The organism is Pseudoxanthomonas yeongjuensis (assembly GCF_010093345.1).
Taxonomy (GTDB): Bacteria; Pseudomonadota; Gammaproteobacteria; order Xanthomonadales; family Xanthomonadaceae; genus Pseudoxanthomonas_A; species Pseudoxanthomonas_A yeongjuensis.
On sequence record NZ_PDWT01000007.1, the window covers coordinates 55,618 to 112,173 of the forward strand.

General features: G+C 65.0%; 51 protein-coding genes (2 of these 51 cut by a window edge). 31 read left to right on the forward strand and 20 right to left on the reverse strand.

What is annotated here, in order from left to right; genetic code table 11:
- From CSC74_RS14930 to CSC74_RS14955, 6 genes are all read right to left on the reverse strand, one after another.
- A protein-coding gene (locus CSC74_RS14930) for an NADPH-dependent 2,4-dienoyl-CoA reductase (RefSeq protein ID WP_162315290.1) crosses the window boundary here: on the reverse strand, positions 1-1,178 show its 5' portion. 865 nt of this gene lie to the left of the window's left edge; 1,178 of the gene's 2,043 nt are visible here — the first part of the coding sequence; it begins with the start codon at positions 1,176-1,178; the stop codon falls past the left edge of the window.
- Between the two features lie 74 nt (positions 1,179-1,252).
- Positions 1,253-1,891, reverse strand: a complete 639-nt coding sequence (gene yczE, locus CSC74_RS14935; protein ID WP_162315291.1) for a membrane protein YczE — start codon at positions 1,889-1,891, stop codon at positions 1,253-1,255.
- 60 nt (positions 1,892-1,951) lie between these two features.
- Positions 1,952-2,971: a zinc-binding alcohol dehydrogenase family protein gene (locus CSC74_RS14940; RefSeq protein WP_162315292.1), complete on the reverse strand. Its 1,020-nt coding sequence runs from the start codon at positions 2,969-2,971 to the stop codon at positions 1,952-1,954.
- A gap of 14 nt (positions 2,972-2,985) precedes the next feature.
- Positions 2,986-4,008, reverse strand: coding sequence for an aldo/keto reductase (locus tag CSC74_RS14945; protein ID WP_162315293.1), 1,023 nt, complete (start codon positions 4,006-4,008; stop codon positions 2,986-2,988).
- A 78-nt stretch (positions 4,009-4,086) separates the two neighbouring features.
- Positions 4,087-5,325 carry an SGNH/GDSL hydrolase family protein gene (locus CSC74_RS14950; RefSeq protein ID WP_162315294.1) on the reverse strand — a complete coding sequence of 413 codons (1,239 nt, stop codon included), beginning with the start codon at positions 5,323-5,325 and terminating at the stop codon, positions 4,087-4,089.
- Positions 5,322-6,557: an MFS transporter gene (locus tag CSC74_RS14955; RefSeq protein ID WP_211369659.1), complete on the reverse strand. Its 1,236-nt coding sequence runs from the start codon at positions 6,555-6,557 to the stop codon at positions 5,322-5,324. Before CSC74_RS14955 ends, CSC74_RS14950 begins: the two co-directional genes overlap by 4 nt.
- Positions 6,558-6,652: 95 nt before the next feature.
- Here CSC74_RS14955 and CSC74_RS14960 point away from each other — a divergent pair, with 95 nt between their 5' ends.
- Complete coding sequence (locus CSC74_RS14960) at positions 6,653-7,570, forward strand: LysR family transcriptional regulator (protein WP_162315295.1); 918 nt, start codon at positions 6,653-6,655, stop codon at positions 7,568-7,570.
- 4 nt (positions 7,571-7,574) lie between these two features.
- Here the strand turns inward: CSC74_RS14960 and CSC74_RS14965 are convergent, their stop codons facing one another.
- Entirely contained in the window at positions 7,575-8,369 is a 795-nt protein-coding gene (locus CSC74_RS14965) for a dioxygenase family protein (RefSeq protein WP_211369660.1), read from the reverse strand.
- 158 nt (positions 8,370-8,527) lie between these two features.
- Between CSC74_RS14965 and CSC74_RS14970 the strand changes: the two genes are divergently transcribed.
- The 4 genes from CSC74_RS14970 to CSC74_RS14985 all read left to right on the forward strand — a co-directional run bounded on the left by CSC74_RS14970 (position 8,528) and on the right by CSC74_RS14985 (position 12,933).
- Positions 8,528-9,985, forward strand: coding sequence for a bifunctional 2-methylcitrate dehydratase/aconitate hydratase (locus CSC74_RS14970; RefSeq protein ID WP_162315297.1), 1,458 nt, complete (start codon positions 8,528-8,530; stop codon positions 9,983-9,985).
- 176 nt (positions 9,986-10,161) lie between these two features.
- Positions 10,162-11,295 (forward strand): OmpA family protein, encoded by a 1,134-nt coding sequence (locus CSC74_RS14975; RefSeq protein WP_162315298.1) that lies wholly within the window; start codon positions 10,162-10,164, stop codon positions 11,293-11,295.
- A 335-nt stretch (positions 11,296-11,630) separates the two neighbouring features.
- Positions 11,631-12,131, forward strand: a complete 501-nt coding sequence (locus tag CSC74_RS14980) for a hypothetical protein (protein WP_162315299.1) — start codon at positions 11,631-11,633, stop codon at positions 12,129-12,131.
- A 34-nt stretch (positions 12,132-12,165) separates the two neighbouring features.
- The gene (locus CSC74_RS14985) at positions 12,166-12,933 is read left to right on the forward strand and encodes a pseudouridine synthase (RefSeq protein WP_162315300.1); all 768 of its coding nucleotides are present in this window, start codon (positions 12,166-12,168) and stop codon (positions 12,931-12,933) included.
- Between the two features lie 21 nt (positions 12,934-12,954).
- Here the strand turns inward: CSC74_RS14985 and kbl are convergent, their stop codons facing one another.
- The gene (kbl, locus tag CSC74_RS14990) at positions 12,955-14,169 is read right to left on the reverse strand and encodes a glycine C-acetyltransferase (RefSeq protein ID WP_162315301.1); all 1,215 of its coding nucleotides are present in this window, start codon (positions 14,167-14,169) and stop codon (positions 12,955-12,957) included.
- A 358-nt stretch (positions 14,170-14,527) separates the two neighbouring features.
- Here kbl and CSC74_RS14995 point away from each other — a divergent pair, with 358 nt between their 5' ends.
- The 6 genes from CSC74_RS14995 (at position 14,528) to CSC74_RS15020 (ending at position 21,031) form a co-directional block, all read left to right on the forward strand.
- Positions 14,528-15,979, forward strand: coding sequence for an OprO/OprP family phosphate-selective porin (locus CSC74_RS14995; RefSeq protein WP_162315302.1), 1,452 nt, complete (start codon positions 14,528-14,530; stop codon positions 15,977-15,979).
- 51 nt (positions 15,980-16,030) lie between these two features.
- The gene (locus CSC74_RS15000; protein WP_162315303.1) at positions 16,031-17,053 is read left to right on the forward strand and encodes a sulfate ABC transporter substrate-binding protein; all 1,023 of its coding nucleotides are present in this window, start codon (positions 16,031-16,033) and stop codon (positions 17,051-17,053) included.
- Positions 17,054-17,128: 75 nt separating this feature from the next.
- Positions 17,129-17,929, forward strand: a complete 801-nt coding sequence (gene cysT, locus CSC74_RS15005) for a sulfate ABC transporter permease subunit CysT (protein WP_162315352.1) — start codon at positions 17,129-17,131, stop codon at positions 17,927-17,929.
- 1 nt (position 17,930) lies between these two features.
- A complete protein-coding gene (gene cysW, locus CSC74_RS15010) occupies positions 17,931-18,899 on the forward strand; it encodes a sulfate ABC transporter permease subunit CysW (RefSeq protein WP_162315304.1) in 969 nt (322 codons plus the stop codon).
- Between the two features lie 139 nt (positions 18,900-19,038).
- Positions 19,039-20,085 (forward strand): sulfate/molybdate ABC transporter ATP-binding protein, encoded by a 1,047-nt coding sequence (locus CSC74_RS15015; RefSeq protein WP_162315305.1) that lies wholly within the window; start codon positions 19,039-19,041, stop codon positions 20,083-20,085.
- A 172-nt stretch (positions 20,086-20,257) separates the two neighbouring features.
- Complete coding sequence (locus tag CSC74_RS15020; RefSeq protein WP_162315306.1) at positions 20,258-21,031, forward strand: TorF family putative porin; 774 nt, start codon at positions 20,258-20,260, stop codon at positions 21,029-21,031.
- A gap of 75 nt (positions 21,032-21,106) precedes the next feature.
- On the opposite strand, the gene tdh is transcribed toward CSC74_RS15020, so the two are convergent.
- Positions 21,107-22,141 carry an L-threonine 3-dehydrogenase gene (tdh, locus tag CSC74_RS15025; RefSeq protein ID WP_211369661.1) on the reverse strand — a complete coding sequence of 345 codons (1,035 nt, stop codon included), beginning with the start codon at positions 22,139-22,141 and terminating at the stop codon, positions 21,107-21,109.
- A 147-nt stretch (positions 22,142-22,288) separates the two neighbouring features.
- On the opposite strand from tdh, the gene CSC74_RS15030 reads away from it, so the two are divergent.
- The 7 genes from CSC74_RS15030 to CSC74_RS15060 all read left to right on the forward strand — a co-directional run bounded on the left by CSC74_RS15030 (position 22,289) and on the right by CSC74_RS15060 (position 31,051).
- Positions 22,289-24,454 carry a S46 family peptidase gene (locus CSC74_RS15030; protein ID WP_162315354.1) on the forward strand — a complete coding sequence of 722 codons (2,166 nt, stop codon included), beginning with the start codon at positions 22,289-22,291 and terminating at the stop codon, positions 24,452-24,454.
- Between the two features lie 196 nt (positions 24,455-24,650).
- The gene (locus tag CSC74_RS15035) at positions 24,651-25,295 is read left to right on the forward strand and encodes a histidine phosphatase family protein (protein WP_162315307.1); all 645 of its coding nucleotides are present in this window, start codon (positions 24,651-24,653) and stop codon (positions 25,293-25,295) included.
- Positions 25,296-25,300: 5 nt separating this feature from the next.
- Entirely contained in the window at positions 25,301-26,683 is a 1,383-nt protein-coding gene (locus CSC74_RS15040; protein ID WP_162315308.1) for a bifunctional folylpolyglutamate synthase/dihydrofolate synthase, read from the forward strand.
- 68 nt (positions 26,684-26,751) lie between these two features.
- Entirely contained in the window at positions 26,752-27,750 is a 999-nt protein-coding gene (locus CSC74_RS15045; RefSeq protein WP_162315309.1) for an SPOR domain-containing protein, read from the forward strand.
- 99 nt (positions 27,751-27,849) lie between these two features.
- A complete protein-coding gene (locus tag CSC74_RS15050; RefSeq protein ID WP_162315310.1) occupies positions 27,850-28,614 on the forward strand; it encodes a CvpA family protein in 765 nt (254 codons plus the stop codon).
- A 22-nt stretch (positions 28,615-28,636) separates the two neighbouring features.
- Positions 28,637-30,106, forward strand: coding sequence for an amidophosphoribosyltransferase (gene purF / locus CSC74_RS15055; protein WP_162315311.1), 1,470 nt, complete (start codon positions 28,637-28,639; stop codon positions 30,104-30,106).
- Positions 30,107-30,202: 96 nt separating this feature from the next.
- Positions 30,203-31,051 carry a ferritin-like domain-containing protein gene (locus CSC74_RS15060; protein ID WP_246193293.1) on the forward strand — a complete coding sequence of 283 codons (849 nt, stop codon included), beginning with the start codon at positions 30,203-30,205 and terminating at the stop codon, positions 31,049-31,051.
- 94 nt (positions 31,052-31,145) lie between these two features.
- Here CSC74_RS15060 and lpxH read toward each other — a convergent pair whose 3' ends face one another.
- Positions 31,146-31,892, reverse strand: coding sequence for a UDP-2,3-diacylglucosamine diphosphatase (gene lpxH / locus CSC74_RS15065; protein ID WP_162315313.1), 747 nt, complete (start codon positions 31,890-31,892; stop codon positions 31,146-31,148).
- 137 nt (positions 31,893-32,029) lie between these two features.
- Between lpxH and gltX the strand changes: the two genes are divergently transcribed.
- Entirely contained in the window at positions 32,030-33,436 is a 1,407-nt protein-coding gene (gltX, locus tag CSC74_RS15070; protein WP_162315314.1) for a glutamate--tRNA ligase, read from the forward strand.
- A 24-nt stretch (positions 33,437-33,460) separates the two neighbouring features.
- Positions 33,461-33,946 carry a Fur family transcriptional regulator gene (locus tag CSC74_RS15075; RefSeq protein WP_162315315.1) on the forward strand — a complete coding sequence of 162 codons (486 nt, stop codon included), beginning with the start codon at positions 33,461-33,463 and terminating at the stop codon, positions 33,944-33,946.
- 55 nt (positions 33,947-34,001) lie between these two features.
- Here the strand turns inward: CSC74_RS15075 and CSC74_RS15080 are convergent, their stop codons facing one another.
- From CSC74_RS15080 to CSC74_RS15090, 3 genes are all read right to left on the reverse strand, one after another.
- Positions 34,002-35,252: an MFS transporter gene (locus CSC74_RS15080; RefSeq protein WP_246193295.1), complete on the reverse strand. Its 1,251-nt coding sequence runs from the start codon at positions 35,250-35,252 to the stop codon at positions 34,002-34,004.
- A complete protein-coding gene (locus tag CSC74_RS15085; protein ID WP_162315316.1) occupies positions 35,249-35,683 on the reverse strand; it encodes a MarR family winged helix-turn-helix transcriptional regulator in 435 nt (144 codons plus the stop codon). Before CSC74_RS15085 ends, CSC74_RS15080 begins: the two co-directional genes overlap by 4 nt.
- Positions 35,684-35,833: 150 nt before the next feature.
- Positions 35,834-37,915, reverse strand: a complete 2,082-nt coding sequence (locus CSC74_RS15090; protein ID WP_162315317.1) for a TonB-dependent receptor — start codon at positions 37,913-37,915, stop codon at positions 35,834-35,836.
- Between the two features lie 86 nt (positions 37,916-38,001).
- Between CSC74_RS15090 and CSC74_RS15095 the strand changes: the two genes are divergently transcribed.
- Both CSC74_RS15095 and CSC74_RS15100 read left to right on the forward strand, forming a co-directional pair.
- The gene (locus tag CSC74_RS15095) at positions 38,002-38,415 is read left to right on the forward strand and encodes a MerC domain-containing protein (protein ID WP_162315318.1); all 414 of its coding nucleotides are present in this window, start codon (positions 38,002-38,004) and stop codon (positions 38,413-38,415) included.
- A 63-nt stretch (positions 38,416-38,478) separates the two neighbouring features.
- Positions 38,479-38,661 (forward strand): 30S ribosomal protein THX, encoded by a 183-nt coding sequence (locus CSC74_RS15100; protein WP_162315319.1) that lies wholly within the window; start codon positions 38,479-38,481, stop codon positions 38,659-38,661.
- A gap of 170 nt (positions 38,662-38,831) precedes the next feature.
- On the opposite strand, the gene hutI is transcribed toward CSC74_RS15100, so the two are convergent.
- Positions 38,832-40,064, reverse strand: coding sequence for an imidazolonepropionase (gene hutI / locus CSC74_RS15105; RefSeq protein ID WP_162315320.1), 1,233 nt, complete (start codon positions 40,062-40,064; stop codon positions 38,832-38,834).
- A gap of 59 nt (positions 40,065-40,123) precedes the next feature.
- Here hutI and CSC74_RS15110 point away from each other — a divergent pair, with 59 nt between their 5' ends.
- Positions 40,124-41,407 carry a formimidoylglutamate deiminase gene (locus tag CSC74_RS15110; RefSeq protein WP_162315321.1) on the forward strand — a complete coding sequence of 428 codons (1,284 nt, stop codon included), beginning with the start codon at positions 40,124-40,126 and terminating at the stop codon, positions 41,405-41,407.
- Between the two features lie 123 nt (positions 41,408-41,530).
- Here the strand turns inward: CSC74_RS15110 and CSC74_RS15115 are convergent, their stop codons facing one another.
- The 3 genes from CSC74_RS15115 to CSC74_RS15125 all read right to left on the reverse strand — a co-directional run bounded on the left by CSC74_RS15115 (position 41,531) and on the right by CSC74_RS15125 (position 45,036).
- On the reverse strand, positions 41,531-42,028 hold the full coding sequence (locus CSC74_RS15115; protein ID WP_162315322.1) for a methylated-DNA--[protein]-cysteine S-methyltransferase: 498 nt from the start codon (positions 42,026-42,028) through the stop codon (positions 41,531-41,533).
- A gap of 88 nt (positions 42,029-42,116) precedes the next feature.
- Entirely contained in the window at positions 42,117-43,622 is a 1,506-nt protein-coding gene (locus CSC74_RS15120; protein ID WP_162315323.1) for a DNA-3-methyladenine glycosylase 2 family protein, read from the reverse strand.
- Positions 43,623-43,773: 151 nt separating this feature from the next.
- The gene (locus tag CSC74_RS15125) at positions 43,774-45,036 is read right to left on the reverse strand and encodes an alkaline phosphatase family protein (RefSeq protein WP_425501468.1); all 1,263 of its coding nucleotides are present in this window, start codon (positions 45,034-45,036) and stop codon (positions 43,774-43,776) included.
- Positions 45,037-45,093: 57 nt separating this feature from the next.
- Here CSC74_RS15125 and CSC74_RS15130 point away from each other — a divergent pair, with 57 nt between their 5' ends.
- Together CSC74_RS15130 and CSC74_RS15135 are read left to right on the forward strand one after the other, a co-directional pair.
- Positions 45,094-45,618, forward strand: a complete 525-nt coding sequence (locus CSC74_RS15130) for a YybH family protein (RefSeq protein WP_162315325.1) — start codon at positions 45,094-45,096, stop codon at positions 45,616-45,618.
- A 108-nt stretch (positions 45,619-45,726) separates the two neighbouring features.
- Positions 45,727-46,089 (forward strand): hypothetical protein, encoded by a 363-nt coding sequence (locus tag CSC74_RS15135; protein ID WP_162315326.1) that lies wholly within the window; start codon positions 45,727-45,729, stop codon positions 46,087-46,089.
- A 57-nt stretch (positions 46,090-46,146) separates the two neighbouring features.
- Here CSC74_RS15135 and CSC74_RS15140 read toward each other — a convergent pair whose 3' ends face one another.
- Positions 46,147-46,881, reverse strand: a complete 735-nt coding sequence (locus CSC74_RS15140) for a ThuA domain-containing protein (RefSeq protein WP_162315327.1) — start codon at positions 46,879-46,881, stop codon at positions 46,147-46,149.
- A gap of 140 nt (positions 46,882-47,021) precedes the next feature.
- Between CSC74_RS15140 and hutU the strand changes: the two genes are divergently transcribed.
- From hutU to CSC74_RS15155, 3 genes are all read left to right on the forward strand, one after another.
- Complete coding sequence (gene hutU / locus CSC74_RS15145) at positions 47,022-48,689, forward strand: urocanate hydratase (RefSeq protein ID WP_162315328.1); 1,668 nt, start codon at positions 47,022-47,024, stop codon at positions 48,687-48,689.
- Positions 48,690-48,752: 63 nt separating this feature from the next.
- Positions 48,753-50,234, forward strand: a complete 1,482-nt coding sequence (locus tag CSC74_RS15150; protein ID WP_162315329.1) for an FG-GAP repeat domain-containing protein — start codon at positions 48,753-48,755, stop codon at positions 50,232-50,234.
- Between the two features lie 356 nt (positions 50,235-50,590).
- Positions 50,591-51,466, forward strand: a complete 876-nt coding sequence (locus CSC74_RS15155) for a hypothetical protein (RefSeq protein WP_162315330.1) — start codon at positions 50,591-50,593, stop codon at positions 51,464-51,466.
- A 12-nt stretch (positions 51,467-51,478) separates the two neighbouring features.
- Here CSC74_RS15155 and CSC74_RS15160 read toward each other — a convergent pair whose 3' ends face one another.
- On the reverse strand, positions 51,479-52,663 hold the full coding sequence (locus CSC74_RS15160) for a glycosyltransferase (RefSeq protein WP_162315331.1): 1,185 nt from the start codon (positions 52,661-52,663) through the stop codon (positions 51,479-51,481).
- Positions 52,664-53,071: 408 nt separating this feature from the next.
- Here CSC74_RS15160 and CSC74_RS17785 point away from each other — a divergent pair, with 408 nt between their 5' ends.
- Positions 53,072-53,524, forward strand: a complete 453-nt coding sequence (locus CSC74_RS17785) for an REP-associated tyrosine transposase (protein ID WP_425501470.1) — start codon at positions 53,072-53,074, stop codon at positions 53,522-53,524.
- 29 nt (positions 53,525-53,553) lie between these two features.
- Here the strand turns inward: CSC74_RS17785 and CSC74_RS15170 are convergent, their stop codons facing one another.
- A complete protein-coding gene (locus tag CSC74_RS15170) occupies positions 53,554-54,099 on the reverse strand; it encodes a DUF1579 domain-containing protein (RefSeq protein ID WP_246193299.1) in 546 nt (181 codons plus the stop codon).
- A gap of 86 nt (positions 54,100-54,185) precedes the next feature.
- Between CSC74_RS15170 and CSC74_RS15175 the strand changes: the two genes are divergently transcribed.
- Positions 54,186-54,620, forward strand: coding sequence for a winged helix-turn-helix transcriptional regulator (locus tag CSC74_RS15175; protein ID WP_162315333.1), 435 nt, complete (start codon positions 54,186-54,188; stop codon positions 54,618-54,620).
- A gap of 642 nt (positions 54,621-55,262) precedes the next feature.
- Positions 55,263-56,556 carry the 5' portion of a TonB-dependent receptor plug domain-containing protein gene (locus tag CSC74_RS15180; protein WP_162315334.1) on the forward strand. It continues 1,193 nt past the right edge of the window, so the window shows 1,294 of its 2,487 coding nt (coding positions 1-1,294); its start codon is at positions 55,263-55,265; its stop codon lies beyond the right edge, outside the window.

A 56,556-nucleotide genomic window follows, 5' to 3' on the forward strand; every position in this document is an offset into this window, starting at 1 on the left:
GGCCCGGAACCGACCACCGCGACGCGTTTGGGGGCGAAGGTCTTGTCGTAGTTGAGTTCGGTCTCGGCGCAGGCGCGCGGGTTGACCAGGCAACTGGCGCGCTTGTTCTCGAACACATGGTCCAGGCAGGCCTGGTTGCAGGCGATGCAGGTGTTGATCGCCTGTGCCTTGCCGGCACGCGCCTTGTTGGCCCATTGCGGATCGGCCAGCAGCGGCCGCGCCAGCGAGACCATGTCGGCGATGCCCTCGGCGAGGATCCGTTCGGCCACGTCCGGCATGTTGATGCGATTGCTGGTGATCAGCGGCAGCGCGACATGCGGCTTGAGTTTCGCGGTCACGTCCACGAACGCCGCGCGCGGCACCGAGGTGACGATGGTCGGGATACGCGCCTCATGCCAACCGATGCCGGTGTTGATGATCGTGGCGCCGGCGGCCTCGATGGCCTTGGCCTGGGCCACGATTTCCTGCCACTGGTTGCCGTCTTCCACCAGGTCCAGCATCGACAGCCGATAGATGATGATGAAGTCGGGACCACAGGCCTCGCGCACCCGGCGCACGATCTCCACCGCGAAGCGCATGCGCTTCTCCGGCGTGCCGCCCCAGGCGTCGTTGCGCTTGTTGGTGCGCGGCGCGGTGAATTCGTTGATGAAATAGCCTTCCGAGCCCATCACCTCGACGCCGTCGTAGCCGGCTTCGCGCGCGCGGCGGGCGGCATCGGCGTAGGCGGTGATCTGGCGCTCCACGCCGCGCGAGGACAGCGCGCGCGGGGTGAACGGGTTGATCGGCGCCTTCAATTTCGACGGCGCCACGGTCAGCGGGTGGTAGCCGTAACGCCCGGCATGCAGCAATTGCAGGCAGATCTTGGCGCCATGTTCGTGGGCCGCGGCGGTGACGAACTTGTGCGGCCGCACTTCCCACGGCCACGACAACTTGCCGCCGAACGGTTTCAGCCAGCCGACCAGGTTCGGCGAGAAGCCGCCGGTCACCATCAGGCCGACGCCGCCTTCGGCGCGCTCGGCGAAATAGGCCGCCAGCCTGGGGAAATCGCGGGCGCGGTCCTCCAGTCCGGTATGCATGGAACCCATCAGCACGCGGTTGCGGATCCGGGTGAAGCCCAGGTCCAGTGGCGCGAACAGGTGCGGGTAATGCTGATCAGTCGGGGTGGGCTGAGGCGTCATGCAACGGATACGTGTGCGTACGGAAAGCGCACGATGCCGGTTATCCGCTTTTCCGGCAAGGTTGACGTCGGGGGCTAGCCGTGCGGTGCGGGATCCGCCACGGCATCACCTGCCAGTGCGCGCGGTGCGGCCGCGAACCAGCGCATGGTCATCGCGCACATCGGGCCGATGGCCAGCGCGAAAGCAAGCGTTCCCCAACCCGCATCGCCGCCCATCGCCCAACCGGCGAGCAGGACGCTGGCTTCGATGCCCGTGCGCACCGCGCCGATCGGCCAACCGGTACGCCGGTGCAGGCCCGTCATCAGCCCATCGCGCGGACCGGGACCGAAATTCGCGCCGATATACATGCCGGTCGCCAGCGCCAGTACTGCAAGTCCGGCGATGAACGCCGGAATCTGCTGCCACAATCCTTCGAATTGCGGGAACAGCCAGAGCCCGAACTGGGCGCTGGGACCGATCAGCAATACGTTCAGCACGGTGCCCAGGCCAGGTTTCTGGCGGATGGGAATCCACAGCAGCAGCACGGCAAGCCCGATCAGGTTGGTCAATGCGCCGAACGACCAGCCGGTCTGCGTGGCGATGCCCTGGGTCAACACGTCCCACGGCGCGATACCCACGCTAGCCCGCACCATCAGGCTGATGCCTATTCCATAGAGGAACAGGCCCAGCAACAGTTGTGCGAATCGTCTTGCGAATGCGGGTGGGAGCGTCATGCGGAAAGTCCGAAGCGGGCAGCGAGTCTATCGGTTGCCCGCAGCGCATGCCTGCGACGCTCAGTTCCAGCCGGCAAGCACCAGTTTCCCGATGGTGGCGCCGGACTCCAGCCGGCGATGCGCTTCGCGCAGGTTGGCCGCATTGATGGCGCCGATGGTTTCGGTATGGGTGGTGCGGAGTTCGCCCGCATCGACCAGGCTTCCCACCCGGTTGAGGATGCGATGTTGTTCGATCATGTCCGGCGTCCTGAAGCGCGCGCGCGCGAACATCATTTCCCAGTGGATGCCGACGCTCTTGGCCTTGTACGGGTCGCCGATCTTCAACAGGCCGCTCGGTTCCACGATCAGGCCCACGTGGCCCAGCGGGGCGATGAGTTCGCCGATGGTTTCCCAGTAGCGGTCGGTGTCGGCCAGGTTCAGCACCGCATCGACTTGTTTATATCCGAGCGATTCCAGTTGCGGCGCCAGCGGCTGGCGATGGTCGATGACGTGATGCGCGCCCATCGACCTGCACCATTCGATGGTTTGCGGGCGCGAGGCGGTTGCGATGACGGCGAAGCCCGCGTGCCGTGCGAGCTGGATGGCAATGGATCCCACGCCGCCCGCGCCGCCGATGATCAGCAGGCTGCGGTCATTGCCTTCCGCGTCGATCGAGAACGGCATGCGGTCGAACAGCAGTTCCCACGCGGTGATGGCGGTCAGCGGCAACGCCGCGGCCTGGGCGAAATCCAGCGTCGCCGGCTTGCGCCCCACCAGACGTTCGTCGACCAATTGGAACTGCGCGTTGCTGCCGGGGCGGGTGACATCGCCGGCGTAATAGACCTCGTCGCCGGGCTGGAACAGGGTGACGCTTTCGCCGACCGCTTCGACCACGCCGGCGGCGTCGTAACCCAGCACCTTCGGTTGCGTCTCGACCTGCGGCTTGGGCGAACGGATCTTGGTGTCGACGGGATTCACCGAGATTGCTTCCACCCGCACCAGTACATCGGAACCGCTGGCGACGGGCTTGGGAAGTTCGACGTCCTGCAGCGATTGCGGGTCGTCGATGGACAGGTAACGGGTCAGGGCAATGGCTTTCATGGGAATCTCCTTGGTCAGACCGGCGACGGATTGCGTTCGGCGAATCCGCGCTGGTGCCAGTAAGGGTAGGGCGGCGTGGTGGTACTGGCATCATCCAGCGTCTTGACCTGTTCGCCGGTCAGCGCCCAGCCCACCGCACCCAGGTTCTGCCGCAGCTGTTCTTCGTTGCGCGCGCCGATCACCACGCTTGAAACCGTGGGCCGTTGCAGCAGCCAGTTCAGCGCGATCTGCGGGATGCTCTTGCCGGTTTCGGCGGCGATCGCGTCCAGGGCATCGACCACCTTGAACAGGCGCTCGTCGTCCACCGGCGGCCCGAACTCGTTGTCGCGCAGGCGGCTGGTTTCAGGCAATGGCTGTCCGCGACGGATCTTGCCGGTCAGGCGTCCCCACCCCAGCGGACTCCAGACCACCGCGCCCACGCCCTGGTCCAGTCCCAGCGGCATCAGTTCTTCTTCGTAGTCGCGGCCGATCAGCGAGTAGTAGGTCTGGTTGGCGACATAGCGCGACCAGCCGTGGCGCTCGGCGGCGGCGAGCGATTTCATCAAATGCCAACCGGAGAAATTGGATACGCCCAGGTAGCGGATCTTGCCCGCGCGGACCAGGTCGTCGAGGGTGGACAGGGTTTCCTCGACCGGCGTCTTCGCATCGAAACCGTGCAGCTGGAACAGGTCGATATAGTCCGTGCCGAGTCGTTTCAGCGCCGCATCGACCGCATTGATCAGATGGAAGCGCGATGAGCCCACGCTGTTGGGACCATCGTCGAAACGGAACGTGGCCTTGGTGGAAATCAGCACCTGATCGCGGCGGCCCTTGATGGCGGCGCCAAGGATCGATTCGGCGGCTCCGCCGGAATAGATGTCGGCGCTGTCGAACAGGTTGAGGCCCGCGTCCAGGCAGATATCGACCAGGCGCCGCGCTTCGGCGGCATCGGTATTGCCCCACGTGGCGAATAGCGGGCCCTGCCCGCCGAACGTTCCGGTTCCGAAACTCAATGCGGGAACCTTGAGGCCTGACTTGCCGAGATTACGGTATTCCATGGGGTTGTTCCTTGTGGGGGAAGAAGAAATCATGAGCTAAGGCTGGAACAGGGAAGGTTGACTCGGCAGTGGATGCGCTCAGAGCGACGCAGGATCGACCGCTTCGGCCATCGCCCGGTAACCCGTGTCGCCCGGATGAAGATGATCGCCGGAATCATAGGCGGGCAGCATGCGGGTGGGATGGCACGGGTCGCGCAACAGGGCGTCGAAATCGATGATCGCATCGAACTCGTGGGCTTCGCGTATCCAGTGGTTCACGGTCTGGCGCACGTGTTCCTTTTCAGCGCTGTAGTAGCCGGTGATCGGCGTGTCCGCCAGCGCACCTTCGAAAGGCGTCAGTGTGGCGCCGACGATGCGCACGCCGCGAGCATGGGCGCGTGCGATCAACTGACGGTATCCGGCGATCAGTTCGTCGGCCCCCACCGGCGCGTCGTCAGGCGCGAATGGCGTGCCATGCCAGCTGATGTCGTTGATGCCCATCAGCACGATGACCGTGCGCAGCCGCGGTTGACCCAGCACGTCGCGATCGAAACGCGCCAGGGCGTTGACGCCCATGCGGTCGCGCAGGACGCGTCCACCGGAAATCCCCGCATTCAGCACCGCGATCCCTTCGCCGGCCAGACGCCGGGCCAGGAAGTCCGGCCAGCGCCGGTCGCTGCCGGGAGAGGAGGCCGCGCCGTCGGTGATCGAGTCGCCCAGCACCACCACGGAGCGCGCATCTGCATCGGCCTCGACCTGCACGCCGCTGATGAACAGGCGCACCGGTAGAGCGGTCGCGGCTTCGAGATCGGTGGCGGCGGTGGCATCGCCGCCAGTCAGCCAGGTGCTTTGCAGGCCTTCCCAGTGGAAGGTCGAAGGTGTGGCCGGCTGCGGCAGATACAGGCTGATGGAAATTTGCGCGAAAGCCGGCGCCTCCATTTCCACTGGATCGCTGAGCATCGGCGCGCCCGCGGGAATGGTCACCGATTCCCGGCCGTCGAAGCGCAGCACCTGATCGCTGGCGGCAATGATGCCGGCATCTTCTCCCGCGAGCGCGATATGGGCGCGGCCGATGTGCAGCGGCCGGTCGCCGTATTCGTTGCTCAACATCACTCGAAACCTTTTGCCTCCGGGACCGATTCGCAGCACCTGGCGCAAGGTCTGGTTCCAGAGATTGAACGGCACGTTGGTCGGGAATGGAAAATCGCTTTGCCACAAGGGTTGCGGACTGGCGTGCCAGGTGCCGATCCAGCGGCTGGCATCGGCAGCCGGAGCGCTGGCGGCGCCAGTGGCCAAAGCCACGCCCAGCGCCACCGCATGCAGGCGGGATCTGCTCATGCCTTTTCGCACTGGCCGACCAGCGCCGGATCGGGAAATGGCGCGCTGGAGGCTTGCCGGCGTTCCAATGCGATCGCCCACAACGCGACCAGGAAAGCGGACAACGGCACCAGTGCGGCGACCCACGGCAAGGCTTCAAGACCGGGGCCGTGCATGATCACCACGCCGCCCAGCCACGCGCCGAAGGCATTGCCCAGGTTGAAGGCGCCGATGTTCAGGCTGGAAGCCAGGCTTTGCGCGCCGGTCGCCTTCTGCAGTACCCACAATTGCAGCGGCGACACCGTCGCGAACGCGGCGGCGCCGAGCAGGCCGACGAACAGCACCATCGCCCATTGGCTGTGCAGGACGAAGGTCATCAGTCCCATCACCACGGTCAGCGCGAGGAGGGTGCCGATCAGCGCCGGCATCAGCCGGCGATCGGCGAATTTACCGCCCAGCAGGTTGCCGACGATCATGCCCACGCCGAACACCAGCAGGATCGGCGACACCGCGGCGTCGGCGAAACCGGCGACTTCGGTGAGCAACGGCTGGATGTAGGTGTACACGGTGAACATGCCGCCGAAGCCGAGCACGGTCATCAGCAGGCCCAGCAGCACCTGCGGACGCACGACTGCCTTTATTTCTTCGCGGAACGCCATCGTCGCTGCGCCGCTGCGATCCTTCGGCACCAAAGTCGCGATGACCACGGTCGCGATCACGCCGATCGCGGTCACCGCCCAGAAAGTCGCGCGCCAGCCGTAATGCAGGCCGAGCCAGGCACCGGCGGGTACGCCGAGCAGCGTGGCCACGGTCAGGCCGGTGAACATGATCGAGATCGCGGAGGCTTTCCGGTCTTCGGCGACCAAACCGGTCGCGACCACCGCGCCGACGCCGAAGAAGGTGCCGTGGGCGAGCGAAGTGACCACGCGGGCGATCATCAGCATCGTGTAGTTGGGCGCCAGCGCACAGGCCAGGTTGCCCAGGGTGAAGATCACCATCAACGCCACCAGCACCGCCTTGCGCGGCATGCGGCTGGTCGCCGCGGTCAGCAACGGCGCGCCGATGAATACGCCCAGCGCGTAGCCGGAGATCAGCAGCCCGGCCGCGGCAATGGAAACGTGCAGGTCGGCGGCGACCTGCATCAGCAGGCCCATGATCACGAATTCGGTGGTGCCTATGCCGAAGGCGCCGGCGGTCAGCGCGTAGAGCGCAATCGGGAATCTTTTGCTGGAGGCTGGGGAGGAGGTGTTCACGGATCGGCTCGGGTTCGAATGCCCGCCAGCTTGGGACTTCCACTGAATATGAAAAACAGCGACTATGACTAATCACTTTCAATGAATAATTGATAATGGATCGAGTAGGCGATCTCAGCTTGTTCCTGCGGGTGCTGGACCTGGGCTCGATCACGGCGGCGGCCCATAGCCTGGACCTGTCGGTGGCCGTGGCCAGCCAGCGGCTGAAGCGCCTTGAGCGGGATCTGGGGGTGCGCCTGCTGCATCGGACCACCCGTCGCCTGCATCCCACGCCGGAAGGTGTGGCATTGGCCCAGCAGGGGCGCGTGCTGGTCGAAGACCTGGAATTGCTGGGGTCGGACCTGCGGGAAACCGCCACCGAGATCGCCGGCACCTTGCGGGTGACCCTGTCCGCCTCATTCGGCCGCCAATACATCTCGCCATTGCTGCCGCAGTTCCTGGCGCTTCATCCGAAACTACGCATCAGCGTGCATCTGAGCGACCAGGTCGTGGATCTGGTCAGCGAGGGCTTCGACCTGGCGATCCGGATCGGTGCGCTGGAGGATTCCACCCTGGTGGCGCGGCATATCGCTCCAAACCGGCGAGTCCTGTGTGCATCGCCCGACTACCTGCAGCGTCGCGGCATCCCGCAGGCGCCGAAAGATCTGCTGGAACACGATTGCCTGCTCCTGTTCGGCAGCAGCGGACGCCAGGACGTCTGGCGTCTGCATGACGCGGAAGGCGAAGAGCATGCGATCCGCGTGCAGGGCCGTTTCGAAAGCAACTACGGCGAATTGCTGCGCGATGCCTCGGCGGCGGGCGAGGGGATCGCCATCCATTCGTTGTGGCACGTCGCCGATGATTTGCGGGCCGGTCGGCTGGAAGTGGTCTTGCCGGGCTGCCGCCTCGCCACCACCGCGATCAGTGCAGTAATGCCGCAACGACGGCTGGTGCCGCCGCGGGTGGGTGCCTTCGTCGATTTCCTGGTGGCGCGATTCGGCGATGCGCCATGGGAACGCGGTCTGCGGAGCTGAGGTCTCAGGCTGCCTGGTCGAAGGCGAAGGCATCCATCGCCATGCCGCCCATCTGCACGGCGTGATGCAATCGCGTGGCACGAGCGTCCACCCCGCCCGCGCCCAGCGCCACATACAGCGGATAGAGGTGCTCGGTGGTGGGGTGATTGCGCCGTGCCTCGGGCAGGGATTGCCAGTCCAGCGCACCGTCGATGTCGCCCGCCAGCAATTTCCCGCTCAGCGCATCGGTGAACGCCTGCACCCACGGATACATGGGCGAATCGGCATGCTGCCAGTCCAGTTCGCGCAGGTTATGGGAATAACCGCCGGAGCCGATCACCAGCACGCCCTCCTCGCGCAAGGGCGCCAGTGCACGGCCCAGCCGGTAATGCCACTCGGCGGTCCGGGCCGGATCCACCGACAGCGCCACCACCGGGATATCGGCCTGCGGATACATCCGCCGCATCGGCACCCAGGTCCCGTGGTCTATGCCGGTGTGGTCGTCGAGCCGGGGTTCGAATCCGGCATCGGCCAGATGGCGAACCACTTCCCCGGCCAATGCGGGCGCGCCATGGGCGGGATACTGGATTTCGTAGAGAGGCTTCGGGAAGCCGCCGAAATCATGGATGGTTTCAGGTGCTGGAGTCGCGGTCACCGTGGGCGAAGCGGCCATGAAGTGGGCCGAAGCCACCAGCACCGCGCGCGGGCGCGGCAAGGATTCGCCCAGTTGGTCCAGGAAACTCGCGGTAGGCGAATCTTCGAGAGCCATCATCGGCGAACCGTGGGAAACGAACAGGGAAGGCAGGCGGGAAGTGTTCATCGCGACAAGATCGGGCCATCCAGGCGGATCTCCAAGTGCCACCATCAATCCGATGCGTTGCAGGAATGCGCCTGCGCTCCCCTGGCTTGGTTGCGGAAGGGAATGGCGGGCCGTCAGTCTGGCAAAATAAGCGCGTTCCCCACCTGTGGAGCCTTAGCATGAGCCAGCACGACATGCGTTCCACGGTCCGCCCGGACCCCGACCAGCCAATGGTGGATATCGCCGACTACGTCGTCGATTACCGGGTCGATTCGCAAGAGGCTTACGACACCGCGCGCTACATGCTGCTGGATTCGCTGGCCTGCGCGATGCTGGCCATGAAGTTCCCGGAGTGCGCCAGGCACTTGGGACCGGTGGTTCCCGGGGCGACCATGCAGGGCGGGGTTCGCGTGCCCGGCACCTGCCATGAGCTGGATCCGGTGCAGGCCGCCTTCGCCATCGGCTCGCAGATCCGCTGGCTGGACTTCAATGACACTTGGTTGGCAGCCGAGTGGGGCCACCCATCCGACAACCTCGGCGCCATCCTCTCGGTTGCCGATTACCTCAGCCGCAAGGCCAGGCGCGATGCCGGCAAGGCCCTTACCGTCCGCGACGTGCTGACCGCGGCGATCAAGGCCCATGAGATCCAGGGCGGCTATGCGTTGCTGAACTCGTTCAACCGGGTCGGCCTGGACCACGTCATCCTGGTCCGCCTGGCTTCGACCGCGGTGGCCACCCGGATGCTGGGCGGGGGCAAGCAACAGATCATCAACGCCGTCTCCCAGAGCTGGATCGACAATGGCGTGCTGCGCACCTACCGGCACGCGCCCAACACCGGCCCGCGCAAGAGCTGGGCCGCCGGCGACGCCTGCCGTCGCGCTGTGATCCACGCGCTGAATGCCGTGGACGGCGAGGTCGGCTATCCCAGCGCCCTCAGCGCGAAGACCTGGGGCTTCTACGACATCGCCTTCAAAGGCAAGGAATTCCAATTCGAACGTCCGTTCGGCAGCTACGTGATGGAGAACGTCCTCTTCAAGATCAGCTTCCCGGCCGAATTCCACGCCCAGACCGCGGTCGAGTGCGCCATGACCCTGCACCCGCAGGTCAAGGACCGGATCGGCGAGATCGGGAAGATCGTCCTGGAAACCCAGGAGGCGGGGATCCGGATCATCGACAAGACCGGCCCCCTGGCCAACCATGCCGACCGCGACCACTGCCTGCAGTACATGGTCGCGGTGCCGCTGATCTTCGGCCGCCTGACCGCGGACGACTATGGCGATGCCGTCGCCGCCGACCCGCGGATCGATGCCTTGCGTGGCCTGATGGAGGTCAGGGAAAACCCCCGGTTCACCAGGGAGTATTTCGACCCGGACAAGCGCTATATCGGCAATTCCGTGCAGATATTCTTCAAGGATGGCAGTTCTACCGAGCGGATCTCGGTCGATTTCCCCATCGGCCACCGCAAGCGCCGGTCGGAAGGCATCCCGGCGCTGATGGCCAAGTGCGAAGCGGCCTTGCGCGCGCACTTGCCGGCGGGCCAGGTCGACCGGATCATGGCCCTGGCAAGCGACGCGGCTCAGCTGGACGCACTGCCTGTCGATGCGTTCATGAACTTGTACCGGGCACAGGGGATATAAGGTGGTGCTGAGCTTGGCCTGACTGACTTGTTATGGTACCGTTAACGCAGCCTTCACTTCGATGCGCATAACCTGAAAAGGATGGCGCGCAGACAGGCCGTCTGAACCTTTACAAGCTGGACCCTTTAGCGAAGTCCTCCGGTTTTCATACAACTGATTTTTTTAAGGAGCTGCAAATGAACAAGAAACTTCTCTGTGTCGCAATGCTGGCCGGACTGAGCTGGGCGCAGGCCGCTTCCGCCCAGGAGTTCGACGACCGTTGGTACCTGACCGGTTCCGCTGGCTACAACTCGCAGGACGACGACCGTCGTACCGAAGACACCCCGTTCGTTACCTTGGGCCTGGGCAAGTTCATCAGCCCGAACTGGTCGCTCGACGGTGAGCTGAACTACCAGAACCCGAGTTTCGACGGTGGCGTGGCCGGCGCGAACGACGACCTGAACTGGAGCCAGTACGGCCTGTCGGTCGACCTGCGTCGCCACTTCATCTCCGAAGGCCGCGGCTGGAACCCGTACATCGTTGCGGGCCTGGGCTACCAGCGTTCGGAAGAAGAGTTCGACGCGTTCCCGAACCCGAATTCGCCCGGCGAGCGTAAGGACGGCAATTTCGCCGCCAAGATCGGTGCCGGTATCCAGACCACGTTCGACAAGCGCATTGCGGTTCGTGCCGAGCTGGCCTATCGCGCCGACTTCGACGACTCCAGCTTCGCGGCTGAAGGCGGCCCGGACTGGGGCGGCTACCCGCACCAGCAGGAAGAAAGCTACTTCGGCGACATCCTGGCTTCGGTCGGCGTCGTGATTCCGCTCGGCGCCCGCGCCGTTGCCGAACCGGTGGCTCCGCCGGTCGCCCCGAACTGCGCAGACCTGGATGACGACGGCGACGGCGTCAACAACTGCAACGACAAGTGCCCCGGTTCGCAGGCTGGCCAGACCATCGGCCCGGACGGCTGCCCGGTTCCGGTCTCGATCGACCTGAAGGGCGTGAACTTCGATTTCGACAAGTCGACCCTGCGTCCTGACGCGGTTGCGATCCTGAGCGAAGCCACCGAGATCCTGAAGCGCTACCCGGATCTGCGCGTTGAAGTCGCTGGCCATACCGACCAATGCGGCAAGGACGCTTACAACCAGAGCCTGTCCGAGCGCCGTGCGTCTGCGGTGTACGACTACCTGACCTCGAACGGCGTCGATGCCGCTCGTCTGACGGGTCCGAACGGCTTCGGCGAAAGCCGTCCGCTGGAAGATCTGGGTCAGGCCTTCCCGGCCTGCAAGAGCGAGAAGAACCGCCGCACCGAGCTGAACGTCCAGAACTGATCGGACGCAGGTTCAAGCAAGAATCGAAGCCCGGCCTAGTGCCGGGCTTCTTTTTTGGCTTCTTCTGTAGGAGCGCCCATGGACGCGAGCTCTTCGTGATGCAATTGAAGAAAAGCAGGAGCTCGCACCGGACGTCCCTGCGGCGATGCCGATCTTCCCCGCTGATCCACAAAGAACCTTTCTTCAAGCGCGCAACGAAACCACAGACGGCTATGCCGTTCGGGCACTGGATGCGGACGCAACGTTCGCCGCATGCGCCAATGCATGCGCGCATTCCTTGATATTGCAGGTCGCGCTTCCTACACTCTGGCCACTCACACAGTCCGGGCCGTCCCATGCACCGCATTCTCGTTTCCAGCCTGCTTGCCTTCGCTGCGGTCCCGGCTGCCCATGCGCTGCCGAACTGTGCGGGAAGCACACTTGCTCCGCCGCTTTCATCCGCGCAGACGTTGCTCGCGCCGGTCGCCGCCGAGCTGTCCACCAACACCACGCCACTGGGAGCCCCTAGTGGCGTGCTGGCGCACGCTTATGACGAAGCCCAGTCCGTCGATCGCGTATTGCTGAGGTTGCGCGTGCAGGCCTGCCAGAACGTGGCCATGGCGATGCCTGTCCCGAGCGTTGCCAATCCCAACGACCCGGCCGCGTACAAGCCCAAGACCGAGTTCGACAACACACCGTGGCGCTTCGACATGAGCCAGAACGGCAAGCGCATGACCGCCGAGGAATTCGACGCCTGGATGAAGGCGAAGGGCGTGCGCGTGGCCAAGGGCGCCGCCCCCGTCGTGGCGCCGGTTGCCGTGCCGGTGGCGCCAGCGGATGCGGCAAAGAAGGAATAACCGGCGTTAGCCTGCGACCGGCGCATCGGGCGTGATGGCCAGGCTTCCTGCCGTTTCGCCGCCCCCGGCCCGCCACGGGTTGGCGCGGGTGCTATCCAAGCTGGGGATCTGTTCGCGTACCGAAGCGGCTGGCTGGATCGCTGCCGGCCGGGTAACGGTCGAAGGGCGCGTGGTGAGGGATGCCGAGTTCCCGGTCGTTCGCGGCAGGCAGCGCATCGCGATCGACGGAGTCGAGGTGACGGCGGGCGAGCGCGTCCACCTGATGCTCAACAAGCCACGCGGCCTGGTCACGAGCGCGCGGGACGAACGCGATCGCGACACCGTGTACCGCTGTTTCGATGGCGCCGGCCTGCCGTGGATCGCTCCGGTCGGTCGGCTCGACAAGGCAAGCGAAGGCCTGCTGCTTTTCAGCAACGACCCGGAGTGGGCGGCACGCATCACCGATCCGGAAACCGGCCCGCACAAGACCTATCACGTGCAGGTCGATCGCATTCCCGATCCCTCCTCGTTGGCGCGCCTGTTGGCCGGCGTGGTCGATGACGGGGAGTCGCTGCGCGCTCATTCGGTCGAACTGCTGCGCCAGGGCGAAAAGAATGCGTGGCTGGAAATCGTCCTGGACGAGGGCCGCAACCGGCAGATACGCAGGTTGCTCGCCGCGTCCGATCTCGGCGTGTTGCGCCTGATCAGGGTGTCGATCGGCCGACTGGTGTTGGGCGAGCTGCCCAAGGGACAATGGCGCAGGTTGTCGCCGGAAGAGGTCGCTGCGCTCTCGCCGCCGGAGCCAGCGCAGGAGCGACGCTAGTCGTTCCTGCGAGAGCTGCGCTCAGGTCTTGATCACGCCCAGCTCGTTGCCGATCTTGACGAACGCGGCGATCGCGCGATCCAGGTGCCCGCGGGTATGCGCCGCGCTGATCTGGGTGCGGATCCGCGCCTGGCCCTTGGCCACGACCGGGAAGAAGAAGCCGATCGCGTAGATCCCTTCCTCCAGCAGGCGCTCGGCGAAGCGCTGCGCCAGCGGCGCGTCGTACAGCATCACCGGACTGATCGGATGCACGCCGGGACGGATATCGAAACCGGCCGCGGTCATCCGCTCGCGGAAGTAGCGGGTGTTTTCCGCCAGCCGCTCGCGCAGCTCGCCCGCCGAGGACAGCATGTCGAAGGCCTTGATGCCGGCAGCGACGACGTGTGGCGGCAGTGAGTTGGAGAACAGGTAGGGGCGCGAGCGCTGGCGCAGCAGCTCGATCACTTCCTTCCTGGCCGTGGTGAATCCGCCCAGCGCGCCGCCCATGGCCTTGCCCAACGTGCCGGTGATGATATCGATCCGCTCGAGCACGCCCTTGACCTCGGCTGAACCGCGCCCGGTCGCGCCGAGGAAGCCGGTCGCGTGGCATTCGTCGATATGCACCAGCGCGCCGTATTTCCGGGCCAGCGTGGTGATTTCATCCAGCGGCGCGATGAAGCCGTCCATCGAGAACACACCGTCGGTGGTGATCAGCTTGGTCCTGCATCCGGCCGCGTCGGCGGCCTGCAGCTGCGCTTCCAGGTCGGCCATGTCGCAATTGGCGTAGCGGAAACGCTTGGCCTTGCACAGGCGCACGCCGTCGATGATGGACGCGTGGTTGAGCGCATCGGAAATGATCGCGTCGTCCTCGCCCAGCAACGGCTCGAACAGGCCGCCGTTGGCATCGAAGCAGGCGGCATAGAGGATGGTGTCCTCGGTGCCGAAGAATTCCGCGATCTTCGCTTCCAGCTGCTTGTGCAGGTCCTGGGTGCCGCAGATGAAGCGCACGCTGGCCATGCCGAAGCCATGCGTGTCCAGTGCGTCCTTGGCGGCCTGGATGATGTCCGGATGGTCGGCCAGGCCCAGGTAGTTGTTGGCGCAGAAGTTCAGCACCGTGCGGCCATCGGCCAGTCCGATCTCAGCCGATTGCGGACTGGTGATGATGCGCTCGGCCTTGAACAGCCCCTGGCTGCGGATCGAGTCCAGTTCGGCGGCGTAATGCGCGGTAAGGGCAGGGACGGTCGAGGAGTCGGACATGGCGTCGGGCACTGGGAAGGGAGTCCAGTTTAACAATCCGCCATCGAGCCTTTGCGCCGGGAACCCGGCTCGCGTCGGAACCGGCGGCAAAACGATCCACGAGGTACGGAATCCACTGAATCCAAATCCATGATTCCATTGGAGTCGTTCCATTGGAATCGTTCCGCTGGAATTCCGTCGCTTGAAAGCCCACCCGCAAGTACGGAGTGATTTCCAGAAAAATGACCCGGACCGGGCGACAGGTTCCCCGGGTCATGCCAATCCGACATAAGCCGCGGTCCTTAATTCATTTCCCGGTGGCATTGTGCGTCCGCAGCATCTGCATACCGGCCCACGGGCCCTATTCAGGAAACCTGCCATGCGGACAAGACCGGAACGGAGCGGTGCCAAACCCCAGGCCACATGGCTGGCGGGCGCGCTGGCCTGTTCCCTGGTCGCGCCGGCGTGGGCGCAGGACAAGTTGACGGTGGAGCAACTGCAACAGCGTCTCGAGGCCCTCGAGCGTCGCGTAGGCGGAAACGTGCCGGTGGACGCAGGGGAGGCCACAGCCGAAGCCGGTCTGGACGGCCTGGACCAGCGCCTGCGCATCCTCGAACGCAAGCTGGAATTGCAGCAGGAAGAGCAGGAGGCCAGGACCAAGGCGGCGGCGGTGATCGCGGTCAATGAAAAGGGCGCTTCGTTCAAGTCCGCCGATGGCGATTACGAGGTGAAGATCCGCGGACTGATCCAGGGCGACGGCCGCTTCTTCCTCGACGACGATGCGGTGCCGCAGAACGATACTTTCCTGCTGCGGACCGCGCGGCCGATCATAGAAGGCTCGCTGGGCAAGCTGGTGGGTTTCCGCTTCACTCCGGAATTCGCCGGCGACAGCGCCAGCATCGTCGATGCCTACGTCGATCTGCGCTTCGATCCGGCTTACACGTTGCGCGTAGGCAAGTTCACCTCGCCGGTGGGACTGGAACGCCTGCAATCGTCCTCTGCGCTTTCGGATATCGAACGCTCGCTCGCCAGCGAGCTTGCGCCGAACCGCGACATCGGCATCCAGTTGCAGGGCGATGCCGCGGACGGTCGCCTGGGCTATGCCATCGGCGTGTTCAACGGCACCGTGGACGGCCGCGATGCGGCGACCACCAATCCGGACAACAATTTCGAGTACGCGGGGCGGATTTTCTTCGAGCCGTTCAAGAACAGCGCCAATGCACTGTCCGGATTGGGGTTCGGCATCGGCGCCAGCGTCGGCGACAAGGAAGGCAGCGGCAACAATTTCCTGGCCCGCTACCGCACGCCCGGCCAGGTGCAGTTCTTCAACTACCGTTCGGCGGTCCTGGCCGACGGCCAGCAGAGCAGGTGGTCGCCGCAGGGCTACTACTATCGCAATGCCTTCGGTTTGCTGGCCGAGTACATCGTGTCGAAGCAGGAATTGAACATCGATGGAGTCCGCGAGGATATTTCCAACAAGGCCTGGCAGGCGACCGCCAGCTACGTGCTGACTGGCGAGGACGCCAGTTATCGCGGCGTGGTCAAGCCTGCGCAGCCTTTCAGTCCGGGAACGGGCGGCTGGGGCGCATTCGAAGTAGTGGGCCGTTATGGCGCCCTCGAGATCGATGACGCCGCTTTCCCGCTGTTCGCCGATCCTTCCGTCGCGGCCAGCGAAGCCACGTCCTGGACCCTGGGCCTGAACTGGTACCTCAACAGCAACCTCAAGCTGGTAGTGAATTACCTGCAGACCAGTCTCGACGGCGGCGCGGCCGCAGGCGCGGACCGCGAAGACGAAAAAGCCGTGTTCACGCGGCTGCAAGTAGCCTTCTGAAAATAGTCTTTTGAGACTAGCCTTTTGAAAACCAGACCGGAGTCATTTCCAATGAAGCCCAAATCGATCCCATTGCCTCTCCGGACCTTGCTGCTCGCCTTCGGCCTCACGTTGGCGGCCGCTGCCGCAGCCAAGGACGTGAAGCTGCTCAATGTTTCCTACGATCCTACCCGCGAGCTGTACCGGGAATTCAATGCCGCCTTCGCCAAGGACTGGCAGCAGAAGAAAGGCCAGAAAGTCGAGATAGAAAACTCGCATGGCGGTTCGGGAAAGCAGGCGCGATCGGTCATCGATGGCCTGGAGGCCGATGTGGTGACGCTGGCCCTGGCGTACGACATCGACTCGATCGCCCAGCGCGCGAAACTGCTGCCCGCCGACTGGCAAAAGCGCTTGCCGGAGAACAGCTCGCCCTACACCTCGACGATCGTGTTCCTGGTTCGCAAGGGCAATCCGAAGAAGATCAAGGACTGGCCGGACCTGCTGCGCCCCGGCGTGGCCGTGATCACGCCCAACCCCAAGACCTCGGGCGGCGCGCGCTGGAACTACCTGGCCGCCTGGGCCTATGGATTAAAGATCTTCAAGGGCGATGAAACCAAGACCCGCAACCTGGTCCGTGCGCTGTTCCGCAATGTGCCGGTGCTGGATACCGGCGCACGCGGTTCCACCACGACCTTCGTGCAGAACGGCATCGGCGACGTGCTGATCGCCTGGGAAAACGAGGCGATCCTTTCCGTGCAGGAACTGGGGCCGGACAAGTTCGAGATCGTGGTGCCGAAGCTTTCCATCTTGGCCGAACCGCCGGTCGCGCTGGTCGACCGGAACGTGGACAGGCATGGCACCCGCGAAGTGGCGCAGGCCTATCTGCAATTCCTGTATTCGCCGGAAGGGCAGAAGATCGCGGCCCGCAACTATTACCGGCCGCGTTATCCGCAGTACGCGGACCCGGCCGACATCGCACGTTTCCCGAAGGTCGAACTGGTGACCCTGGACCAGGTATTCGGTTCGTGGGCCAAGGCGCAGGCCACGCACTTCGCCGAAGGCGGCGTCTTCGATCAGATACAGGCGGAAAAATAGCCGATGGCGGCAACATCTCCGTTGTCGTCCTCGTCGACGCCCCCGTTGGCTGGGCGCGGCCGGCGCAAGCGGGTCATGCCGGGCTTCGGCTTGAGCCTGGGTTACACGCTGGCCTGGTTGGGACTGATCGTGCTGATTCCGCTCGCCGGCCTTTTCATCAAGGCCGGCGGTCTGGGTTGGCAGGGTTTGTGGGATATCTGGACCGAGCCGCGCGTGCTGGCGTCGTTGAAGTTGAGCTTCGGTACCGCGCTCGCCGCCGCCGCATTCAACGCGGTGATGGGCACGCTGGTGGCCTGGGTATTCGTGCGCTATGAATTCCCGGGCAAGCGCGTGTTCGATGCGATGATCGACCTGCCGTTCGCGTTGCCGACCGCGGTCGCCGGCATCGCCCTGACTTCGCTGTATGGGCCGAGCGGCTGGATCGGACGCTGGCTGGCGGAAATCGGCATCAAGGTCGCCTACACGCCGCTGGGCATCACCATCGCGCTGGTGTTCATCGGCCTGCCGTTCGTGGTGCGCGTGGTCCAGCCCGTATTGCTGGAAGTGGAGCGCGAACTGGAGGAAGCCGCGGCCACGCTCGGCGCCAACCGCCGGCAGACGGTGACGCGGGTGGTGTTGCCGGCCTTGCTGCCGGCGATCCTGGCGGGCTTCGGCCTGGCCTTCGCGCGAGGCGTGGGCGAATACGGCTCGGTGATCTTCATCGCCGGCAATCTCCCGGGCTTCACCGAGATCGCGCCGTTGCTGATCACCTTCCGCCTGGATGAATACGACTACGCCAGCGCGACCGCCATCGCCCTGGCGATGTTGTTGTTGTCGCTGTCGGTGCTGCTGGTCATCAATACGTTGCAGTCGAAGCTGGCGCGGAAGGGGCGCTAAGATGAGCGAAGCGATTTCCGCCGTCATTCCCTTCCCCTCGAAGGAGTCTCTCCTGGATCCGGCCAGCGCCCCCCGTTCGCGTATCGCCGACGCCACCGCCGAGCCGCGCTGGATCCGCTGGCTGTTGATCGCGGCTGCGTTGCTGTTCCTGCTGGGGTTCCTGCTGCTGCCATTGCTGCTGGTATTCGTGCAGGCATTGGGCGGCGGCGTGCAGGCATTCATCGCCGCGGTCACCGAGGTCGATGCGCTGGCCGCGATCAAGCTCACCCTGCTGGTGACTGCGATAGTGGTTCCGTTGAACCTGGTGTTCGGCATCGCCGCCGCATGGGTGGTGAGCAAGCATGATTTCCGCGGCAAGCGCCTGCTGGTGAGCCTGATCGACCTGCCGTTCGCGGTGTCGCCGGTGGTGGCGGGCCTGGTGTTCGTGCTGATCTTCGGCGCCCAGGGCTGGGCCTGGCCGCTGATCGACGGGGGCTGGCATTCCAGCCTGCCCTGGCTGGGCGAATTCACCTTGCAGCTGCCGAAGATCATCTTCTCAACGCCCGGCATCGTCCTCGCCACGACCTTCGTCACCTTCCCGTTCATCGCCCGCGAACTGATGCCGCTGATGGAGCAGCAAGGCGCCGACGAGGAGCTGGCGGCGTTGAGCCTCGGTGCCAGCGGCTGGCAGACGTTCTGGCGTGTGACCCTGCCCAACATCCGCTGGGCGCTGCTGTACGGCGTGCTGCTGTGCAGCGCGCGGGCGATGGGCGAATTCGGGGCGGTGTCGGTGGTGTCCGGACATATCCGCGGGCGCACCAACACGTTGCCGCTGCACGTGGAAGTCCTCTACAACGACATTTCCCAGAACTACGGCGCGGCGTTCGCGGTGGCTTCGCTGCTGGCGGTCAGCGCGCTGGTCACGCTGGTATTGAAGGCTTATCTGGAATGGCGCCATGGCGAGTCGCTGGCCGCCAATCATCGGCATTGAACTGGGGGGAGGGCTTTTTTGACACGGATAAAAGCTGATAAATGCAGATGAAAAGCCAAGTCTTTTGCTTAATCCGATTTTTCCGCTTTTATCCCTGTCAAAACGCTCTAGCCTTTGCTTCCAATACAGGAAACAAACCATGACGATCAATATCGAACATGTCAGCAAGCGCTTCGGCGACTTCGCCGCGCTCGACGACATCAGCCTCAACGTGCGCCAGGGCGAACTGCTCGCCTTGCTCGGTCCTTCCGGTTCCGGCAAGACCACGCTGCTGCGGGTGATCGCCGGTCTGGACCATGCCGACGCCGGGCGCGTGCTGCTGGCTGGCGAGGACGCTTCGCAACTCAGTGTGCAGGCGCGTAGAGTCGGCTTCGTGTTCCAGCACTACGCCCTGTTCCGGCACATGAACGTGCGCGAGAACATCGCCTTCGGCCTGCGCGTGCGTCGCGGCGAAGCGCGCTGGCCTGATGCGCGAATCCGCGAACGGGTCCGCGAACTGCTGTCGCTGGTGCAACTGGACGGACTGGAATCGCGCTTCCCCTCGCAGCTTTCCGGCGGCCAGCGCCAACGTGTCGCGCTGGCGCGCGCGCTGGCGATCGAACCGAAAGTGCTGCTGCTGGACGAACCCTTCGGCGCACTCGATGCCCAGGTGCGCCGCGACCTGCGCCGCTGGCTGCGCGAACTGCACGATCGCACCGGCCTGACCACGGTGTTCGTCACCCACGACCAGGAAGAGGCGCTGGAACTGGCCGACCGGGTGGCGATCCTCAACCGGGGCCGCATCGAACAACTCGGCAGTCCGGCGGAGACCTACGACCAGCCGGCCAGTCCTTTCGTCTATTCCTTTGTCGGCGCGGTCAACCGCTTGCCGGGGGAATGGCGCGACGGCCGCCTGCAGGTCGCCGGCCTCGACCTGGCCGCACCCGGCGCGGCCGTGGGGCAGGGTGCAATCGAGTTGTATGTACGGCCGGAGCATTTGCAGCTCACAGAGACCCGGGAAGGAGGCTGGCCGGCGACGGTCCTGTCCAGTCAGCGCAGCGGACCGCGCCAGCGCCTGTGGGCCCGCCTGCATGCAGGCGATACCGAGGTGGAAATAGAGCTGCCCGCGGGTGCCGATGCCCCGGTGCATGCCGCTGGTTCCGAGGTCAGGTTGGCGGCGACCCGGTTCGGGGTCTTTTCCGCTTGAAATCGGAGTCCCCCCAGGGCTCGAATCTTTATCCGTTTTTTACGTCTGGAGCACTTGACGGGGCCAATGTTGCGTCGCAATATCAATTCGGTTAAAAAACCGTGAATTTGTGATTACGGTGGCTTGACGACGCTGCTCCGCAATGCCCCCACAGCCCACCAGGAGAATCCGGATGAAGCCAGTAAAGCTCAGTTTTGCAGTTGCCCTCGTTCTGGCGGCCATGCCGCTGATCTCGTTCGCGCAGGATGCGGAGGCGGTGGAAGAGGAATCCGAATTCCCGCTCAGTGCTTCGCTGGCTGCGACCACCGACTATGTGTTCCGCGGCGTCTCCCAGTCCGACAACGGCCCGGCGTTCCAAGCGGGCCTGAACTACGACGCGCCGTTCGGTCTGTATGCCGGCGTGTGGGGTTCCAACATCGATTTCGGCACCGGTGGTTTCGAAACGGACTATTACGTCGGCTGGAACACCGATCTCAGCGACAGCTGGAATCTGGATCTCGGCGCTACCCGCTATACCTACTCGGGTGACAAGGGCCTGAGCGGCGACTACAACGAATTCATCGGCAAGATCACCTGGAGTGGTCCAGTCACTGTTACCGGCCTGTTGGCCTATGCGCCTGATTACGGTGACCTGGCCCCGAAAGCGAAGGAAAGCTACGCCAGTCTGGGCGCTTCCTACGATATCGGGGAGACCGGCTTCAGCATCGGTGGGTCGGTCGGCTATACCTCGATCGACTACGGCAACGAGACCATCGAAGGCGAAGCGTTCGACTATGGCGTCAGCGACTACTTCGACGGAGCAGTTACGCTCAGCAAGGCCTTCGGTCCGGCCACCGCAACGCTGGGCTACTACGACACCTTCGGTTCGGACGCGGAGGAACTGCGCAGCGGCTCGGACATCTACAAGCCGGGCCTGGCGCTGACAATCTCGGTAGCCGTGCCGTAATCGCCTGCAATCGACCGCAAGAAGAAGGGCGCCGCAAGGCGCCCTTCTTGTTTGCGCGAGTTCGGCCTGCCTGGATCAATTCCAGCTCAGGACCACCTTGCCTGCCTTGCCTTCCTCCATCAGGTCGAAGCCCTTCTGGAAATCGTCGATCGGCAGCTGGTGGGTCAGCACCTTGCCCAGCGGAAAGCCGCCCAGCACCAGTTGGGTCATCTTGTACCAGGTCTCGTACATCTTGCGGCCATAGATGCCCTGCACGGTCAGGCCCTTGAAGATGATCCGGTCCCAGTCTATGCCGGCGCCCTTGGGCAGGATGCCGAGCAGGGCGACCTTGCCGCCGTGGTACATGCAATCGAGCATGTCGTTGAAGGCCTGCGGGTTGCCGCTCATCTCCAGCCCCACGTCGAAGCCTTCCATGTGCAGGTCGGCCATCACGTCCTTCAGCGATTGCTTGGCCACATTCACCACGCGCGTGGCGCCCATGTCGGCCGCAAGCTTCAGGCGGAAATCGTTGACGTCGGTGACCACGACATTGCGCGCACCGATGTGCTTGCAGATGCCGGCGGCGATCACGCCGATCGGACCGGCGCCGGTGATCAGCACGTCTTCGCCGACCACGTCGAATTCCAGCGCGCAATGCGCGGCGTTGCCGTAGGGATCGAAGAATGCGGCCAGCTCGCTGGGGATCTGGTCGGGGATCGGCCACAGGTTGCTGGCCGGCATGACCATGTATTCGGCGAAGGCGCCGTCGCGGTTCACGCCGATACCCACTGTGTATGGACACAGGTGCGGGCGGCCGCCGCGGCAATTGCGGCAATGGCCGCAGACGATGTGGCCCTCGGCGGAAACGCGCTGGCCTACCGTGTAGCCGCTGACGCCGGGGCCGAGGTCGGCGATGCGGCCGACGAATTCGTGGCCGATGGTCAGCCCGGGCTTGATCGTGCGCTGGCTCCACTCGTCCCACAGGTAGATATGCAGGTCGGTACCGCAGATCGCGGTCTTCTCCAGCTTGATCAGGACCTCGTTGGGACCGGGTTGCGGTACCGGCACCTGTTCCATCCAGATGCCCTTGCCAGCTTCGCGCTTGACCAGCGCCTTCATCGTTTGCGCCATGACGGTGCAGACCCTGCCTTTGATAGAGGGCGCGAATTATACGCCGCGACCCATTACCAGCCGTTGCGCACCGTGCCATAGGTCATGGAGCCGCGGCGGGAGCGGCTGGCTACAATCCAAAGTCCATGATCCGCAAAGGGAATGCCTGTGCGTCCCAACTTGCTCGCCGTGTCGCTCGCCGCCGCCTTCGCGGCCCAGTCGGGCGCTGCCCTTGCCGCGGAAGGCATGTGGGTGCCGCAACAACTGCCCGAGATTTCCGGGCCGTTGAAGCAGGCCGGGCTCAAACTCAAGCCCGAACAACTGGCTAACCTGACCGGGGATCCGATGGGCGCGGTGGTTGCGCTGGGCGGCTGTACCGCCAGCTTCGTTTCGCCGGTCGGGCTGGTGGTCACCAATCATCACTGCGCCTATGGCGCCATCCAGCTGAACTCGACCGCGGAAAAGAATCTCATCAAATCGGGCTTCAATGCGGCCACGCCTGCCGGGGAAGTCAGCGCCGGCCCCAACGCACGCATTTACGTCCTGGATTCCATCAAGGACGTCACCGTCGAGGCCAAGGCGGCTATCGCCTCCGCGGGCGACGATCCGCTGGCGCGCACCCGCGCGCTGGAGGCCTTCGACAAGAAGCTCATCGCCGAATGCGAGGCCGAAGCCGGTTTCCGCTGCCGCCTCTACAGTTTCTCGGGCGGCAACACCTATCGCCTGTTCCGCAACCTGGAGATCAAGGATGTGCGCCTGGCCTACGCTCCGCCGGTGGGCGTGGGCAAATACGGCGGCGACATCGACAACTGGATGTGGCCACGCCACACCGGCGACTTCGCCTTCTATCGCGCCTACGTGGGCAAGGATGGCAAGCCGGCCGCGTTCGCCGCGGACAACGTGCCTTATCGTCCGAAGCACTGGTTGAAGTTCGCCGACAAGCCGTTGGGCGCGGGAGATTTCGTCATGGTCGCCGGCTATCCGGGTTCGACCAATCGCTACGCGCTGGCCAGCGAATTCGACAGCACCGCCGGCTGGACCTATCCGACCATCGGCAAGCACTACAAGAACCTGATCGCGTTGGTCGATGCGGCGGGCAAGAAGAACCCGGATATCCAGGTCAAGTACGCCAGCACCATGGCCGGCTGGAACAACACCAGCAAGAACTACGAAGGCCAGCTGGCCGGGTTCGAGCGCATCGATGCGGCCGGCACCAAGCATGCGGATGAGGCGGCGGTGCTGGCGTGGCTGCGTAGCCGTGGCGCGCAAGGCAGTGCAGCCTTGGCGGCGCACCAGCAGTTGATCGATCTGGGTGAAGCCGCGAAGGCCACGCGCGAGCGCGATTTCGTCGTGGGCCAACTCGACAATACCGCCATGCTGGGATCGGCGATCCAGCTCTACCGCTTGTCCATCGAGCGCGGGAAACCCGATGCCGAGCGCGAATCCGGCTACCAGCAGCGCGATCTGCCGACCATTGAAGGCGCGCAGAAGCAGTTGGAGCGCCGCTACGTGCCGGCGATGGATCGCCAGTTGCAGCAGTACTGGCTGCGGCAGTACGTGCAGTTGCCCGCCGCGCAACGCTTGGCGTCGATCGACAAGTTCCTGGTCGACGACAAGGAACAGAGCCTCACCCGCGCGCTGGATCGCCTGGCCGGGACCCGGCTCGGCAGCACCGATGAACGCTTGAAGTGGATGCAGGCCGATCGCAAGGATTTCGAATCCAGCAATGATCCTGCCATCCAGTATGCGGTGGCGGTGATGCCGTCGCTGCTGGCGCTGGAAGAGCAGCGCAAGACGCGGACAGGGGAATCGCTGCTCGCGCGACCGGCCTACCTGCAAGCGGTGGCCGACTATCGCAAGAGCAAGGGCGAGTTCGTCTATCCCGATGCCAACCTCTCGCTGCGCATCACCTTCGGCAATGTCGTCGGCTATCAGCCGAAGGACGGCGTGGATTACACTCCGTTCACCACGGTCGAAGGCGTAGCTGCGAAGGCCACGGGCGAGGAACCGTTCGACGCGCCGCAGGCCTTGCTGGATGCGGTCAAGGCCAGGCGTTACGGCGGTCTGGAAGACCGGCGCCTGGGCACGGTGCCGGTGAATTACCTTTCCAACCTCGACATCACCGGCGGCAATTCCGGATCGCCGGTGCTGGACGCGAACGGCAAGCTGGTCGGCCTGGCTTTCGACGGCAACTGGGAGTCGGTGAGTTCCAACTGGGTGTTCGACCCGAAGATGACGCGGATGATTTCCGTCGACGGGCGTTACCTGCGCTGGATCATGCAGGAGGTTTACCCCGCGCCGCAGTTGCTCGAGGAAATGGGCGTCGCGAAATAACCGGCGGAGTTATGTCCGGCCCCGGTGCCTGGTTTCCGGGTTCCCGCTTTTTGGGGTGCATTGGGATGATTGCGCGCTGCGGCGCGTATGGCATCCGGGGCTTTGGTTTTGCCGCGGCGCGGTATCATTCGCTTCCGTCGTCGTTTCGACCCGCCGCAACGACCCGGCCTCCCACACACACCGGATCTCCCCACGCATGCGCATCCTGCTTGCCCGTCACGGCGAAACGCCGTGGAATGCCGAAGGCCGTTACCAGGGCCAGATCGATATCCCGTTGTCGCCGACAGGCGAATCACAAGCCACGGCCCTGGGCACGCGCCTGCGCAACGTGGAAATCACCCGCGCGGTCGCCTCGCCGCTGTCGCGCGCGCGGCATACCGCCGAGTTGGCCCTGGGCGAAGCGCGCAAGCCGATGTTGACCACCGACATCGACCTGCAGGAAATCGCCCATGGCGAATGGGAAGGACTGCTGGCCAGCGAAATCAACGACAAGGATCCCGCGCGCCTACGCGCGTGGCGCGAGCAGCCGGAAACCGTGTTGATGCCCGGTGGCGAATCCCTGCAACAGGTACTCGACCGTTCCTGGCCGGGCCTTGCCCGCGCCACTGAAGGCCTCGGCACCGGCGACACCTTGCTGGTCGTGGCCCACGACGCGGTCAACCGGGTGATCCTGTGCCGCATTCTCGGCTTGCCCCTGTCCAAGCTGTGGTCTTTCCGCCAGGCGCCGACCACGCTCAACCTGCTGGAAGGTCCGGACGTGGACAATCTCGAGGTCGTTCGCCTCAACGATTGCGCGCACCACACGCCGTTCTTCGGCGAAGCGGTGCATCGGGCGCTTTAAGATCCATGACGCGCACGCTGGAAGAATGGCTCGGCTACATCGAGCAGCAACATCCGAAATCGATAGAGCTTGGATTGGATCGCGTACGTGAAGCCGCCGCGCGCTCGCGGCTCGGCAAGCCGGCGAAGCAGGTCATCACCGTCGGCGGCACCAACGGCAAGGGTTCGACTGTCGCCTTCATCGAAGCCATCGCCCGCACGGCGGGATTGAAGGTGGGCACCTACACCTCACCGCATCTGTTGCGCTACAACGAGCGGGTGCGCATCGACGGACGTGAAGCGAGCGATGCGGAATTGGTGGCCGCGTTCGAGGCGGTGGAGGCGGCGCGACTGGGCCCCCCTCCCCTTGGGAGAGGGGTTGGGGTGAGGCTACGACGGAGCGAAGATCTTTCGCTTGGCGATGCAACACCATCCCCACCCAACCCTCCCCTTGAAGGGGAGGGCTCAGATGTCCCACTCACCTATTTCGAATTCGGCACGCTAGCCGCACTTTGGCTGTTCCAGCGATCCGACCTCGACCTCGTCGTGCTCGAAGTCGGCCTTGGCGGCCGGCTGGATGCGGTCAACCTCGTCGATGCCGATGTCGCGGTCATCACCACCGTCGATATCGACCATGTCGACTGGCTGGGCAACGATCGCGAAAGCATCGGCTTCGAAAAGGCCGGCATCGCCCGTGCCTGGAAACCGCTGGTGCTGGGCGAGATCGATTCGCCTTCCAGCGTGCTGCGCCATGCCTACGCGATCGGCGCCAACGCCATCCGCCTCGGCAGCGACTTCTTCCACGAGCCGATGGACGCAACGCATTGGCGCTGGCGCGATGCCGGTTTCGAGATCGAATTGCCGATCCCCGCGCTCGCCGCGCCGGTGCAGCGGGCCAATGCCGCCACCGCCATCGCCGCTTTGCGCGCGCTGGATATCGAGTTGCCCGATGCCGCGCTGGCCGCGGGCGTGGCTGCGGCGATGTTGCCGGGCAGGTTGCAGCGTTTCGAGGTCGCCGACACGCCGGTCATCGTCGACGTAGGCCACAACCCGCAGGCGGCGCGCGAGTTGGCGACGTGGTTGCAAGCCGAACCTGCGCACGGCCGCACCCTGGCGGTGTTCGCCGCGCTGGCCGACAAGGACGTGGATGGCATCGTCAATGCGCTGAAAGACGCGGTCTCGCGCTGGTTCCTTGCCGGGCTGGAATCGGTCGCCGGGCGCGGGCAGTCAGTGGACGAATTCGCAGCCAGGCTGGCGGAGACTGCAGCCGCCCGTGGTTCCAGGCATGCCAGCGTGTCGGCGGCATTGGAGGCGGCGCGGGCGGAGGCCGGTGCCGGCGATCGCATCCTCGTGTTCGGTTCCTTCCATACCGTGGCCGAAGCGCTGGCGGCCCTGCATTCAGGTCAATGACGGGGAAGCCGATTCGCCGCAACGTATAATTCAGCCGGCATTCCCGCCGCGTCGTTTCGTGAGCCCGCATGGATACCGCCCTCAAACAACGCCTGATCGGCGCCGTCGTCCTGGTGGCCCTGGCGGTGATCTTCCTGCCGATGCTGATCAAGGGCCCCGCGCCCGACAGCGGCGTTTCCGATGTGCCGCTCACGGTACCGGCAACGCCGGATGGCCAATACGAAACCCGCGAACTGCCCCTGGTCACGCCGGGCAATGCGCCTGCCGGTGGCGTGGTCGGCATGGACAACGATGTACCAGCCGCCACTGCCAGCGAAGCGGTTCCGCTGGGTGCGGCGCCTGCTGAAGCCGCGAGCGCGATGCTGCCGGCCAGCACTGCCGGCGGAAATTTCGCGGTGAATTTCGGCGCCTACGCGACCCCGGCCGATGCCGATGCGGTGATCGCGCGGCTCAAGCAGTCCAGCCTTCCGGCATTCCGCGAGCCCACCACCATCAATGGCAAGACCGCCTGGCGCGTGCGCATCGGGCCGTATGCCGAGCGCGCCGATGCCGAAGCCGTGCGCCTGCAGGCTGCGCAGGTCCGCAGCGATGTGAAGGCCCAGGTGGTCACGCTGGACGTTCCCGCCACGGCGCCGGCTTCCACGCCCGCGGCCACGACCGCCGCAGCTGCGGTCACGACCCAGGCCCTGCCGCCAGAACCGGCGAAGCCGGCACAGGCGCCGCCCGCGGAAACCAGGCCGGTCGCGACTGCGCCCAAGCCTGCCGTTGCGACGCCCAAGCCGGCAGTAGTGCCAGCTAAGCCGGTCGAAGCGCCCAAGCCGGTCGCCACGAACGTCGGCTTCGCCGTGCAACTCGGTGCCTTCTCGCATGCCGCCGATGCCAATGCGCTGCGCGACAAGCTTCGCGCCGGCGGCTTCAGCGCCTTCGTCGAGCAGGTCAAGACCGACAAGGGCACCCTGAGCCGCGTGCGCGTGGGGCCGGTAGCCAGCCGCGCCGACGCCGACCAGCTGAAGGCGCAGGTCGCGGCCAAAGTGGGTATCAGCGGCATGGTCCGCCCTCATCCGTAACCCGGTTTCGTGATCTTGCTCGATATCGTTTGACGCCGCCGCACAGAAGGGGCCAGGGATGAAAGGCCGACAACTCCATTTCAAGGACTCGAGCGCGCCATGATCGATATCGTATTGCTGATCGTGATCGGCGGCTCGGCGCTGCTCGGCCTGATCCGCGGTTTCGTCGGCACCCTGGTCTCGACCGCGGCCTGGCTGCTGGCGGGCTGGGCCACGTTCGAGTTCGGCGGCCAGGCGGCGTTCTGGCTCTCGGACAACGGCAAGCCCACGATCACCGAGTTGTTCGGCGGCTACGCGCTGAGTTTCGTGGTGGTGATGGTGGTCGTGGTCCTGGTCGGGGCGATGGCCAGGTCGATGGTCCAGTCGGCGGGTCTTTCCGGGGTCGATCGCCTGCTGGGTACGGCGCTGGGCCTGCTGCGCGGCGCGTTCCTGGCCAGCATCCTGGTCTTGCTGATGGGCTTCACCCCCTTGCCGCGCGAGCCCGCCTGGCGGCAATCGCAGGTCCTGCCGATGCTCATCCCCGCGGCCGGCTGGATGCGTTCCAAACTGCCGAACTGGTCCGTTCCGCAAATTGATTTTCGCAACGGCTCCGTGACGGGCGATAATGGCGGCATCGGCAACCTGCAGGTACCGGCGCTGGAACAGGCGGTGCAGCAGGCGATCGAGTCGGCCAAGGGCGGCCTGGCGCCGCGCGGTCCCGCCGGGAATACAGCACCGGGGCAGGCAACACCAGGGCATGACCCGGCCAATATCGAATCCCAGGGCCAGGATCCGGCCAATGTCGAGTCGAACGGAAGCGACCCGGCCAATATCGAATCATCCAGGCAGCGCCCCAACGGCCAGAAACGGCCCCAGTCGCAATAGCCAGAACGGGAGTACGCCAACCATGTGCGGCATCGTCGGAATCGTCGGCAACCAGAATGTCGCCGGCCAGCTCTATGACGGGCTGACCGTCCTCCAGCATCGCGGCCAGGATGCGGCCGGCATCGCCACCGCCGATGGCACGCGCCTGCGCGTGCACAAGGACAACGGCCTGGTCCGCGACGTATTCAATCCCAAGGCGATGAGCACGCTGGAAGGCCGGGTCGGCATCGCCCACTGCCGCTATCCGACCGCCGGTTCCGAAGGTCTGGACGAGGCGCAGCCCTTCTACGTCAATTCGCCGTACGGTATCGCCCTGGCCCACAACGGCAACCTGATCAACACCGAAGCCCTGCGCCAGGACGTGTTCGCCGAAGACCGCCGCAACATCAATACCGATTCGGACAGCGAAGTGCTGCTGAACGTGTTCGCCCACGAACTGGATCGCCAGCGCACGCTTTCGCCCGAAACCGCGATCCGCGCCGTCGCCGGCGTGCATCGCCGGGTCAAGGGCGGCTATGCGGTGGTCAGCGTGGTCCTGGGCCTGGGCCTGGTCGCGTTCCGCGACCCGCATGGCATCCGGCCGCTGGTGCTGGGCAAGCGCGAGCACAACGAAGGCACTGAATACATTGTCGCCTCCGAATCCGCCGCGCTCGACATCCTCGGCTTCCAGCGCGTGCGCGACGTGCGCCCGGGCGAGGCCGTGGTCATCACCGCACGCGGCGAGCTGTTCGCCGAGATCTGCGCCGAGCCGCAGGAACACGCGCCGTGCATCTTCGAATACGTGTATTTCGCGCGCCCCGATTCGATGATCGACAATGTCTCGGTGCACAAGGCGCGGATGCGCATGGGCGTGAAGCTGGGCGAGAAGATCCTGCGCCTGCGTCCCGACCACGACATCGACACCATCATCCCGATTCCCGACACCTCGCGCGACGCCGCGCTGGAAATCTCCAACGTGCTCGGGGTGAAGTACCGCGAAGGCTTCATCAAGAACCGCTACGTCGGCCGCACCTTCATCATGCCGGGGCAGGGCGAGCGGGTGAAATCGGTGCGCCGCAAGCTCAACCCGATTCCGCTGGAATTCCGCAACCGCGTGGTCCTGCTGGTCGATGATTCCATCGTCCGCGGCACCACCAGCCAACAGATCGTGCAGATGGCCCGCGATGCCGGCGCGCGCAAGGTCTACCTGGCCTCGGCCGCGCCGCCGGTGCGCCACCCCAACATCTACGGCATCGACATGCCGGCGGTAGACGAACTGGTGGCCAACGACCGCAGCATCGAGGAAATACAGAAGCTGCTCGGCTGCGACTGGCTGGTCTACCAGGACCTGGAAGACCTGGAAGCGTCGGTGCGCGAAGGCAACCAGGACCTGCAGCGCTTCGACTCCTCGTGCTTCGACGGCAACTACGTGACCGGCATCGAGCCGGGTTATTTCGAGCGGATCGAAGCGCTGCGCTCGGATGAGGCGAAGCGCAAGCGCAGGGTGTCGTGATGCCGCTTCCCTCCGGGCCGTCATCCCAGCGAACGCTGGGATCCACCTTGATCTTGCCGTTGCCTTTGCTGTTCGGGGTTCGAGGGAAAAGTCAAAATGGATCCCAGCGTTCGCTGGGATGACGATTCGTTTTCCATGGCTTTATCACTCTTCGACGCTGCCCGGGCATGCCTCGATGCTGCCTCGCCAGAAAACAAGGTCGCATTGACTCAGGCGTATGCCGCTAAATTCGCCTGCGGCGAACTCAGTACTGATTCCGATGCGCCCGCACCGCAACCCATCCGCATGCCCGGACGTCCCACCCGCCCGAAGCTGGTACCCGCGCGCCAGCTTCCGCAGCGCGGGATCGGCAGCGCGGAAGGCCGCGCCGCCTTCGTCCACGCCATCGCCCACATCGAGTTCAACGCCATCGACTTGGCCTGGGACGCGGTCTACCGCTTCCGCGGAATGCCGCCGGAGTTCTATGCCGACTGGGTGTCGGTGGCGAACGACGAATCGCGCCATTTCGTGCTGCTGCGTGACCGGTTGCGCGAATTGGGCCATGATTACGGCGATTTCGACGCCCACCACGGCTTGTGGGAAATGGCCGAAAAAACCGCGCACGACGGCTTGGCGCGAATGGCGCTGGTGCCGCGGGTGCTGGAAGCGCGCGGGCTCGACGTGACCCCCGGGATGATCGCGAAGCTGCGCAACCTGGGCGACGCCGCGACCGTCGAAATCCTCGAATTGATCCTCGAAGAAGAAGTGGCGCACGTCGCGGCCGGCTCGCACTGGTATCGTTGGTATTGCGGGCGTGCCGGGGTCGAGCCGCGTTCGACCTTCCGCGAGCTGCTGGCGAAATATGCAGGACCGGTGCTGCGTGGCCCATTCAACCACCAGGCGCGGTTGCTGGCCGGTTTCGATGCCGAAGAGATCGCGGCGCTGGAACAGCTCTCACGCGCGTAGGAGCGGCGTAAGTCGCGACTTGAGTGATTCGCGTGTTTCAGGAAGGAACCCGCCCGTATCTTTCGCGACTTGCGTCGCTCCTACGGGATCACGATCAGCCGCTTAGCGACTCCAGCCGATAGCCATCCGCGTCCACCCGCAGCACCGAACCCTGTTCGTACCAGTCGCCCAGCACGATCCGCTCGCAATCGCGATCGTTCACCTGCAGCTTGTGCACGTTGGGGCGATGGGTGTGGCCGTGGATCATCCGGTCGATGCCGTAGCGGGTGAAGGTCGCCTCCACCGTCGTCGGGGTCACGTCGGTCACGGTTTCGAAGCGCACGTCGTTGCCGCCTTCGCGCAACTTGGCCTGGTGCGCCTGGCTGGCGGCGCGCGCCTGTGCCGCGAAGACGAGCCTGGCCTCCAATGGTTGCGCCAGGAATTGGGCTTGCCACGCCGGGTTGCGGGTCTGGGTGCGGAAGGCCTGGTAGGCGATGTCGTCGGTGCACAACAGGTCGCCATGCATCAGCAGCGTGGGTTTTCCGTACAGCACTACCACGGCCGGGTCCGGTAGTACCCGGAATCCGGCTCGCAGCGCATAGTCCTGTCCGACAAGGAAATCGCGATTGCCGCGGATGAAATACACCGGCACGCCGGCATCGGCGACTTCCCGCAGCGTTGCCGCGACGAAGGCGCCCACCTCCGAAGGATCGTCGTCGCCGACCCAGGCCTCGAACAGGTCGCCCAGGATGTAGAGCGCATCGGCCGATTCCGTCTCGCGGCGCACGAACCGGCCGAACAGTTCCGTGATCACGGGGCGGGTGGAATCCAGGTGCAGGTCGGAGATGAAGAGGGTGGTCATCACAGGATTCTAAACCGTGCCCCGTAGGAGCGGGCCTTGCCCGCGATGCTCTTCATGACGTGCTGGAGAAGCATCGCGGGCAAGGCCCGCTCCTACAGGGTAAAATTGGCCATATTCCGCTTTTTTTCAGGCACCCCATGACCTGCCGCACCCGCTTCGCCCCCAGCCCCACCGGTTACCTGCACATCGGCGGCGCGCGCACCGCGCTGTACTGCTGGCTGGAGGCGCGCCACCGTGGCGGCGACTTCATCCTGCGCATCGAGGACACCGACCAGGAGCGCAGCACCCAGGGTGCGATCGACGCGATCCTGGAGGCGATGGACTGGTTGGGCCTGGACTACGACGAAGGCCCGATCTACCAGACCCGGCGCCTGGAGCGTTACCGGGAGGTGGCCGAGCAGCTGGTCGCCGCCGGCAAGGCGTATTACGCCTACGAGACCCGTGAGGAGCTCGATGCCATCCGCAACGCCGCCCAGGCCGCGGGAGACAAGCCGCGCTACGACGGCCGCGCGCGCGAACAGAACCTGCCGTATCGCGACGATCCGAACCGGGTGATCCGTTTCAAGAACCCGCAAGGTGGCAGTGTCGTCTTCGAGGACCGCATCAAGGGTCGCATCGAAATCGCCAACAGCGAGCTCGACGATCTGGTGATCTTCCGTTCCGACGGCTATCCCACCTACAACTTCGCGGTGGTGGTGGACGACATGGACATGCGCATCACCGACGTGATCCGTGGCGACGACCACATCAACAACACCCCGCGCCAGATCAATATCTACGAAGCGCTGGGCGTGCCGGTGCCGTTGTTCTCGCACATGCCGATGATCCTGGACCCGGAAGGCGCCAAGCTGTCCAAGCGCACCGGCGCCGCGGATGTCATGCAGTACAAGGACGCCGGCTACCTGCCGCATGCGCTGATCAACTACCTGGCGCGCCTAGGCTGGTCGCATGGCGATCAGGAGCTGTTCACCCGCGAGGAACTGATCCAGTTGTTCTCGGTGGAGGACGTCAATTCCAAGGCCGCGCGCCTGGACATGGACAAGCTGGGTTGGGTCAACCAGCACTATCTGAAGAGCGATGACCCGGCCGGTATCGCGCCGCAGCTGGAATACCAGTTGCGCAAGCTCGGCCTGGAACCCGCGCAAGGTCCCGCTGCGGTCGATGTGGTGATCGCCTTGCGCGACCGCGTGCATACGCTGAAGGAAATGGCCGAACGCGCCGCGGTCTGGTACCAGCCGCTGGAAACCTATGACGAAGCCGCCGTCGCCAAGCACCTGAATGCCGCGGCCTCGGCGCCGCTGGCGGCCGCGCGCGATCACCTGGCCAATGCGCTGGAGTGGACGGTCGAATCGGTAGCGGCTGCGTTGCACGACACCGCGGCGGCCCTGGGCCTGGGCATGGGCAAGGTCGCGCAGCCCTTGCGCGTGGCCATCACCGGTACCCAGGTCAGCCCGGATATTTCCCAGACCGTTTACCTGGCCGGGCGCGAACAGGCCTTGAAACGGATCGACGCAGCGCTTATCAAGATACCTGCGGACGCATGATCCCGGTCCTCACTCACTAATTCCATGGCACTCAAGCATTCCTGCACGGATCCCAAGCACCACGTCGACGACGCCCACGGCTTCGTCGCGGCGGTGGAGCATGCCTGCCAGGAACGCGGCCTGCGCCTGACCCCGATCCGTGCGCGCGTGCTCGAGCTCATCGCCGATGCCGGCAAGCCGGTGAAGGCCTACGAATTGCTCGAGTTGGTGCGGGAGAAGAAAGGCGTCGGCGCCGATGCTCCGCCCACGGTGTATCGGGCATTGGATTTCCTGATGGCCAATGGCTTCGTGCACAAGCTGGAATCGGTGAATGCGTTCGTCGCCTGCCACCATCCCAACAGCGACCAGCATTCGGTCCCGTTCCTGATCTGCGACCGCTGCCATAGCGCGGTGGAACTGGAAGACCGCGAAGTGGTCACCCAACTGGAAGCGCGCGCCAAGGCACTCGGCTTCCAGCCGCAGGCGCAGACCCTGGAAGTGCATGGTTTATGCGCGCGCTGCGCGGGTTGATTCCAGCGGCGTAGGAGCGACGTAAGTCGCGAAACCCTACATTTACCTTCGCGACTTACGTCGCTCCTACGGCTAACAACCTCGGCGATTTTTCGCGGATCGGCAGGTTCGCCATCGCCGCGATCAAGGCCAGCACGATATCCGCGTACCACATCCAGCTGTAGTCGCCGAGCCGTTCGATCGCCACGCCACCCAGCCACGCGCCGAAGAATCCGCCGATCTGGTGCGACAGCAAGGTCAGGCCGAACAGGGTTCCGAGGTAACGCGGACCGAACAGCTTGCCGATCAATCCGGCCGTCGGCGGCACCGTCGCCAGCCAGGTGAAGCCCAGCGCCGCGGCGAAAATGTAGAAGGTCATCGGCGTAGGTGGCGACACCAGATAGATCACGATCATCACCGCGCGGCTGGCGTACATCACCGCCAGGATCATCTTCATCCGGTAGCGTTGCCCCAGCGCACCGGCGACCAGGCTGCCGAGTACGTTGAATAGGCCGATCAAGGCAATGGAAGCGCCGGCGACGCTGGGCTGCAGGCCGCACAGCGCGATCTCGCCGGGCAGGTGCGTGACCAGGAAGGCGATATGGAAGCCGCAGGTGAAGAAGCCCAGGTGCAACAGCCAGTAACTGCGATCGCGCGATGCGAGTCGCAGTTGTTCGCGCAAGGTCATTTCCGCGGGTGACGTGCCGGTGGCGACAGCTCCGCTGGCCGCAGCGGCAGGTGCAGGCTTGCGCCGCAGCGGCCACGCCAGCGGCAGGGTCAGCAGCGAGGCGGCGGCGAGCCCGAACATGGCCACGCCCCAGCCCGTGGCAGTGATCGCCAATTGCACCAGCGGCGCGAACACGAATTGGCCCAGCGATCCGCCGGCGTTGATGAACCCCGCTGCGAACGAACGCTTTTCCGGTGCCAGCCGCGAAGCGGTGGCGCCGATCAGGATGGAGAAACTTCCGGCGCCGGCGCCCGCCGCGGTCAGCAAGCCCAGCGTGAACATCAAGCCCCATTGCGAGGACATGAAAGGAGTCAGCGCCATGCCTCCTGCCAGCAACAGGCCGCCGGCCACCAGGATGCGGGTCGAACCCTGCTTGTCGGCGATCGCGCCGAACACCGGCTGCACCGCGCCCCACACGAACTGGCCGATGGCCAGGGCGAAACTGATCGCGGCGATGCCGACGCCGGTGGATTCATGGATCGGCGTGACGAACAGACCGGTGGTCTGGCGCACGCCCATGGTGATCATCAGCATCGCCGCCGCGGTCAGCAACAGGCCCCAGTGCATGCGTGGCGCGGGAGTCGCGCGATGGACGCTCATGCATCGGCTCCGGGCAGGTTCAAGGCCTGGTCCAGCGCATCCAGGTCGGTATTGAGGCGCAGGGTGGCTTGTTTCCCATACTGCTTCTCCAGTCGTTGCTGGGCGCATTGCCAATGCGGCATGGCCTTGGCGATGCGTTTGCGGCCCGCAGCGGTGATGGCGATGACGCGTTGGCGCGCGTCTTCGCCACGCGTCTCCTTAAGCCAGCCGGCGTCGATGAGCGGTTTCAGGTTGCGGGTCAGGGTACTGCGGTCCATGCCCGCCGTGGCCGCCAGTTCGCCGAGCGTGCGCGGCTGCGGTTCGGCCCGGCGCAGGATCGAGTATTCGTTGAGGCTCAGGTCCACCGCCGCCAGTTCCCGGTCATAGACCTGGGAAACCTGCCTGGCGGCGCGGCGCAGGCGGAAGCAGGTGCAGGCACTGGGGAAGGACATGGCGGGTTCCATCGCAGTCGGGTTCCGGCGCATGGTAAGTGCATATGCACATTAATGTCGAGGGCATCGATGCGGAACGCATCGATGCCAAAGAAAGAGGGCGGCCGCCTTGACGGCGACCGCCCTCGATCCGGTCCTACGATTGGCGGATCAGAAGAACACGCGGACCCCGAACGACGCGCTGCGACCCGGCAGCATCACGCTGTCCTTGAGGAACGAGGTATGCACGCGCGCTGCCTCGTTGGTGAGGTTGCTGCCATCCAGGAACACTTCCCACGCCGTATCGTCGTTGTCGTGGTGCCAGGCCAGGTGCGCATCGACCAGGGTGTAGCCGGCGGTGGGCGTTTCGCCTGCGGCGACCTTGTCCTGCTTCTGGTAGCGGGTCGCGCCCAGCGAGGCGCGCCACGACGGGTTGGACCAACGCAGCTGGGTGCCGAAGCGCGACGGTGCGATGCGCGGCAGGTTGCCGCCGTCGGCCAGGGTGCCGCGCACGGTGTCGCCGAATACGCGCAGGTCCCAGGTCCCGGTTTCGTTGTCGGCCAGGTGGAAGGTGGCTTCGCCCTCGAAACCGTGGAAGCGCGCGTCGGCCTGGGTCCACTGGCGGATCGGCAGGTACTCGTCCTCCTCGTCCCAGTACCACTGCTCGCCGGTGTCGGCGATGTAGATGAAATCGTTGAAGCGGTTGTAATACGCGGAGAATTTCGCATCGACCCAGTCGTTCCGGTATTGCGCGCCTATTTCCAACTGGTTGGCCGCTTCTTTCCGCAGATCCGCGCTACCGATTTCATAGGCGAGGGTGGCGATGTGCGGGCCATCGGCGAACAATTCCTCCTCGACCGGCGCGCGTTCGGCGTGGTCCAGGTTGGCGGTCAGGCGCCAGCGTTCGTTCAACTTCCAGCCACCGCCCAGCGAGGCGCTGACCGGCTTGAAATCGCGCGAGGCTTGAGCTGCCGGGTCGTATTCGACCTTGTCGATGCGTGCGCCCAGGTCGAGTTGCAATGCATCCCACTGCTTGCGCGCAACGCCGAACAGGCCCAGCGAGCGCGTGTCGGTCCGCGGGACGAAGGATTCTTCGCCGATCGCTTCGAAGGTGGAAGCGCCGCCCTGCAAACCCGCCGCGGTCTGCCAGCCGTTGCCGAAAGCGAAGGAGGCTTCCACGCGGCCTTCGTTGGCCTGCTTGTTGAAGGTGGTGCCGACTTCCTCGCCTTCGAACTCGACGTGGCTGTAGTCGGTATGGCCGAAGCTGTAGCGCAGGCCGCTGCCTTCGCCCCAGGGAGCGGTCAATGCGCCTTTCAGGTCGTAGCGGTTCTGGCGCATGCGCAGCCACACGCCGCGTTCGCCCTCGGCGAGGTCGCCGGGTTCGCCGGGGTTGCCGTAATCGTCCTCGAAACGCGCAGCGGAAACACCGACGAAGCCCCAGTCGCCCAGCAGCGAACCGCCGACCGATCCGGTATGCGTGTCGATGAAGGAATTGGCCTGGCGGCCCTCTGGTGTGTCGTAGTCCCTGGCGTTGCGGTAGACCGCGTCGGCATGCAGCGCGAAGCGATCGTTGCCGCCGTCGATGCGGGCCATGGCGGTACTGCCGTCGCGGTCGCCGGCATCGAAGCGCGCTTCGGCACGGCCGCTGAAGCCATCGGCGATCGGCGCTTCGGGAATACGTCCGTCGACGACATTGACCACGCCGCCGATCGCGCCGCTGCCGTAGAGCAGGGTGGACGGACCCTTCAACACTTCGATCTGGTCCGCGAGGAACGATTCCACCGCAGGCGAGTGGTCCTGGCTGATGGTGGAGACGTCCTGGGTGGACAGGCCATTGCTGAGTACGGCGACGCGCGGGCCGTCCAGGCCGCGCAGGATCGGGCGGCCGACGCCCGGGCCGAAGTTGGAGCTCTGCACGCCGGGCAGGCTGGAGATGGTCTCGCCCAGGCTGGCGGCGCGGTCCTCGTCCAGACGTTCGCCGGCCAGTACTTCGGTCGGCTTGCTCAAGGCATCGGCGGAGTCGCGCAAGGGACTGGCGGTGACGACGACGCCGTCCAGGTCCTTCACATGGCGATCCCTGGAGTCCGCGTCGGTGTGGCGGGTGTCGGAGGGCGGCGAATCCAAGTCGGTGCCAGCAGCGCCCGCGCTGTCCGCGGTAGCGGCCCAGGAAAGCGCCGGGAGCGCCGTCGGGAACAGGATCAGGGCCAGGGCGAGAGTGAGCCTGCGGCGGAGGTGGGTCGGGCGTGGGGTCATGATGGGATCCGTGAGGGCTGGAGAATTCGAGACAGATGTTATAATATTTCATTCGTGAAATACGACCCGTCCCAAAAGTCATACTGATGCCCATGGATTTCCGCCTCCGCCGCCTGCTCGATCGTTTCGGCGCCACCGGTTCGATGATCTGCGCCGTGCACTGCGCGCTGACGCCACTGCTACTGGCGGCGATCCCCTCGTTAGGGCTGTCGAGATGGCTCGGAGATGGCTTCGAACGTGGTTTCGTCGTGTTCGTGACCGTGCTGGGCCTGTTCAGCCTGCTCTGGGGCTATCGCCGCCATCGTGCGTTCCGCGCGCTGAGCCTGCTGCTGGTCGGACTGGCGATCCTCTGGGCGGGGGCCTACTACCCGCCGTTGCATCATCAGGTAATCGTGCACGCCATCGTCATGACCCTGGGCGGCACCCTGGTGGGCCTGGCGCACGTGGTCAACCTGCGCCTCAACCACTGGCACGTACACGATGCCAGCTGTGCGCATTGAGGCCTGCGTGATAGGCTTTGCGGCCTCGCGCGCAAGGCGCAGCAATCGAATCAGGAGCAAACCATGGGTAAGGGTGATCGCAAGACCGCCAAGGGCAAGCGCACCAACGCTAGCTATGGCAATGCACGCAAGCATGCAGTGAAGGCCGCCGTGGGCGTCGCCGCCCCCGTCTCCAAGAAGACCATTACCAAGGCAGCGCCGGCGAAGAAGGCCGTGGCCAAGAAGACGGTGGCAAAAGCCGGCTGATCGGTTCGTTCCGGTCATGCACAAAACGCGACGCCTGGCGTCGCGTTTTCGTTTGCGGGGAATGCGTTGCAGACGCCTTGTCCCCGTAGGAGCGGGCCTTGTCCGCGATGCTCTTGCGCAATCTGACCGAAGGCACCCTGACCGAAGGGCATCGCGCCCAAGGGGCGCTCCTACAACAGCTTGCCTCCGTTGGCGTAGATCGCGGCGGGTGGATTGCCGCCCAGCCAATAGGCCAGCTCGGCCGGCTGGCGAATGCTCCAGCAGGCGAAGTCCGCGCGCATGCCCACGCGCAACACGCCACGATCACCCAGTCCCAATGCGCGCGCCGCGTTGATGGTGGCGCCGCGCAATGCTTCCTCCGGCGTCAGCCGGAAATGGGTGCAGGCCAGCGACATCGCCAGGCGCAGCGATTGCAGCGGGGAAGTGCCGGGATTGCAATCGGTAGCCACGGCCATCGGCACGCCATGCCGGCGGAAGGCGTCGAGCGGCGGCAACACGGTTTCGCGCAGGCAGTGGTACGCGCCCGGCAGCAGCACCGCGACGGTGCCGGTTGCGGCCATCGCCGCCACCCCGGCTTCGGAAGTGTGTTCGACATGGTCCGCCGACAGGCCGCCGAACTCCGCGACCAGCGACCCGCCGCCGCCATCGCTCAACTGGTCGGCGTGGAGCTTGACCGGCAGTCCCAGTGTCCGTGCCGCTTCGAACACGCGTCGCGTCTGCGCAGCGCTGAATCCGATGCGTTCGCAAAAAGCATCCACCGCATCCACCAGGCCTTCGTCGTGCAGGCGCGGCAGCCATCCGCAGACCGCATCGATGTACTCGTCCGCACGGCCCGCGAATTCCGGCGGCAGCGCATGCGCGCCGAGGAAGGTCGTGCGCACGGTGATGCCCAGTCCGTCGCCGATCCGCCGCGCCACCCGCAGCATCTTGCGTTCGTTGTCGAAGTCCAGGCCGTAGCCGGATTTGATCTCCAACGTGGTCACGCCGTCGTCGCGCAGGGCGCGGGCGCGGGGCAGGGACTGGTCGAACAGCTCGTCCTCGCTCGCGGCACGCGTGGCCAGCACGCTGGAAACGATGCCGCCGCCGTTGCGCGCGATTTCCTCGTAGCTCGCCCCTTGCAGGCGTTGCTCGAATTCGCCGGCGCGATCGCCGGCGAACACGGTATGGGTGTGGCAATCGATCAGGCCCGGGGCGATCCAGCCGCCTGCGGCCTCGATCACCTCATGGGCCAAGGTCGAAGCGGCTCCCGGCAATTGCGAGCGGGGACCAGCGTAGGCGATGAGGCCGTCGCGCCAGCCCAGCGCGGCGTCCTCGATGGTGCCGTAGCCGGCGTTACCTTCCAGCGTCGCCAGGCTGATGCCGGTGATCAACCCATCCCACAACGGTTCGAGATTCGTGCCCATGGCGCGATTGTAGACGCTGGCCAGTCGCGTTCCCGTGGGAGTCGGGCGAGAATGCGGGCATGAGCCAGACCCAAGCACCGCAGTTGTGGACACCTGAAGGCTGGGCGCGGGCGGCCATCGACGCCCTCCCCGCAGGCGCATGGATCGTCCCCGGCATCGCCAATCTGCATTCGCACGCCTTCCAGCGCGCCATGGCTGGACTGGCCGAGCGCCAGACCCATCCGCAGGACAGTTTCTGGACTTGGCGCGAAACCATGTACCGCTTCGCCGCGCGCATGGATCCGGACAGCACCTACGCGGTGGCCACGCAGTTGTACGCGGAAATGCTGGAAGCCGGCTACGCCAGCGTCTGCGAATTCCATTACCTGCACCACGCGCCCGATGGCCGTCCTTACGCCGATCCGGCGGCGATGTCGCGCGCTTTGATCGCCGCCGCGCGCGATACCGGCATCCGCATGACCCTGTTGCCGGTGCTGTACATGACCGGCGGTTTCGATGGGCGCGCGTTGTCGGCGCGCCAGCAGCGTTTCGGTCATGACGTCGAAGGATTCCTGCGCCTGCTGCAGACCTTGCGCGCGGAGGAAAACCCGTCGTTGCGCATCGGCTGCGCCTTCCACAGCCTGCGCGCGGTGCCAGAAGCGGCGATGCGCGAAGTGCTTGCGGCGCTGCCGGCGGACGCGCCGGTGCACCTCCACATCTCCGAACAGATCGGCGAAGTGCAGGATTGCCTCGCCTTGCGTGGCGCACGTCCGGTCGAGTGGCTGCAGCAGAATTTCGAGGTCGATCCGCGCTGGACGCTGGTCCATGCCACCCACCTGACCGAGACCGAAACCAGGCAGCTCGCCGCCAGCGGCGCCACCGTGGCGATCTGTCCGACCACCGAGGCGAACCTGGGCGATGGCCTGTTCCCGCTGCGCGCATACCTGGATGCGGGCGGCGCCTGGGGCATCGGTTCGGATTCGCATATCTCGGTGTCGCCGGTGGAGGAACTGCGCTGGCTGGAATATGGCCAGCGGCTGATCACCCGTCATCGCAACATCGCTGTCAACGAGGGCTCGACCAGTGTCGGCGAAACCCTGCTGCGCGGTGTGCATGCCAGCGCGTACCAGTCCACCGGCCAGGTAGGAGAAGGGGACTTTGTGGTCCTTGATACCGATGCCGCGATCTTCGCCGGCGTGAGGGAAGACGACGCCATCGACCGCTGGATATTCAGCGGCAACCGCAACGCGGTGCGTGAGGTCCGCGTCGCCGGCAAGCGCGTGGTCGCTGAGGGACGGCACGCTGATCGCGATGCGATTGCAGTGCGATACCGGCAGGTACTGCAGGCACTGCTCGCCGATTGAAAGCGAACATCTCTTTGTAGATCCGAGCTTGCTCGGATGCTCTGGCCTCAACGCGAAAAGCATCCGAGCAAGCTCGGATCCACGCCCCCAAGGAAGTCCCCTTGGGGGACAAAGATCAGGCCGTCAAATCAGCAGATCGCCTTGCGGCAATGCGCCTTCCAGTTCCAGCAGGAACTGCTTGGTCGGCAGGCCGCCGCCGAAACCGGTCAGCGAACCATCGGCGCCGATCACCCGATGGCAGGGCAGCACGATCGGCAACGGATTGCGCCCATTGGCCGCGCCCACCGCGCGCATCGCGGTCGGCTTGCCCACGCGCCGGGCGAGCTGCGCATAGCTGATGGTTTCGCCGTAGGGAATCGTGGCCAGGGTCCGCCACACCTCTTTCTGGAAGGTGGTGCCCTGCGGCGCCAGCGGCAGGTCGAAATCCCTGCGCTTGCCAGCGAAATACTCCTCCAACTGAGAACGCGCCGTGCGCAGTGCCGCATGGTCGCCTTCCTGCCAGTCCGGCAAGCGCGCCATGGGGTGCCGCGGGGAATGGAATTCGATCAGATGCAGGCCTTCGTCGCTGGCCGCAAGCAGCAACGGGTCTACCGGGCTGTCGATGTATTGGTAGAAGATCATCGGTAATTCCTGTATTGCGGCATGTTTGGGTGTGGAAGGTGTAGGAGCGACGTAAGTCGCGAAGCCATCCAAAGATTTCCTTCGCGACTCACGTCGCTCCTACGATAGAGCTCGCCGCTTTCGGCGCTGGCATCGAATCCTTCCATAACTGGATCACCGCATACGCGCGCCACGGCCGCCACGCTTCCGCGCGTGCGCTAAGCGCCTTCGCGGTCATCCGCGTATTGTCCGTCGGCACCGCCTTCTGCAGCACCAGGTCGTCGGCGGGGAACGCATCCGGATGACCGAGTGCGCGCATCGCGATGTAGTTCGCGGTCCACGGACCGATGCCGGGCAGGGCGACCCAGCGCGCGATGAATTCCTCGAGCGTACGTTCGCTGCGGAAGTCCACGTGGCCGTCCCGCACCGCGCGCGCGACCGTGCGCACCGTGTCGGCGCGGGTGCGGGTCAGGCCGATACGGCTCAGGTCGGCATCGGCCAGCGCATCGGGCGTGGGGAAAAGGTGCTGGTGGCCCGGTGCGAATTCCATGGGCAGGGCTTCACCGAATTGCTGCGCCAGCCTGGCGGTGAAAGTGCGCGCGGCCGCGACGCTGACCTGCTGGCCGATGACCGCGCGCATCGCGATCTCGAAGCCGTCCCAGCCGCTGGGCAGGCGCAGGCCGGGACGCTTCTTCAGCAAGGGGCGCAAACGCTTGTCGCGCGACAAAGCGGAAGCGATCGCATCCGGATCCGCATCCAGGTCGAACATGCGCCGCAGGCGGTTGACCACATCCAGCAGACGCGTTGGGGCGACATCGCGCAGTTCCAGTTTCAAGGCATGTTCACCGCCGGGCCATGCGCTGACCCGCAGCCAGCCCGGCGTCGGCGCAGGCCCGATCACGCGCGCATATCCGTGCTCGTCCACCTGCTCCACGCCCGGTAGGGCGCGGCCGCGCAGGAAATCCAGCATGGCGGTGAAATCGTAAGGCGGGCGATAACCCAGGCGCAGGGTCATCACCCCTTCCTGCGAGGCGAGCGGTCGCCGGCGCAGGTCGCGGGGCGCCATCCGGTACGCATCCAGGAACGTAGCGTTGAAACGGCGCAGGCTGCCGAAACCCGAGGCCAGCGCGACTTCGGTGATAGGCAACGTGGTCTCGGTCAGCAGTTGCTTGGCGAACAACAGGCGGCGCGTGCCATGCACGCCGATCGGCGCAGCGCCCAGGCGGTCCACGAACAGCCGTCGCAACTGCCGCTCGCCGATGCCCACGCGTCCGGCCAATGCCGACAGCGGCTGATCGGCGAGCATGCCCTGATCGATCAGCTTCAACGCGCGCGCCACGACTTCGTCGCCGCGCCGCCATGCGCCATCGCCGGGCGACAGTTCCGGGCGGCAACGCAGGCAGGGGCGGAAACCGGCGGCTTCGGCCGCCGCGGCATTGCCGTAATAGGCGATGTTGGAAGGCTTGGGCGCAGGCGCCGGGCAGACCGGGCGGCAATAGATGCCGGTGCTTTTGACCGCGGTGAAGAACAGCCCGTCGAAGCGCGCATCGCGACTCAGCCGTGCCTGTTCGCAGACACGCAGGTCGGGCAGGGAGGTCTTGGTGTCGAGGGCCATGGCGGCAGGTTAGCACCGCGTCACGGGTCGGACTCGCCGTTTTCGGACATCAATGCTGCGGGTGGGCTGCAATCTTGGTTGCAGGAGCGACGCAAGTCGCGATGGAGCATCGTTGATGCCGATTTCGCGACTTGCGTCGCTCCTACATCGCCTACATCGCCTGCATCGGCCGCAGCGCCGGTAGCAGCGGCGCGATATCGCCATCGTTCGCGCGAGCCGGGATGCCCAGCAACCGGATCATCAACGGATACACATCGACATTGTCGAATGCCGGGATCACCACGCCCTTGCGGAAGGCAGGGCCATGGGCAATGAAGGCCGCGCGCATCGACGGCAGCGATGGATCGTAGCCATGCGAACCGCGGCTGGCATCAGGCGCACGCTTGGCCAGCGTTGCGGCAGGCAGTGCATCCCAGCCTTCGTCCATCTGGCAGATGATCGGCGGCACGCGCGGATTGCTGCCGTAATGCCATTGCGGCGGCAACTCGCCCTTGCGCCAGCATCGATAATGGTCGTGGCGGCCGAGCAGTCGCAGTTCCACCGCCTGCGTGCGTCCTTCGCGCGGGGCGATGCCGATCGACTGGCCGACGCTGATCACCGCCGCATCGGCCATCGGTACTACTTCTTCCACCGCGATCGCGTGGCCCGGCGCCACCGTGGCCATGCCATGGTCGGAAACCACGATCAGGTTGATCCGGTCCAGCAAGCCGTTGCGGGCGAGCGCATCGAGCAGGCGGCCGATCGCCCCGTCCACTTCACGCACGGCCGCGCGCGTCTGCGGGGCATCCGGGCCGTGATCGTGGCCGGCGTCATCCACCATTTCCAGGTAAAGCGCAGTAAAGCGCGGGCGCGTGGCTGTAGGCTCTTGCAGCCACGCGGCGACCTCATCGACGCGCCGTGCGGCAGAAATGGATTCGTCGTACGGCTTCCAGCGAGTCGGCCGCACGCCATCGATTTCCGCCGCGCTGCCCGGCCAGGCCCAGATTGCGGTGGGCAGGTGTGCTTTTTCCGCGCCGACCCAGATCGGTTCGGCCCGCCACCAGCGGCCATCGCCCACGGCTCCCAGGTCGGCGACCCTGAAATCGCCGAGCCCATTTTCGCGCATGGTGTTGTGGACCACGCCGTGGTGGTCCGGACGCAGGCCGGTGACCAGGGTGAAATGGTTGGGGAAGGTCAGCGCGGGATAGGACGGATTCATCCATTCGGCGCGGACGCCGTCGCCAGCCAGGCGATCCAGGTTCGGCGTATCGCCCTTGCCCAGGTAATCGGCGCGCAGGGCATCGATGGAAATCAGCATCAGCGGCGCGGGTTCGACGAGGGTGGCAACAGTCGAAGGCCGGGGCGATGTGGTCGAGCAGGCCGCCAGAAAAAGCAAAGCGGCTGGCCACGCGGCCCTGAACAATAAGCGGAGCATAGGCATTCGTTGCAAGTATCGTTGGATCCAAGCTTGGCAGACTCCGGAGTATCGCGCATGACACCGCTTCCCCGTATCGCTTGCATCGCTGCGTTGGCGCTGTACTCGACCGCGATATCGAGCACTGAAGTCCTGGCATCGCCGGACTTGCCGCGCTGCCAGGTCTGGCAACGCGAACTCGGCTTCGCCAAATCGGTCGCCGATCATGATCCGGTCGCCTTCGCCGGTTACCTCGCCGTCAATGCGGCCTTCGGCGTGAGTCGGGAACCCACCGTCGGGCGCGAAGCGGTGACCCGGGAATGGCAGGGCATCATCGACGGCAGCGCGTTGAAGCTGGAGTGGTACCCGGCCGTGGTCACGATCGGTGGCGATGGCAGGACCGCCTATTCCAGCGGTCCCGCGCTGTACCAGGATCCGAAGACCGGAGCCTATCGCCATGGACGCTACGGTTCCGTGTGGCAACGCGAAGCGGATGGCGAATGGCGGATGATCTTCGACGACGGCATCCGCCCGGAGCCTGCCGATGCCGCTGCGGTGCAGGCTTTCCGCGAGGGTAGCGGCAAGTCCTGTCCGGCGGGCTGACGCGGTTCTGAATGCCGCGCCGGAAGGTTGCGACGGGTACAGTGCGACGGGCGTATAAACAATGCATTCCGCATAACGCCGCGTTTGTTCCGCGGGCAGGAGATCCCGATGAAACGTCTTGTCTTTTCCCCCTTGCTACTGGGCCTGGCTTTCGCAGCCGTGGCGCAGACGCCAGCCCCGATTCCGGTTGAAACAGCCGCTCCGCAGACATCCACGGTCCCGGCCAGCGATGCCGCTCGGCCTGCTTCGAAGGATGAAGTCACCCGGAAGGATGATGTCGCCAAGAAGGACGAAGTCTCCGACCGCAGCTGCCTGAAGGAAACCGGCTCGCGCCTGGCGCCGCGCCCCGACAACAAGGGCCGCAAATGCGTCAACGCCACCGGCCGTTCCTACACCAAGGACGATCTGGACAGGACCGGCGCCATCGACCTGAGTGATGCGTTGCGCCGGCTGGATCCTGCGGTGCATTGATCGCAATGGACTTTTGACTGCAACGCCCGGCCTTGCCGGGCGTTTTCCATTACGGCTTCAGCAACGCGTCGAGATTCCCGCCGCGTAACGCAGGCCGCGCCGCAACTGGGCGAGGAATACGGGATCCTCGTACAACTTGATCTCGTGTCCCAGCCCTGTGTACCAGGCGCGTCCGCCGTCGAAGGCATGGCACCAGGCGATTGGATGGTCCGCGCCCATGCTGCCGCCGTCGTAATCGGCTTCCTGCACCGTGGCCAGCACCTGCACCCGCCCGCGCGGGTTGCTGCGGTAGTTGTACAGCTCGTCGGTCACCGTCCAGTCTTTCGGCGCCTCGACGTCCTCGCCTTCGAACAGCACCCGCGAGGTCTGCAATCCCGGTGGGTGGCTTTTGAACCATGCGCCCACCAGTTCGCCATACCAGGGCCAGTCGTATTCGGTGTCCGCGGCGGCATGGATGCCCATGAATCCGCCGCCGGCGCGCACGAAGCCTTCCATCGCCGCCTGCCGCTCCGCGTCCAGCACGTCCAGGGTGGTGTTGGCGAACACCACCGCCTGGTAGCGCGTCAGGTCCCGGGCGTTGAAATCGTGCGCATCCTCGCTGTGGTCGACCTGCATGCCTTCCTGCGCGCCCAGACGTTGCAACGCAGCAACCGCGGTGGGAATGGAATCGTGGCGCCAGCCGGTGGTCTTGGTGAACACCAGCACGCGCGCCCGCGGCGCCATGCTCGCGCTGGCCTGCACGCACAGGGCCAGCAACAGGATCGACAGCAGGATCAGGGCAGGGCGGCGCATGCGGCCAAGTCTGCCATGCGCACCGCCCCCGTGGGAGCGCCGTCCCGGCGCGAGCTTTTGCCTTGTTGGCCAGGGAAGAGCTCGCGCCGGGACGGCGCTCCCACCGATAATGGCCCATCGCCTGCATCAGGATTCCCGCAATGTCCGATCCCCGCCACGACCCCTCCCGCGTCATCCGTGCCCCGCGCGGCACCGAACTCAGCTGCAAGTCCTGGCTCAGCGAGGCGCCGTACCGGATGCTGCAGAACAACCTGGATGCGGAAGTGGCCGAGGATCCGACCTCGCTGGTGGTCTACGGCGGCATCGGCCGCGCCGCGCGCGACTGGGCCTGCTACGACGCGATCCTGGAGTCGCTGCGCAAGCTCGAGGACAACGAGACCCTGCTGGTCCAATCCGGCAAGCCGGTCGGCGTGTTCCCCACCCATGCGGATGCGCCGCGCGTGCTGATCGCCAATTCCAACCTGGTGCCGCACTGGGCCACCTGGGAGCACTTCAACGAACTCGATAAAAAGGGTTTGATGATGTACGGGCAGATGACCGCCGGCAGCTGGATCTATATCGGCAGCCAGGGCATCGTCCAGGGCACCTACGAGACCTTCGTGGAAATGGGCCGCCAGCACTACAACGGCAGCCTGAAAGGGAAGTGGATCCTCACCGCCGGCCTCGGCGGCATGGGCGGCGCGCAGCCGCTGGCGGCGACGCTGGCCGGCGCCTGCAGCCTCAACATCGAGTGCCAGCAGAAGAGCATCGACATGCGCCTGCGCACGCGCTACGTGGACGAGCAGGCCGTCGACCTGGACGACGCGCTGGCCCGTATCCGCAAGTACACTGCGGCCGGCGAGGCCAAGTCCATCGCCCTGCTCGGCAACGCGGCCGAGATCCTGCCGCAGCTGGTGCGCCTGGGCGTGCGCCCGGACGCGGTCACCGACCAGACCAGCGCGCACGATCCGGTGCACGGCTACCTGCCCATCGGCTGGACCGTGGAGCAGTGGCTGCTGGAACAGAAGACCCACCCGCAGAAGGTCCGCGATGCGGCGAAGCAATCCATGCGCGTGCATGTGGAGGCGATGCTGGAATTCGGGAAGCAGGGCATTCCCGTTTTCGATTACGGCAACAACATCCGGCAGATGGCCTTCGACGAGGGCTGCAAGAACGCGTTCGATTTCCCCGGTTTCGTCCCGGCCTACGTGCGGCCGTTGTTCTGCCGCGGCGTGGGTCCATTCCGCTGGGTCGCGTTGAGCGGCGATCCGGAGGACATCTACAAGACCGATGCGAAGGTGAAGGAACTGATCCCCGACGACGAGCACCTGCACCGCTGGCTGGACATGGCCCGCGAGCGGATCAGTTTCCAGGGCCTGCCGGCGCGGATCTGCTGGGTCGGCTTGGGCCAGCGCCACAAGCTGGGTCTGGCCTTCAACGAGATGGTCCGCAACGGCGAGTTGAAGGCGCCGGTGGTGATCGGCCGCGACCATCTGGACAGTGGCAGTGTGGCTTCGCCCAATCGCGAGACCGAGGCGATGAAGGACGGCAGCGATGCGGTCAGCGACTGGCCGCTGTTGAATGCGATGTTGAACGTGGCCGGCGGGGCGACCTGGGTGTCATTGCACCACGGCGGCGGAGTGGGCATGGGCTACTCGCAGCACTCGGGGGTGGTGATCGTCTGCGATGGCACCGCCGAAGCGGACAAGCGCCTCGCACGGGTGTTGTGGAACGACCCGGGCACCGGGGTGATGCGGCATGCGGATGCGGGGTATGAGATTGCGAAGGAGTGTGCGCGGGAGCAGGGGTTGAAGTTGCCGATGGCATGACCGGCAACCCACATAATCCACTAGCATGGCGCTCTAATGCCGGAGTCAAGGGGGAGTAGGACGATGGGCAAGCGCGTTACCTCATGGATGTTTTGCATTCTGGTGGCAACTGGTCCTGCTGGTTGCGGTATCCAACCTGCCGCAGAGGAGAGCAGGCGCGAAACAGAAAATCCGGTCGTGTGGAGCGTACAAGCGCATACCGCTAGAGCGGATCGGAGACCGCCTTCCACGGGCATGATGGCATTGAGCGACTCCGTGAAGGTCACTACCTCACCAAGCATCGCTCAGTGGGGTTTCAGGCCACACAGACAATACCTGCATCGGACGAATCTTGAAGTGGACCCTATCGGTGTTGGGGTGGCGATATACGATGACGTCGTCTCCGGGGATTTCAACGGCGATGGCAGGACCGACTTGGTCGCGCTGGCCAACCAGAATTTCGTGGACCTGATCCTGCAGACTTCGAGCGGCACGCTCGCGGCGCCGATCACTTTTTCCGCTGGCGTCATCAACTATTCCACAGCGAAATTGATCGTCGTTGATGATTTCAATGAAGACGGGATCAAGGATGTAGCGTTTGATACGGTAAGCGATGACGGATATCGGGGCGGCGTGGGATTGCTGTTGTCCCGGGCCGGTCAGGTTCCTTCGTTCAAGCAGGGCTACCCGGCATTGGCCTACATGTCTTGCGATTCGCCTGGCGATTGGACCAGCCTCGACGTAGATGGTGATGGCCATAAGGATATCGTCGTAGCTGGTGGCTGCCCGGAGCATCTCAATGCTTCACAGGGGAGCTGCAATAGTAATTATTGCTTGATCTACCAAGTCCTGCATGGCGATGGGCGCGGGAATTTTGGTCGCCCGACGTATGCCATAGCGGAGGGATTGGAGGGAGGGATGTCCGAAATTATGGTGGAAGATGTCAACCGCGACGGATTGCTCGATCTGGTGTTTGTCGGGACAGAATCAGACCCGTACGCTGGCAGCGTACGGGTCGCTTATCGCCTTCCCGGCGGCGGACTGAGTCCGCTACATGAATTGCATGCGCTGTTGGGCAATCTGACCAGCGAGACACATATCATCTTCGGTGATGTTGATGGGGACAAACGCCGGGACACGGTAAGCGGGGACGAAATCCATTTGAGGAATGCCGATGGAACGTTCGGCGAAGCGCTCGGTCTCGCCATGAATTTCAGCTATCCCATTACACCGTTCATTGCAGACTTCAATGGGGATGGACTGGACGATCTGGTGAACCACCAATTCGAGGATTTCGACTTGATTCCCTACCTTGCCGTATACCTCGGCAAGGGTGGCGACCTGAATCCACCGATCCGGTTTTACGACCCGAATCCAGACTGGGGCCATGCTTTCAAGGTTTCGTACGATCGATATCCCTACGCGGCAGGCGACTTCAATCAGGATGGCTGTCTCGATCTGGCGATAGCGGTCGGCTACGATGGGCTTGCGATTCTTGACGGTGTTAATTGCATCCCGCGCCCGCGAAGGCTCACCGGGGGAAATTTACCGCCTCGCCGCTTGTAGTGACGTAGCCCGGACTTCATTCGGCGGGCTTGAGCCCGCCCTATGGTTCCTGTCCGGATATCGGTTATCCATCTGAATCCTGGATTGGTTTCTGGGACCCTCCAGTTCGATGCTCGGAACCCCCAAGTTCGATGCTCGGAACCCTCCGGTTCGATTCCGGAACTCTCCAGTTCGATGCTCGGAACCCTCCGGTTCGTTTCCAGAACCTTCCAGTTCGATGTTCGGGACCCTCCGGTTCGATTCCCGGAATCCCCCGATTCAGGCCCCGTAGGTCGGGCTTCTGGCCCCGGAGGCTGGCAGTCGCACGCCGGTTTTCTCGAATACTCCAAGGTCCCCCATCCTCGGAGTTTCCCCACATGCGCAAGCCACGTCGTTACCTCGCCATCGGCGCCCTGTCCGCCGCGCTCGCCTCGCTGGTCGCCTATGCGGCGCAGCCGTCCCTGCAACGTGCCCTTTCGACCCCGCACGCCGCGGCGGCCGCGACGGATCGCCCGCAGTCGCTGTCGCCAGCCAGGCCGAACACGGCGAGGCCCCCGGTCGGGAACCCGATTCCACTTCCGCCCCTGCCTCCGCTGCCCGGGACGCCCACCCGGGAGGAAGTGGGCGATCCCGACTCGTTCGGTCGCCCGCTGAAATGGCTGGGTGTGACGCAAGCTGACATCCACCTGAGCGAGGACTGCTCGCTGCCGGAGCACCAGTACGAGGGCTCGCACTGCGAGCAGACGTTGCCAGCGCAGACGACGTCCTTCAGCTTCCACGACACCGCCAGCATCACCCTGCCGGGCAACGCCGCGCACTCGCTGCTGTGCTACTGGTTCTCGCCGTACATTGGACTTGCCTACGTAAATCCGGGCGCGGAGCCGGTGACCGCGTCGCTGGTCTACCGGCCGCGGTTGACGATCGAGAGCGAAGTGCTGCGTGATCCCTCCCTGGTGGATCCGAGCACGGGCCAGCCCTTCGGCGGCAGGCTGAGCACGGCCATGACTTCGGGCGAGCAACTCAATGCGACGTTGTTGGGATCCGAGCAGAGGTACGAGACCCAGCGTGACTCGAACGTCTGCATCGCCGGCTTCCTGACCAGGCGGAACCTGGTCGAGGGATATGGTCTGACCGAGACCCAGGCAGAGCAGGTGTTCCGGAAGCCGATGACGATCCGCCTGGATGTCAGCGGCAGCGCCCGCTACATACCCGAGGCGTCCCTGACGTTCGGGCTGCGCATCGTCGGCGATTGATCGATTCGCCTCTCAAGCCGCTGGCGCAGCAATTCCGGTGTAAACGCCGACCGCTTCGTGCATCAGCGCCGGGGCGCTCCATCGCTCGGCATCGCGTGGTCCCGATTGCGCCAGCCTGGCGCGCAGTTCGGGCTGCCGCAGCACCTGGGCCACGTGGCTGGCGAAGGCTTCGACGTCCTCCGCACTGACGACTGCGCTGGCGGCATCGCGCAGCACCGTCGCGGTGCCCATCACCGCGGTGGACACGATGGGGACGCCCAGGGCCATGGCTTCGATCAGGACCAGGCCCTGGGTTTCGGTGGGGGAGGCGAAGACGAAGGCATCGGCGCTGCGGTAGCAGTCCAGCAGGGTGGTGCGGCGATCGAGGTTGCCGAAGAAGCGGACGTGGGATTCCAGGTGCAGCGAAGTGGTGAGGGACTTGAGGCGGGCGGCGTCGGGACCTTCGCCGGCGACCAGGAACAGCAACTGGGGGAAGTCAGGCACCAGCCGGCGCACGACCTGCAGCAGGAAATCGATGTTCTTCTCCATCGCCAGGCGGCTGACCGTCAGCAGCACGGGACGGTCGGAGGCGATGCCGTGGGCCTGGCGGAAAGCCTGGCCATCGCCGCCAGCGAATTCGCGCAGGTCGATGCCGGTGGGTAGCACGGTGGAAGGCGTGTCCACGCCGTAGGCGCGCAGCACGTCGACCATCTCAGCGGTGGGGACGATCAGGTGATCGATCTCCCCACACAACTTGCGCGAGGCCCGGCGCGCTGCGGATTTCAGCAGCCGCGCGGGCAGCCAGGGCAGGTAGTGCGCGGCGTATTCCTCGAAATAGGTGTGATAGGTCTCCACGACCCGCAGCCCGCGCGCGCGACGCAGGCGGACGCCGAGTTTGTGGGCGCGAAACGGGGTGTGGACGTGGACCACGTCCCAGTCGCGCACCGACAGCGCATCGAAGGCCTCGCGCAACGCGCGCGAGGTGATCAGCCGGTCCTCGGGGTCGAAGAAAATCGTGCGTGCGGGCAGACGGATGACCTCGAAATGGATGCCGAACTCGGCGTCGAAAGCCCGCTGGGCATCGCTGCCGCCGTAATCGGGCGCCACCAGGGTGACGCGATGGCCCATCTCCAGCAACGCGCCGACGTAAGTACGGATCGAGGTCGAGACGCCGTTGACCCGCGGGAAGTAGACGTCGGACAGCATCAGCACGTGCATCGGCACCTCGGCGTATAGGGCGGGTCCACGGCACTCCGTGGGCATGTGACAGACAATGCCCTGCCTGCATGGAAGTTATGTGACTGCCACGCGGTGATCGCCTCGTAGGTCGGACTTCATGCGGCGAGCTTGAGCCCGTCTATGGATGTTGGGGTTCGTGGATTCATAGGGTGGGCCCCGGCCCACCGCATGGGGCATGGGCGTCGGGGAAGGTGAGGCGCATTCCACTTGCCGGCAATTTCCTGCGTCGTTCCACGGCTTATGCCGATGGGGTCGGATGCACGGCATGGCCATTGTTGCTGCATGCCCAACTATCGCCGCGTGTGGGTGCCGGGTGGCACCTTCTTCTTCACCGTGGACCTGCTGTAGCGGCGCAACCGCCATTTACTGGTCGAGCGCGTCGATCTGCTGCGGGCCGCCTTCCGCGACGCGCAATGCGCACGGCCGTTCCATGTGGTCGCTATCGTCGTACTGCCCGAACACCTGCATTGCCTGTGGCGGTTGCCCGAAGGCGATGCCGATAACGCGGATCGCTGGGCACGCATCAAGTCCGGATTCTCGCGTCGGCTGCCGAAGACGGAGCGTCGTTCCGATGTCCGCATCGCCAAACGCGAGCGCGGCATCTGGCAACGTCGTTTCTGGAAACACATGATCATGGATGAAACCGACCTGCAGAATCATTTCGACTACATCCACTTCAACCCGGTCAAGCATGGATACGTAGCCCGGGCGGTGGGTTGGCCTTATTCCTCGTTGCGCCGGTACATCGACTCCGGTGAACTTGCCGAAGATCGGGCTTGCGATCCTGATGTCGGTATTCGGCGGGCTGGAGCCCGCCCTATGGGTGGCGGGGATTCATAGGGTGGGCCCTGGCCCCCTGCGTGGGGCTACTACTTCACCCGCGTATCCGTCGCCACCCAGTTGACCTCCCAGGTCTTGCCGCCGTCGTCGGAAAACGCCTGCTCGAAGCGGATCGCATCGGCGTCGAGCGGGGTGATCACGAAGCGGACGAATACCGCGCGGCCTTCGAAGTCTTCCTGGTCGTAGAACTCTCCGCGACCATCGACGAACCCGCCGATCGTCGGCTGTCCCAATGTCCCACCGCGGCTGCTGGCGAAGTTGAGGCTCCATTGCCGTGACTGCGGGTTGTACAGGCGCAGGTTCAGGCCCTCGAAATGGCCGGCCGGGCCGTCGGCCGACAGCTCGACCAGGTTGGCGCGGCCATCCCAGACCTTGCGTACGGTGGTGATGCCCTCGTACTCCGCCCACTCGTCCGATTCCGACAGTGGATGCACCAGCCGCTTCAGATGCGTCTTCCACGTGCCGATCTGGAAATCGAAATCGTGCTGTCCATCGCGCATCGGCTTTACCTCGGTTTTGGCATCTTGCACCGCCTGCGCGGAGAGGTGCGCGACCGGCAAACAGAACAACCCCATGACCGCGATCCATGGCATCAACGCACGGCAAAGGCCCGGCATGGCATCCTCCATCTCTATTGGTTGAGCGAACGCTAGAGGCATCCATGTCCAACGACAAGACCGCACCTGCAGGTGCGTATCCGCTTGCGAAGTCCCATCCGCTCGCCGACTGTCCGCTGCATGCGGCCTTCAGCACGGTCGGCGGCAAATGGAAGCTCACGATCGTGTATTGGCTCGCCCGCGAGACCCATCATTTCTCCGCATTGCTGCGCCGCGTCGCGCCGATCTCGCACAAGGTCTTGACCGAACAGCTGCGCGAACTGGAGGCCGACGGACTGGTCGAGCGTTTGGAGACCGGGCCGGTGCCCGCACTGGTGCAATACCGCCTGAGTGATTACGGTCGCACGGTCCTGCCGCTGGTCGAGAACGCCCGGGTCTGGGGCCTGGCGCATCTGCAACGCACACGTGGCGCGGACATGGCGCCACCGGTGGCACTGGGTTGTGCGGAGACGCTTTCGACCAGAATCAATTGTCCCTGACACCACTTCGTGAAGGTCGGCGCCTGGCTTTGCATGCCGTTCGCCTTGTCGAACGGATAGCCGTCGACCAGGAACGGCAGGCCGTCGCGCGCGGTTTCGTACTTCTTCCACAGGTCCCAGCACAGCTGCGCCTCGGGATCGGGCTTGTCGTAGTCGAAGCCCGCTTCCTCAAGCTGTAACTGGGTATCGTCCTTCATGCACCGTACCGGCTGGATCGTCCGCTGAATCCGCTGCAGAGGCGCTTTCCCGAGATCGTGCGCCGCTCGCCGGGCCGGCCTGAACACGCCGGCCGTCCGGTTCGAGGCGAAAGCACCCACAACCTTTGGTTATACCTCGTGCCTGTTTTTTCAATGGAGGCTTTCGCTTGCATGTGCCTATGCTCGGGCAGGGGGTTTTGATGGAGGAGCGAATGTTCGACCGAAACGTCACGACCATGCGCAGGACCGGCTCGCAGGGCATCGCCGCACCGCAGCGGTTGGTGCCGAGGTCGACCTGTTCTTCCGGCAAGTCTTCCGGCAGGCGAGCGAAACGCTCACCTCGCCAGGATCGCATGCCAGACCTCATTCATCGCTTGACCAAAAATCGTGCGTCCGCTTCGGCTGGCGGCATCTTGTTGCAACAAAACACTCGGGGAGAGTTGTCATGAACAAGCGTCCTGGCCGGATCGTTCCGACCTTACTGACTGCCGCGGTATTGCTGGCACTTACCAACCTCGCGGCGGCACAGGACGCCGACCCGCCGGTACCGTCCGATTCGACCAGCGCGACCGCCAAAAAAACGACCGGGGCGACGAACCTGGATACGGTGGTGGTGACCGGCACGCGTGCCGGCAACCGCACGGTCAACGAGTCGCTGACGCCGATCGACGTGATTTCGGTCGAGGCGCTGCTGCAGACCGGCACGATCGACCTGGCCCAGGCCCTCGAGCGCGCCATTCCCTCGCTGAACTTCCCGTTTGCGCCCGCCTCGGACACGTTCGCGTTCCAGCGACCTTTCGAAATGCGCGGCCTGTCGCCGGACCAGGTACTGGTGCTGGTGGACGGCAAGCGCTGGCATCCCGGTGCGCTGGTGCTGAGTCTCGGCCAGATCGGCCAGGGTTCGCAGGGCATCGATCTCAATACGATCCCGATGTCCGCCATCGACCACATCGAAGTGATGCGTGACGGCGCCTCCGCCCAGTACGGCTCGGACGCGCTCGCCGGCGTGGTCAACATCATCCTGAAGAAGGGTGCCGAGGGCGGCGACGTCCAGCTTACCGGCGGCCAGTATTCCGCTGGCGATGGCGAGCAATGGCAGGGAGCGGGCAACTTCGGCGTCCCGCTCGGCGGCGACAAGGGCTGGCTGCGCGTCACCGCGGAGAGCAGCAACCAGAATCCCAGCAACCGCGCAGGCGTCGATCGCCGACCGGGGCTGGCCCATCTGGGCGTGAAATTCCACTACGGCACCGTGAAGTTCAGGAACGATAATCTCTTCCTCAACGCGCAGTACGACATCACCCCCGGCGTGCAGTTCTATGGGTACGGGCATGTCGGCCGGCGCGTCGGCGAGCCGCGGGGGTTCTACCGCTACGGCACCAACACGCCGTATCCGCGCCATCCGCTGATCGCACAGGTCTATCCGGACGGCTTCCTGCCGAGGGAACACGGCGAGTCGACGGATCGCTCGCTGGTGGCCGGATTGCGTGGCGAGGTGAACGGCTGGTACTGGGACCTGAGCGGCAACTACGGCAACAACCGCGTGTCGTACAGCACGCTGGACTCCACCAACTTCGCCATGCTGAATGATTTCGGCAGCAGTCCGACCGATTTCCACGATGGCATCCTTTCCGCCTCGCAACAGACCGTCGACCTCGACATCTCCAGGGAGATCGGCGCCAACCGGCTGGCCCATCCGCTGACGCTGTCGTTCGGCGCGCAGTACCTGCGGCAGGCCTACG

What these genes read in the sequence shown, in the direction of transcription:
- CSC74_RS15060 (WP_246193293.1), top strand. Translation starts at nt 30,203, where the DNA reads ATGGATCCCAGCGTTCGCTGGGATGACGATTCGTTTTCCATGGCTTTA.
- CSC74_RS15080 (WP_246193295.1), bottom strand. Translation starts at nt 35,252, where the DNA reads ATGAGCGTCCATCGCGCGACTCCCGCGCCACGCATGCACTGGGGCCTG.
- CSC74_RS15175 (WP_162315333.1), top strand. Translation starts at nt 54,186, where the DNA reads ATGTCCAACGACAAGACCGCACCTGCAGGTGCGTATCCGCTTGCGAAG.
- CSC74_RS14940 (WP_162315292.1), bottom strand. Translation starts at nt 2,971, where the DNA reads ATGAAAGCCATTGCCCTGACCCGTTACCTGTCCATCGACGACCCGCAA.
- CSC74_RS14960 (WP_162315295.1), top strand. Translation starts at nt 6,653, where the DNA reads ATGGATCGAGTAGGCGATCTCAGCTTGTTCCTGCGGGTGCTGGACCTG.
- CSC74_RS15075 (WP_162315315.1), top strand. Translation starts at nt 33,461, where the DNA reads ATGGCACTCAAGCATTCCTGCACGGATCCCAAGCACCACGTCGACGAC.
- CSC74_RS15155 (WP_162315330.1), top strand. Translation starts at nt 50,591, where the DNA reads ATGCGCAAGCCACGTCGTTACCTCGCCATCGGCGCCCTGTCCGCCGCG.
- gltX (WP_162315314.1), top strand. Translation starts at nt 32,030, where the DNA reads ATGACCTGCCGCACCCGCTTCGCCCCCAGCCCCACCGGTTACCTGCAC.
- CSC74_RS15125 (WP_425501468.1), bottom strand. Translation starts at nt 45,036, where the DNA reads ATGCTCCGCTTATTGTTCAGGGCCGCGTGGCCAGCCGCTTTGCTTTTT.
- hutI (WP_162315320.1), bottom strand. Translation starts at nt 40,064, where the DNA reads ATGGGCACGAATCTCGAACCGTTGTGGGATGGGTTGATCACCGGCATC.
- CSC74_RS15000 (WP_162315303.1), top strand. Translation starts at nt 16,031, where the DNA reads ATGAAGCCCAAATCGATCCCATTGCCTCTCCGGACCTTGCTGCTCGCC.
- kbl (WP_162315301.1), bottom strand. Translation starts at nt 14,169, where the DNA reads ATGTCCGACTCCTCGACCGTCCCTGCCCTTACCGCGCATTACGCCGCC.
- CSC74_RS15100 (WP_162315319.1), top strand. Translation starts at nt 38,479, where the DNA reads ATGGGTAAGGGTGATCGCAAGACCGCCAAGGGCAAGCGCACCAACGCT.
- CSC74_RS15110 (WP_162315321.1), top strand. Translation starts at nt 40,124, where the DNA reads ATGAGCCAGACCCAAGCACCGCAGTTGTGGACACCTGAAGGCTGGGCG.
- CSC74_RS15170 (WP_246193299.1), bottom strand. Translation starts at nt 54,099, where the DNA reads ATGGGGTTGTTCTGTTTGCCGGTCGCGCACCTCTCCGCGCAGGCGGTG.
- CSC74_RS15140 (WP_162315327.1), bottom strand. Translation starts at nt 46,881, where the DNA reads ATGCGCCGCCCTGCCCTGATCCTGCTGTCGATCCTGTTGCTGGCCCTG.
- CSC74_RS14985 (WP_162315300.1), top strand. Translation starts at nt 12,166, where the DNA reads ATGGCCAGGCTTCCTGCCGTTTCGCCGCCCCCGGCCCGCCACGGGTTG.
- CSC74_RS15040 (WP_162315308.1), top strand. Translation starts at nt 25,301, where the DNA reads ATGACGCGCACGCTGGAAGAATGGCTCGGCTACATCGAGCAGCAACAT.
- CSC74_RS15045 (WP_162315309.1), top strand. Translation starts at nt 26,752, where the DNA reads ATGGATACCGCCCTCAAACAACGCCTGATCGGCGCCGTCGTCCTGGTG.
- CSC74_RS14970 (WP_162315297.1), top strand. Translation starts at nt 8,528, where the DNA reads ATGAGCCAGCACGACATGCGTTCCACGGTCCGCCCGGACCCCGACCAG.
- tdh (WP_211369661.1), bottom strand. Translation starts at nt 22,141, where the DNA reads ATGGCGCAAACGATGAAGGCGCTGGTCAAGCGCGAAGCTGGCAAGGGC.
- lpxH (WP_162315313.1), bottom strand. Translation starts at nt 31,892, where the DNA reads ATGACCACCCTCTTCATCTCCGACCTGCACCTGGATTCCACCCGCCCC.
- CSC74_RS15090 (WP_162315317.1), bottom strand. Translation starts at nt 37,915, where the DNA reads ATGACCCCACGCCCGACCCACCTCCGCCGCAGGCTCACTCTCGCCCTG.
- CSC74_RS15050 (WP_162315310.1), top strand. Translation starts at nt 27,850, where the DNA reads ATGATCGATATCGTATTGCTGATCGTGATCGGCGGCTCGGCGCTGCTC.
- CSC74_RS15015 (WP_162315305.1), top strand. Translation starts at nt 19,039, where the DNA reads ATGACGATCAATATCGAACATGTCAGCAAGCGCTTCGGCGACTTCGCC.
- CSC74_RS14965 (WP_211369660.1), bottom strand. Translation starts at nt 8,369, where the DNA reads ATGAACACTTCCCGCCTGCCTTCCCTGTTCGTTTCCCACGGTTCGCCG.
- CSC74_RS14980 (WP_162315299.1), top strand. Translation starts at nt 11,631, where the DNA reads ATGCACCGCATTCTCGTTTCCAGCCTGCTTGCCTTCGCTGCGGTCCCG.
- CSC74_RS15150 (WP_162315329.1), top strand. Translation starts at nt 48,753, where the DNA reads ATGGGCAAGCGCGTTACCTCATGGATGTTTTGCATTCTGGTGGCAACT.
- CSC74_RS15120 (WP_162315323.1), bottom strand. Translation starts at nt 43,622, where the DNA reads ATGGCCCTCGACACCAAGACCTCCCTGCCCGACCTGCGTGTCTGCGAA.
- CSC74_RS14945 (WP_162315293.1), bottom strand. Translation starts at nt 4,008, where the DNA reads ATGGAATACCGTAATCTCGGCAAGTCAGGCCTCAAGGTTCCCGCATTG.
- CSC74_RS14995 (WP_162315302.1), top strand. Translation starts at nt 14,528, where the DNA reads ATGCGGACAAGACCGGAACGGAGCGGTGCCAAACCCCAGGCCACATGG.
- CSC74_RS14975 (WP_162315298.1), top strand. Translation starts at nt 10,162, where the DNA reads ATGAACAAGAAACTTCTCTGTGTCGCAATGCTGGCCGGACTGAGCTGG.
- CSC74_RS15035 (WP_162315307.1), top strand. Translation starts at nt 24,651, where the DNA reads ATGCGCATCCTGCTTGCCCGTCACGGCGAAACGCCGTGGAATGCCGAA.
- CSC74_RS15085 (WP_162315316.1), bottom strand. Translation starts at nt 35,683, where the DNA reads ATGTCCTTCCCCAGTGCCTGCACCTGCTTCCGCCTGCGCCGCGCCGCC.
- hutU (WP_162315328.1), top strand. Translation starts at nt 47,022, where the DNA reads ATGTCCGATCCCCGCCACGACCCCTCCCGCGTCATCCGTGCCCCGCGC.
- yczE (WP_162315291.1), bottom strand. Translation starts at nt 1,891, where the DNA reads ATGACGCTCCCACCCGCATTCGCAAGACGATTCGCACAACTGTTGCTG.
- CSC74_RS15135 (WP_162315326.1), top strand. Translation starts at nt 45,727, where the DNA reads ATGAAACGTCTTGTCTTTTCCCCCTTGCTACTGGGCCTGGCTTTCGCA.
- CSC74_RS14950 (WP_162315294.1), bottom strand. Translation starts at nt 5,325, where the DNA reads ATGAGCAGATCCCGCCTGCATGCGGTGGCGCTGGGCGTGGCTTTGGCC.
- CSC74_RS15160 (WP_162315331.1), bottom strand. Translation starts at nt 52,663, where the DNA reads ATGCACGTGCTGATGCTGTCCGACGTCTACTTCCCGCGGGTCAACGGC.
- purF (WP_162315311.1), top strand. Translation starts at nt 28,637, where the DNA reads ATGTGCGGCATCGTCGGAATCGTCGGCAACCAGAATGTCGCCGGCCAG.
- cysW (WP_162315304.1), top strand. Translation starts at nt 17,931, where the DNA reads ATGAGCGAAGCGATTTCCGCCGTCATTCCCTTCCCCTCGAAGGAGTCT.
- CSC74_RS15020 (WP_162315306.1), top strand. Translation starts at nt 20,258, where the DNA reads ATGAAGCCAGTAAAGCTCAGTTTTGCAGTTGCCCTCGTTCTGGCGGCC.
- CSC74_RS15095 (WP_162315318.1), top strand. Translation starts at nt 38,002, where the DNA reads ATGCCCATGGATTTCCGCCTCCGCCGCCTGCTCGATCGTTTCGGCGCC.
- CSC74_RS15115 (WP_162315322.1), bottom strand. Translation starts at nt 42,028, where the DNA reads ATGATCTTCTACCAATACATCGACAGCCCGGTAGACCCGTTGCTGCTT.
- cysT (WP_162315352.1), top strand. Translation starts at nt 17,129, where the DNA reads ATGCCGGGCTTCGGCTTGAGCCTGGGTTACACGCTGGCCTGGTTGGGA.
- CSC74_RS15130 (WP_162315325.1), top strand. Translation starts at nt 45,094, where the DNA reads ATGACACCGCTTCCCCGTATCGCTTGCATCGCTGCGTTGGCGCTGTAC.